Here is a 57,671-nt window from a genome sequence, read left to right as displayed (position 1 = left end):
ACGCGCAGGATGTTGTCGCTGTAGGCCATGGCGATGTTCACCGTGTCGCCTTTCACCGAGAAGCAGCCACGTTGCAAGTCGATGTCGTTGCGGACATAGAGTGCTGTGACGAGCTTGCGCAGAAACACGTTTCGGTCGATTTTCTCGCCTTGCTTGATGTCGATGATGCTTTCCTGCATGGCCACGGGACCGCCCATGCCGTAGATACACGACACCGACGATACCACGATGACATCCTGACGACCCGAGAGCAGATCGCTGACAGCGGCCAGCCTCAGCTTGTCGATTTCCTCGTTGATGGCCAGATCCTTCTCGATATACAGGTCTGTGGCCGGCAGATATGCCTCGGGCTGGTAGTAGTCGTAATAAGAGACATAGTAGTCTACGGCATTGTTGGGGAAGAATCCTTTCATCTCCTCATAGAGCTGTGCGGCCAAAGTCTTGTTGTGGCTCAGCACCAGCGTGGGCTTGTTGACGTTGGCGATGACGTTGGCAACGGTAAAAGTCTTGCCCGATCCGGTGACACCGAGCAACACCTGTGCGGGGTCTCCGTGCTCGATGCCCTCGGTGAGTTGGCGTATCGCCTGTGGCTGATCGCCTGTTGGCTTGTATTTTGAAGTGAGTTGGAAGTTCATAAGTGCAAATATACGACTTTTATGGCATTGCGCGTACATTTTATGCTAAAAAATGTTCTATGCCTTTGTTAATAAAATATTTATATGTAAATTTGCAGTTCAAAAGTGTAGATATGAAGAAAACGTGTCTCTTGACATTGGGTTTCGTCTTGCTGTTCACCAGTTGTGCGCAAGAATTCAACCGAGTGTATAAGTCATCCGACTATCGCTATAAGTACGAGTACGCCAAGGAGTGCTTTGCCGAGGGCAAGTATGTCCGTGCCACGACGCTTCTCCAGGATCTCATCGTTCCGGAAAAGGGCAGTCGCGACGCTCAGGAATGCCTCTATATGTTGGGCATGGCTGAGTATTGCAGCCGTGACTATGTGACCGCATCAGAGACTTTCAGCAAGTACACCAAGAGCTATCCTCGCGGCTACTTCGCTGAGATGGCCTATTATTACGTCGGTCAGAGTCTCTACATGTCTACGCCCGAGCCACGTCTTGACCAGAGTCAGACCGTGCAGGCGATAGCTGCTTTTCAGACCTATCTCGACCTCTTCCCCGATGCCAAGATGAAAGAGACGGCACAGAAACGCCTTTTCGACTTGCAGGACAAGCTGGTGGAGAAGGAACTCTATTCGGCCCGGCTGTATTACAATCTCGGAACCTATTTCGGCAACTGCTCCGACGGCGGCAACAACTATGAGGCTTGCATCGTCACGGCGGAGAATGCCTTGAAGGACTATCCCTACACCAAGCGGCGCGAGGACTTTGCCCTGCTGATCATGAAAAGCAAATATGAGCTGGCACAGCAGAGCGTGGAGTCGAAGAAGATGGAGCGTTTCCAGGATGCCGAAGACGAGGCCTACGGCTTTGTCAATGAGTATCCCGACTCGAAGGAACGCAAGCTCGCCGAGGAATATATTGCCAAGTGCAAGAAGATAACAAGTACGGCGAAAGACTGATCATCGGTCGCTCTTATACAGAAGTCAATACAAGATAAACAACAATAGATAATACTATAGATAGAATGGATTATAGAAAATCAAATGCTCCGACCAACACCGTCACACGCAATGTGATGGACTTGTGCAAAGAAACTGGTAACATCTACGAGAGTGTCGTGATCATTTCGAAGCGCGCCAACCAGATTTCTGTTCAGATCAAGGAAGACCTGAGCAAGAAGCTCTCGGAGTTTGCTTCCTACAACGACTCTTTGGAGGAAGTGTTTGAGAACCGCGAGCAGATTGAAATCAGCCGCTATTACGAGAAGTTGCCGAAGCCGTCGTTGCTGGCAACACAAGAGTTTATCGAAGGTAAGATCTACTGGAGAAATCCAGCTGACGAGGTGCCCGCTGACAACGAGCGTAAAGAAGATCTGATCTGATGATACAACGTAAGCAAACAGTATTCCTGTTGTTGGCATTGGCAGCCATCATTGTCTGTCTCTGCCTGCCGTTGGGAGCCATCGAACCTAAGGGTATGGGCGTTCCGGCGCTGTTCTATAACATCGGGCTTTATGCCAACGGTGGCTATCAGGTTCATCCGCTGCTCTTCGTCGACTTGGTGATCACGGGTGCGCTGACACTGGTTTGCATCCCTCTGTTTAAGAAGCGCAAGATGCAGATGAAGATCTGTGTGGCGAATATCGTGCTGAGTTTGGTGTGGTATGGCTATTATGCTTTCTGTGTCCTGCACCTTTTCAAGGATATGGGCACGTTCCATCCTCGCTTTGCCGGCTGCCTGCCATTGGTGGCACTGATCCTTTTTGTCCTGGCCTACCGTGGCATCAAGGCTGATGAGGAACTGGTGCGCTCGATGGACAGAATCCGATAAGAGACTACACCTTATTATATAGGGAGTCTCTCCACTGATACACGATACATCAACATAGCCCTTGCTACGCCCTTAGTGTAGCAAGGGTTTTTCTTTTCACACCGAGAAAGAAAAAAGCGCTGATTGTTTTCTCATTCGCTGATAATTTAGTATCTTTGCGCTAAGATTACACAACAGAGAGATGAGTACTCAAGATATGGCTCACAAGTTGACGGAAACAGTAGAGGAGCTCTCCGAGCCGAGCTCGCTCAAGGGACTGTTTCATCAACACAAGGATGGATATCCTTTGCCTTCAAGCACGGCGCTTGAAGAGATTATCCAGTTGGCACGCGCCATCCTCTTTCCCGGCTATTTTGGAAAGTCACAGGTCAACGTCAAGACTATCAAATATCAGATTGGTGTCAACGTGGAACGGCTGCAAAAGTTGCTCTCCGAGCAGATACTGGCTGGAATGTGTTTCGCCGACAGCGACGAGAACGCTGAGGAGAAGCCTGCCGCTGACAGCTGCATCCTCAAAGACTTGAAAACACTCAAGCAGGAGTCCAAGGAGATGGCGACGGAACTCATCAGCCGCCTGCCTGCCGTGCGCCGCATCCTCGCCACCGACGTGGTGGCCGCCTACAATGGTGATCCCGCTGCGACGAGCATGGCGGAGATACTGGCTTGCTACCCTGTCATCAAGACGCTGACGATCTTCCGTGTCGCTCACGAACTGTTTACGATGGGCGTGCCCTTGATTCCTCGCATGATGACAGAGATTGCACACTCCGAGACCGGCATGGACATCCATCCGGGAGCCACCATCGGTCCCTCGTTCACTATCGACCACGGTACGGGTGTCGTCATCGGCGAGACTTGTATCATCGGCAAAAACGTCAAGCTCTATCAGGGCGTGACACTCGGTGCCAAGAGCTTTCCCCTCGACGAGCACGGCAATCCTATCAAGGGCATCCCACGTCACCCGATCATCGAGGACGACGTGGTCATCTATGCCAACGCCACCGTGCTCGGCCGCGTGACCATCGGCAAAGGTTGTGTCGTGGGAGCCAATACGTGGGTGATGGACGACATGGCACCACAAACCAAGATTTACAACAAGAACAAATAACCGACATTTATATAACATTTATATTTATTTTTAGCTAAAATGGAATTCGAACTCATCGCCAAGACATTCATGGGCTTGGAGCCCGTCCTGGCACAGGAGCTGACCCAACTGGGTGCTAACAACGTGCAAATCGGCCGCCGTATGGTATCATTCACCGGTGACAAGGAAATGATGTACCGCGCCAACTTCCAACTGCACACTGCCATCCGCATCCTGAAACCTATAAAACACTTCAAAGCCCGCTCGGCCGAGGACGTCTATGCCGAGGTGCAGAAAATCGACTGGAGCCAATATATCCTTGAAGGAAAGACTTTCTCGGTGGACACCGTCGTATACTCCGATGACTTCCGCAACTCGCGCTTCGTCACCTACAAGGTCAAAGACGCCATCGTGGACCAGTTCCGCGAGAAAACCGGCAAGCGCCCAAACATCTCAGTGGCCAATCCCGATATCCGTCTCCACATACACATTGCCAACGACGATGCCACTATCGCGCTCGACTCCAGCGGTGAGAGCCTGCACCGCAGAGGCTATCGCCAGGAGAGTGTAGAGGCTCCGCTGAATGAGGTGCTGGCTGCCGGCATGATCCTGATGACGGGATGGAAGGGCGACTGCGACTTCATTGACCCGATGTGCGGTTCCGGTACTATCCTCATCGAGGCTGCCCTCATCGCCCGCAACATCTCGCCGGGTGTCTTCCGCAAGGAGTTTGCCTTTGAGAAATGGCCCGACTTCGATCAGAACCTCTTCGACGAGATCTATAACGACGACTCTCAGGAGCGCGAGTTCCCGCATCATATCTATGGCTACGACATCGACATGAAGGCTGTCAACACGGCACGCCTGAACGTCAAGGCCGCCGGACTGTCGAAGGATATCACCGTGGAGCAGCAGGACTTCAAGAACTTTAAGAAGCCCGAGCAAAAGAGCATCATCGTCACCAATCCGCCTTATGGCGAGCGCATCTCCACGCCGAACCTCCTCGGTACCTACCGCATGATCGGTGAGAGACTGAAGAACGCCTTCGGCGGCAACGAGGCCTGGATTCTCAGCTACCGCGAGGAGTGCTTTGAGCAGATCGGTCTGAAGCCGAGCTTAAAGATACCTCTTTATAATGGAAGCCTGGAATGTGAGTTCCGCAAATACGTACTCTTCGACGGTAAGATGAAGGACTTCCGATCAGAAGGCGGCATCGTCAAGACCGACGAGGAGAAGCGCGAGATGGCACAGAAGCACCGTTTCAAGAAGAACCGCGAGTTTAAACAGCGCCTTGAGGAAGAGGAGTCCAACGAGGAGGGCGACATCCGCTCATTTAAGTTCCACTCTTTCCAAGCTCCCGGCAGCCGTTCGCCGCGCCGTTTCGGCGACGACGACTTCAAGGGTCGCAAGCGTGGCGGTGACGACTTCAAGGGTCGCCGCGATGATGGCGACTTTAAGGGACGCCGTCGTGGCGATGATTTCAAGAACCGCCGCCGCGGGGATGACTTCCGCGGACACAGCGACCGTGGCAACCGCCGCGGCAGTGACAAGTTCGGAAAAAACAGACGTTTTGAAGATGAAGATTAAGCACATTACGTTAGCTGCTCTCTTGGCCATGACCACATTCACAGCAGGAGCACAACAAAAAACGGCAGACCTCAAGCAGTTTACGCTTGAAGATCTGAACTTCGGCGGAAAGAACTATCACCAGATGACCGCCAAGAACCGCTGGACAGCATGGTGGGGCGACACCCCCGTCAGGCTCGACGCGGAAGAGTGTGCCCTCATCGACCCGCAGACTGGTAAGGAGAAGACGCTCTTCACGCTCAACGATATCAAGAAGGCAGGTGGTAAGGAAGGCGAGAAAATTCATTCCCTCTACTATGTCTCTTTTCCCTATGCCGACAAGAGTTTGGCTCTAATCGACTACGGCAAGGGTCGCGCCCTCTACGACTTCAAAGCCGGACGGCTGATCTGGACGCGCGAGATCGAGGGGCCTGTCGTGTCCAGCGACTACTGTCCTGTCACGGAGTGCACAGCCTATGTCAGTGCTCATCAACTCTGTGTACTCGATGGTAAGGGTAAGACACTGAAACTCACCAACGACGGCTCACGCAACATTGTCTACGGACAGAGCGTCCACCGCGACGAGTTCGGTTGGAGCAAGGGCACATTCTGGAGTCCCGACGGCACAAAGTTGCTCTTTACACGTATGGATCAAAGCATGGTCACCGACTTCCCATTGGTCACGATCCCTGATGCCAGCGAAAGCTTAGAAAAGGGCAAGCCGGGTGTCATCGCCACACCGGCACCGGAGAAATATCCGATGGCGGGTCAGAAGATGCACAAGGTGACGTTAGGCATCTACGACTTGAAGAAGGGAACATGTGTCTATCTCAAGGCCGGTGACCCGACAGACCGCTATTTCACCAATCCGGCATGGAGTCCCGACGGCAAGACCATCTATCTCTTTGAACTCAACCGCGACCAGAACGACTGCCGACTCGTGAGCTACGACGCAGTCACAGGCGAGAAGAAAGCTGAACTCTACCGCGAGACCGATGACAAATATGTGGAGCCTCTCCACCCGATCGTCTTCCTGCCCTGGGACAACGACAAGTTTATCATGCAGAGCCAAAAGGACGGCTACAACCATCTATACCTGTTTAATAAGGAGGGCAAGCAACTCCGCCAGCTCACCAAAGGTTTCTGGGTGGTCATGGACATGCTTGGCTTCAACACCAAACTTAAGTCCATCGTCTACGCTTCCAATGAATGCAGTCCCATCCAGCGCAACACGTGGATGGTAAGCCTAAAAGACGGTAAGCGTACGCTGCTCGACAACGGCAAAGGATGGCACAATGCCTCACTGAGTGAAAGCGGTCAGATGATCGTAGACAACTATCAGGAACCAACTGTTCCGCGCAATATCGACCTTGTCAACGTGGCCACAAAGAAAACCGTGCGCTGGTTCACCGCTCCCGACCCATGGAAGGGCTACGCCGTGCCAGAGTATCGCTGCGGCACCATCAAGGCTGCCGACGGCAAGACCGACCTCTATTATCGCATGGTACTGCCCGTTGGCTTTGACAAGAACAAGAAATATCCGACCATCGTCTACGTCTACGGTGGTCCTCACGCCCACAATGTCGATGCTCGCTGGCACTATTGCAGCCGCGGCTGGGAAACCTACATGGCACAGAAAGGCTATCTGCTCTTCATCCTCGACAACCGTGGCAGCGAGAATCGCGGCAAGGACTTTGAGCAAGTCACTTTCCGTCATCTTGGCGACCATGAGGTGGAAGACCAGATGGAGGGCGTGAAGTATCTCAAGAGCCTAAGCTATGTCGACAGCACCCGACTCGGCGTGCACGGCTGGAGCTTCGGCGGCTTTATGACTATCAACATGATGACCACGCATCCCGAGGTCTTCAAGGTGGGTGTCGCCGGTGGACCCGTCATCGACTGGAAATGGTACGAGGTGATGTACGGAGAGCGTTATATGGACACGCCGCAGACCAATCCTGAAGGATATGCTCACTCAAGTCTGCTGCCCAAAGCCAAGAATCTCAAAGGTAAGCTGCAGATCATCATCGGTCTCAATGACCCAGTGGTGGTACCACAACATGCGCTGACCTTCATCAAGCAGTGCATCCAGGACGGCACACAACCCGACTTCTTTGTCTATCCCGGTGAGCCGCACAATATGCGGGGACATCAGTCCACGCATCTCCACGAGCGCATCTCACAGTATTTCGATGACTATCTGAAATGAAAAAGCAGATTGCTTCATATCGTATTTTAGGCTTGAGGCTCCTGCCGCTGCTGATTGCTTTGTTGCTCCCCTTGCAGATGTGGGGGGAGGACATCAAGGCCCAGCTCATGGCGCTGCCCGGCATCTCAAAGGTTGAAGAGCTGAAGAGCAGCAAGTACGACCATAAATATCTGATGAACATCCGCCAATGGATCGACCCCAACGATACCACGGTGGGGGCTTTCCAACAGCGGGTCATCGTCTGCCATGTGGGTTTCGACCGGCCTACGGTACTTGTCACAGAGGGCTACAACTGCAACTACGCGCTCAAGGAAGGCTATGCCGAGGAATTGTCCAAGCTCTTTGACGCCAACCTCGTCTTTGTGGAGTATCGCTATTTCGCCGCTTCCACGCCACAGCCCTGCAACTGGCGCTATCTCACCGTGGAGAACTCTCTGGCCGACTTGCACCATGTCAACGCTACGTTCCATCGCCTTTATCAGGGCAAGTGGATGGCTACGGGCATCAGCAAAGGCGGACAGACATGTCTGTTCTACCGCGTGTTCTATCCCAATGATGTGAATATCTCGGTGCCTTATGTGGCTCCACTCAACCGCAGCGTGGAAGACGGGCGGCACGAACCCTTCCTGCGAGACCAGGTAGGAACGGCGAAAGAACGTCAGCGGGTACGGGAGTTTCAGCAAGCCGTGCTACAGCGCCGCAATGCGCTGATGCCGCTCTTCAAGGACTATGTCACGAAAAACGGACTTACTTTCCGGGCTCCGCTCAACGAGATCTATGACCTCTGTGTTTTGGAGTACGCTTTTGCCCTGTGGCAATGGGGCACACCGGTGAGCAGCATCCCTGCTTCGACGGCCAGCGACGAAGAACTTTTCAACCATCTGATACGTATCAGCAATCCCGGCTACTTCTCCATCCAGTCGAGCGATTTGTCCTTCAATGTGCAGGCGGCCAAGCAGTTGGGCTATTATGGTTACGACGTGAAGCCGCTGCGCAAATGGCTCTCTGTCAAGACCACAAAGGACTATCTCCGTCGCATCATGCTGCCGGACAGCCTACGCAACGAGCCCTTCAACGCCACTCTCTACCACAAGACGATGGCGTTTCTACGTCACCACGACCCAAAGATGATCTTCATCTATGGCGGTCTCGACCCTTGGGGCAGTTCCGGTGTGGCTAAACTCGACTTCTTACAGAACAAGCGCAACATCCATGTCTTTGTCCTGCCACGCGGCAGCCATGCCACCCGCATCGCCTCTTTTCCCGAGATTGAGCGCAACGAGATCGTGGACATCATTCGGCAATGGCTCGATGAAGGTGAGGAAAAGAAATAGAGGTGAAGTCTGCCGTCGACAGTCGCTTAGCGATAGTCTCTCATCCAGGCATACACCTTATTATATATATAACGCAAAAAAGAAATCAAAGATAACTCTACAACTCATCATCTCATGAAAATTCTATTGTTAGGAAGTGGCGGCCGTGAGCACGCCCTGGCATGGAAAATTGCCCAAAGCCCTAAATGTTCAAAGCTCTTCATTGCACCGGGAAACGCCGGAACAAGCAACGTAGGAGAGAATGTAGCGATCGGTGTCAACGATTTCGATGCCTTGAAAGACTTTGCCGTGGACAAAGCCATCGATATGGTCGTGGTCGGTCCTGAGGATCCTTTGGTGCGCGGTGTCTATGACGCCTTCAAGAGCGACAGCCGCACGGCTTCCATCCCCGTGATTGGTCCGAGCAAGCAAGGTGCGGTTCTCGAAGGCAGCAAGGACTTCGCCAAGGGTTTCATGAAGCGCCACAACATCCCTACCGCTGCTTATGAGACCTTCGACGGCACCACCGTGGAGGAAGGCATCCGCTTCCTGGAGACGCTCCAGCCGCCCTACGTGCTGAAAGCCGACGGACTGGCAGCCGGTAAAGGCGTGCTGATTGTGCCGACACTCGCCGAGGCCAAGAAGGAGTTCCGTGAGATGCTCGGCGGTATGTTCGGCAACGCTTCCGCTAAGGTTGTCATTGAAGAGTTCCTCAGCGGCATCGAGTGCTCTGTCTTCGTATTGACAGATGGCAAGCACTATCAGATACTTCCCGAGGCCAAAGACTACAAACGTATCGGTGAGCACGACACGGGACTGAACACCGGCGGCATGGGTAGTGTATCGCCGGTGCCCTTTGCCGACAAGGAGTGGATGCAGAAAGTCGAGGACCGCATCATCCGTCCTACCGTAGACGGCCTCGCTGAGGAGGGTATCGACTACAAGGGCTTTATCTTCTTCGGACTGATCAACGTCAAAGGTGAGCCGATGGTGATCGAGTACAACTGCCGTATGGGTGACCCGGAGACCGAGACGGTGATGCTGCGCTTGAAGAGCGACATCGTAGATCTCTTTGAGGGCGTAGCCAATGGCGACCTCGACAAGCACCCTGTAGAGGTCGATCCGCGCGCTGCCGTGTGCGTAATGCTCGTCAGCGGCGGTTATCCTCAAGCTTACAAGAAAGGTTATCCGATCACTGGTATCGACAAGGTTGAGGACAGCATCGTCTTCCATTCCGGTACGGCAATGAAGGACGAACAGGTTGTCACCAACGGCGGACGCGTCATAGCTGTGTCGTCTTATGGACGCAACAAAGAGGAAGCATTGAAGAAGAGCTTCCAGGAAGCACAGAAGATACAGTTTGAAGGAAAGTATTTCCGCAGCGATATCGGGCAGGATCTTTAGCCCCCATTTCTCATCCCCAAGGGTAAAAGGCCACGGCGCGTCATCGCCCTTGGGGAAGAGAAGCTTTTGTTATCAACCACATGTCTTGCAGACTTATATCCCATTCTTGCTTGACATGGGTGAGAATCTTTAGTTTGACAGGATGATAAGACGTTTACAAAACAGGATAGCAGAGAGTCGCATGGCATTGCCGGTGACGTTGATATATATGGCCGGCTTTATGGTCATACAGGTATTGTTGGGTCATGACACCTGGTTGCAGATGGCCTTATTAGGCATTTCTTCTCTTCTCATGGCTGAGCTCAACAATGCCAACGCCCTCATACGCGTCTACAGCCGCATGGTGTCGTGCTCTTTCATCGTAATGACAACAGCGGCCAGTTTCCTTCTGTCCTCTACCAATACCGGATGGGCACAGATGGGGTTGATCGTCTTCTTTATTTTTCTGCTTCATGCCTATCAGGACGGACATGCCGCAGGATGGGTATTCTATGCCTTTGCGGCTCTGTCTTTGGCCAGTATCCCCTTTGTAAATATACTCTATCTCGTACCACTTTTGTGGATTATCCTTGGTACAAACATCATGGCACTCACCCCGCGCACCTTCCTGTCCTCACTGCTGGGACTGATGGTGCCCTATTGGTTTATCGGTGCCTACGCCGTGGTCTTCCAGCATCTCGACTGGTTTGCCTTACATTTCCAGGCACTTGCTCAGCCCGGTCCACTGTTTGACCTCTCCATACTCAACGACCATCAGGCAATGACATTCATCTTTCTGATGATCATCACAGCCTTGGGCAGTATACACTTCTTGATTTATTCCTATCAGGACAAGATCCGCACACGCATGATCTATGAGATGTTTATCACCCTAAGCATCTCCTGCATGGCACTGATGCTGGTCTTTCCATCCCTCTTCAATGGCTTCATGTCTTTGGCTATTGTCGTCATTGCGCCTCTGATCGGTCATTTCTTAGCTCTGACGCATTCACGACTCAGCAACATCACCTTTTTTGTCGTTATAGCCGCCGCATTTGCGCTGACGGTTTACAACCTCTTATAATCACCACTTACACCTTATTATATATAGGAGACCGAGAGCAATGATGGACACACTGACGCTGCTTCTGCAGCACTACGGCTATTGGGGCATGCTACTGGCCGCTTTTCTTGCCGGCAGTTTCTTTCCCTTCAGCAGTGAGGCGGTGATGCTTGGACTCTTAGCTGCCGGCTTGCATCCGATTCCCCTGGTCGTCTATGGCACCTTCGGAAACGTAGCTGGCTCCTTATTTAATTATGGTGTGGGTCGCTTGGGTCGCTTGGAGTGGGTCGAGCGCTACCTGCACGTGAAGCGACGCGACATCGACAAGGCACGGCACTTTATGGCGGGACACGGTGCCTGGATGGGTTTTTTCGCATTTTTGCCTATCATCGGCTCTGCCATCACGATAGCCTTGGGACTGATGCGCGCCAATTTCTTCATCAGTCTGCTCAGTATCGCGATGGGTAAGTTACTGAGATATGTCATTCTGATGGCCGGTGTGACGGCTATCTTTTAACGTGTCAACTTATAGAGTGTTTGCCAAAAGATACGCTTTTGTATCAACATGAAATAAATATTCCATTAATTATAAAAATTATATTCATTTAGACGGCAGACGGGGCAGTCGCAGCTTATTGGGTGCCGGCTTACTTCCATTTCGAATAAAAGGAGTAATAGTCACGAAAGAAGATGACTATAGGAAGACGGAAAGACAAGAATTCAGTACATGTATCATCTGTTTTAATTCAAGGATATTCATGTAAAAGGAAAACAAGCTAAAGCTCCGCTTCCTTATCTTCCCTTTGCAACTTCGATGTAGTCGATGTCGGGCATCCAGCTCTTGGCGTTGGAGAGGCGAATCTCGTTGTAGCCCTTCTTGAGATGAACGGTGATGGGAGCTGTTGTCTTCACCGTGGAAGCACTGCCGGAGTTGACGGTGAGCGTCTTCACGCGTTTGCAATTCACTTCCACATCGACGTTGCGGTCTTCGCCACTGAGATAAGCGATGGTGAGACGGTAGTCGCCGCCACGCTGACTGTAGACCTTGCGGAAGCGCAGGTCGTTCTTCGCGCTGCAGCCGAGCCATGAAGCCTTGAAGTGTCCGCTGAGTCCGTCGGCAGTTTGGTAGATACCCGTCTTAAGCGCCTGGTTGTTGTAGATCTCCTGATAGTCGCTGATATAGGCCGTTTCAGCCTCATAGCGCGTTTGCTCCAGTCGCTTTTGGCCTTGCAAGCGATAGATGCGGCAGCCATGGGCAGGCACGTCGACGGAACAGGAAGTGTTGAAGCATCCGAGGTTTTTCTGCTCAAACAGGTCGCGCATGTTCACCCGTCCGCCTAAACAGAGATCGTGGAAATCCACTTTGACCTGACGCGCTGCATCCGACGGATTGTAGACCACGAGCACACGGTGGGTTCCCTGTGCACGGTCGATATCACGCACGAGCACGTAGCAACCGTTGACATACTTGACCACATAGGCCTGCTCACCGACGGGATCCTGGTTGATGGCGATGAGATCACGGTTGGTCAGGAGCTTCAGCGTGTTGTCCTTGATGCGTGTCATGTCGCAGCCGATGAGCAACGGAGAGTTCATCGCGCACCACATACCGAAGTGCGTCTTGTCCTCTTCAGCGCTCATACTTCGCCCCACCTCAAGCATATCCATGTCGTTGTAGTGCCCGCGATGACTGTAAGCGGCCAGCGGAAGGTTCTCGCCGATGATGCGGCGCACCGATTTCCAGGCGTCGGCGATGTCGGTGGTCGTGCGCCAAGAGGTCGCCACGTCGCTCACCCACGTGCCGGGATAGTTCCATCGGCACACGTTGAACCGCACCTCGCGCCCGGTATTCTTAATGGCCTTGCTGATGGCAGTATAGCGCTCCTGCTCGTTGAGTCCGAGCCGCTCGCTGTTCTGTCCGGCGTCGCCACCGCAATAGTCGACCTTGATGAAGTCGAAGTGCAGGTCCTTGAAGAAGTAGTCACAGTCCTGCTGGTCGTGCTCATAGAGCCCCGTGCCGTCCTCCTGCTTCTCCCCGCCGTAGTATCCGGCGCAGGTGTTGTGTCCGGCATCGGAGTAGATGCCCGCCTTCAGACCGAGCCCGTGGATATAGTCAACCACAGGTTTTAGCCCGCCTGGGAAACGGTCTTGGTTGATGATGAGCTGCCCCGTGGCCTTGTCACGCCCACCTTGGAAGCCGTCGTCGATATTGACGTAGGTATATCCCGCAGCCTTCAAGCCTTTGTCGGCCATGGCCTTGGCCTGGCTTTCGATGAGTTGCGCATTGATCTTGGAGGCAAAGGTGTTCCACGAGCTCCATCCCATGGTGGGGCCGTCGTGCAGGGTCTGTGCCATGGAGGTAGCGGCAAAGGCAGCCATGGCGGAGAGTAACAGTATTTTCTTCATAAGTTCTACTTTTGTTGCATGGAGATAGATCTCCAGACTGTAATCAGTAATAGTAATAGGTATATCTAAAGATTAGTGCCTATGTAGTTGTAAACATGATGTTTGACATCGTCATCGCAAATTTAAGCATTTATCTCCACATGACAAAGTAAACACGCGACGTTTTTCACAATCGGACGTTTATCTATGGTCGTTGCAACAAAAGTCTATCAAAAGGAGAGAGACATCACTTTTCCCTGCTTCAACGATGAGAATGTCGCGGGAAAGCAGTACCTTTGCATAAAAAAGAAAAGAAGCATGATCAATACCAGTGCCTTCCAAGGCAAGAAAGCAGCTTACTACACGCTGGGCTGCAAGCTCAACTTCTCTGAAACCTCCACCTTTGGCAAGTTGCTCAGCGAAATGGGCGTCACGACCGCTCACGAGGGCGAGCACGCCGACATCTGTCTGATCAACACCTGTTCAGTGACCGAGGTGGCCGACCACAAATGCCGTCAGGCCATCCACCGCATGGTGCGCGAGAACCCCGATGCCTTTATCGTGGTCACAGGATGCTATGCTCAGCTCGAGCCCGAGACAGTGAGTGCTATCGACGGCGTGGACCTCGTGCTCGGCTCCAATGAGAAAGCCAACCTCATACAGTACCTCTCCGACGCCTGGACTCAGCCGCGCGAGGGGCATCTACACGCCTTCCACCACGAGAAGACCAAGGACATCAAAACCTTCCAACCGTCGTGCTCACGCGGCAACCGCACCCGTTACTTCCTGAAAGTACAGGACGGATGCGACTATTTCTGCACTTACTGCACCATCCCCTACGCACGCGGCTTCTCGCGCAACCCCACCATTGCCTCGCTCGTGGAACAAGCCCGACAGGCTGCAAGCGAAGGCGGAAAGGAGATCGTGCTCACCGGTGTGAACATCGGAGAGTTTGGCAAGACCACCGGCGAGACGTTCCTCGACCTGGTCAAAGCACTCGACGACGTGGAAGGAATCCAGCGCTACCGCATCAGCTCGCTGGAGCCCGACCTCATCGACGACAAGCTCATCGAGTACTGTGCACATTCGCGCGCCTTCATGCCGCATTTCCACATACCCTTGCAGAGCGGTAACGACGAGGTGCTTAAACTCATGCACCGCCGCTACACGCGCGATGTCTTCGCACATAAGATCAACCTTATCAAAGAGCTCATGCCCGACGCGTTCATCGGCGTCGACGTGATGGTGGGCTGTCGCGGCGAGCGGCCGGAGTACTTCGAGGACTGCTACAATTTCCTCGACAGTCTGCCCGTGACACAGCTCCACGTCTTCCCCTATTCCGAACGACCCGGGACATCGGCCCTCGCCATCCCCTACGTGGTCAGCGACAAGGACAAGAAAGAGCGGTCAAGACGGCTCTTGGAACTCTCCGACAAAAAGACGCACGACTTCTATGCACACTATATCGGACAGACACGGCCCGTGCTCTTCGAAAAAGCTCCCGCCGGACACGCCATGCACGGCTTCACCGACAACTACATCCGTGTCACCCTGCCCGCCAGTGAGGCTCGCGAGGAGTACGACAATGAGATCCTCAACGTGACACTCGGCGATTTCAGAAAGAGTGGAAAAGAAGATACGCTACTTGCGAAAGCCATCATAGCAAAATAAAAACGAAAAACAATGAAGACTGCTATCGTCATATTGAACTGGAACGGACGGAAGATGATGGAACGCTTTCTGCCCACCGTGCTGAAATACTCACGCAACGACGCTGAGGTGTGGGTGGCCGACAATGCCTCCACCGACAACTCGATGGAGATGCTCGCACAGAAGTTCCCGGAAGTGAAGACCTTGGTGCTCGACCGCAACTACGGCTTTGCCGACGGCTACAACCGCGCGCTGCGGCAGATAGAGGCAGACTACTATGTGCTGCTCAACTCCGACGTGGAGGTGACACACCACTGGCTCACGCCTCTGCAAGAGTATATGGACAGCCACGACGACGTGGCAGCCTGTCAGCCAAAACTGCTCAGCGAGGCCGACAAGGACAGTTTCGAGTATGCCGGTGCCTCCGGCGGCTTCCTCGACCGCTTTGGCTATCCGCTCTGCCGCGGCCGTGTCTTCGACACCGTGGAGCGCGACAACGGACAGTATGACTATAAGATGGATGTGCTGTGGGCTACAGGAGCCTGCCTGATGATACGTGCCAAAGACTATTGGGAGGCAGGAGCACTCGACGCACGCTTCTTTGCGCACAACGAGGAAATCGATCTCTGCTGGCGACTGCGGCAGCGTGGACGGCGCGTGGTGTGTATTCCCGAAAGCGAAGTATACCATGTCGGCGGCGGCACTCTGCCGCAGGGCAACCCGATGAAGACTTTCCTCAACTTCCGCAACAACCTGACGATGCTCTACAAAAACCTCCCCGACGAGGAGCTGCAAACCGTAATGCACATGAGATGGATCCTGGATCACATCGCCGCCTTGGAAACACTGATCGTCAACCGCAATTGGCGCGACTTCATCGCTATCCTGCGGGCGCGTCGCGCTTTCTATAAATGGCGCCACGATTTCGACGCTGACCGTGAGGCTATCAGGATGAGCAGAAAGCTCACGACAGTGCCCGAACGCTTACCGATGAGTATCGTCTGGCAATACTATGTCAAGGGTAAGAAGACGTTCAGCGCTTTGACGAGTTCTCCTCATCAAACAGACGATTGAAAACCTCACGCAGACGGGGTTTGTCGGCGATGATGTCACGCACACGCTTGAGCTTTTCCTCATTGGGCGAGTTGGGTATCCACAGGCGGATATAGCCACGGGCACTGTACTTCTCTTCCATGTGACGGTCGAAGCGCTGCCACTGCCACTCGCGGTCCTTATCTGGATCACGCTCTAAACCAAACTCCACGGCACGGCGAAACACCACCTCTGGATCGAGGTCACGGTCGGCCTCGGCGACAATCTTTCCGTAGATGCTCCGAGGCTCGTGCGAGGCAGAGGCACGATGATCCTCCACTGCTTCCCTCATGATGGTGATTTGCTCGGGCGAGAACCACTTCTTCAGACGGGCATCGGCCGCAAGGATCTTGCCGCCGGTGATATGATGGATGGCGCGCGGACCGCTCATGCCAAGGTCATGATAGGCAGCAATGGCGTACACCATATTGATATCAGCACCCGTGCGCCGTGCCAGCTCCAAAGAGTTGGCAATGACACGCTGCACATGGCTCAGACCATGGGAGCGACCAAAGGCTGTATAGCGAGGCAGAATGCTCGTTTCGACAAATGACATCAAGTCGAGATTTACTTCCATAGGATATGATTCGTTTATCTTGCTCTTTCTTCTGTAAAGATAGCAAAAAGATTTGAGATGACAAAATATTACGGACAATAATAGCTAAACAGACGCGAAATGAATATGGATAACAAAGGAGAACTGTTTCCCGTCGTTGATGAGGACGGACACGTGATCGGGAAAATCACACGCGGAAAAGCACACGACGGCTGCAAGGTGCTCCATCCGGTGGTGCACTTGCATGTCTTCAACAGCCGTGGCGACCTCTACCTGCAGCAGCGACCTCACTGGAAAGACATTCAGCCCGACAAATGGGACACGGCATGCGGTGGGCATGTCGACTACGGCGAAACCGTGGAGCAGGCGTTGCACCGTGAGGTAAGTGAGGAACTCGGCATCACCGAATACTCGCCACACTTTGTCAAGCACTATGTCTTTGAGAGCCAGCGCGAGAAGGAACTGGTGTGGGTCTTCACAACGGTCTACGACGGCAAGGTATGCCCAAGCAAAAATGAGCTCGCCGGGGGCCGCTTCTGGAGTCCCGAAGAGATTAAGGCCAACATGGGAAAGGGTATCTTCACTCCCAACTTCGAGAACGAATACCGCGAAGTGATCATGCCACAGAAAAGAAAATAGCAGACACCTCGTCTTATGGAAACATACGTCGCCTTGAAAGGCTAACCCTCAGCTATGCGTAATAAAAAGATAAACCGAATATTGAGAATAATAAATGGTTGATTCGATATTGATACCAAATAATATTCTCAACATTCGGTTTTATTCTTTATCCCATCGAAGATGAAGCGTTAAAAGCCCAAACGCATAATGCGGTTCTTTTAAGCAGTAGAACGTATTTTATTCGTGCTTAAGGTCATTCAGCCTACAGCACTGCTGACGCTACGAAGCAACCTTTGAACTGTTCCTCCACTCCTTGCGGTATCTCACGGAAGATACCGAAAAGGGCACTGCCGCTGCCACTCATCTGAGCATAGAGAGCTCCCATGTCGTAGAGGCTCTGCTTGATACGCGCCAACTCGGGATGTGCCTTGAAGACAGGACCCTCGAAGTCGTTGGTCAGTTCGTCACGCCATGTGGAAATCGGCTGACGCACGATCTCGCGGCAAGACTTGCGGGGCATGTGACAAACGATCTGTGCATAGGCCTCACGTGTCGACACTGCCACGTCGGGCTTCACCACCACGATCGAATAGCCGTGAAGATTGCCCTTAGGACCATCGGCTGGCTCAAGGATCTCGCCGCGTCCGGTAGCATACGACGGTTCGGCAGTAATAAAAAACGCACAGTCGGAACCCAACTGGGCAGCATAGCGCTCCATCTCGGCAATGCCGATGTTCAGCCGGAAACGCTCGTCGAGCAGGCGAATCATGAAGGCGCCATCAGAGCTGCCACCGCCCAGTCCTGCTTGCGAGGGGATGCGCTTGAAAAGATGGGCATGGATAGGCGGCAACTCAAAGTCGGCGGCAAGAAGGTCGTAGGCCTTCACTACGAGGTTGCTACGCTCGTCACAGTCCACGGCATTGCCCGTCACCTTCAGATCGCAAGGATGATCTGAGGGAAAAGCGGGATCCATGTGTTTGATCTCCAAAGCGTCGGTGAGCGGAATGGGATAAAACACGGTCTGTATGTCGTGATAGCCATCAGGCCGCTCGGCGACAATATTCAATCCAAGATTGATCTTGGCACAAGGAAAGGTCAGCATAGTATGATGTATTTAAAGTTATCTTCGGCGAAAGCCACAGACAATTAATTGTTTTGGAACTGCTTGATGCGCTGCTCTTCCGACAGTTTGCAGACCAGCAAAGTGTCGTCGTGCTCAGCGACGATATATCCGTCAAGACCTTGCAGGATCACCTTCTTCTCCTGGGTAGTGTGCACGACACAGTTGCGGCATTCAAAGGTGTGGATGTTCTTGCCGATGAGTCCGTTGCCGTACATGTCGCGCTGGCTCTGCAACAGCAGTGAGCCCCACGTGCCAAGGTCGCTCCAACCAAAGTCTGCCGGGAAGACAAAGATCTCCTCTGCATTCTCCATCACGGCGTAATCGATGGAGATATTGTCGCAATCGGGATACACCTTATTAATAGTCTCCTGCTCTTGCGGCGTGCCCATGACATTCTGTATGCGCTCAAAGATGTTGTTGATGCGGGGCGCATACACACGTAGTGCATTGACAATCGTCTCCACACTCCATACAAAGATACCGGCATTCCAGAAAAAGTTATGCTCGCTGATATAGTGCTTGGCAGTTTCCAAGTCAGGCTTTTCCTTGAACTGGTCGACACGATAAATCTCGCGGTTGCGCGGTGAATTGGAGGTGAGGTCAGCCTGGATATAGCCGTAGCCGGTCTCAGGCCGTGTTGGCTTCATGCCCAAAGTCACGACAGCATCTGTCTCGCCGGCAAACTTCAGGCAAGAAGTGATGACACGACGGAACTCATCGACGTTGGTGACGATATGATCAGATGGCGAGACGACGACATTGGCCTTCGGGTCGGTCATCTTGATGCGCCAACTAACGTAGGCGATGCAGGGTGCTGTGTTTCTGCGGCACGGTTCTTGCAGGATATGATCAACGGGCACATCGGGCAACTGCTCGTGAACCAAGTCGGCGTAGCGTTCGTTGGTGACAATCCAAACGTTCTCCATCGGGCAGATGCCGCGGAAACGGTCTAATGTCATCTGTATCAACGTACGCCCCACACCTAACACATCGATGAACTGCTTGGGGCGTTCTTCGGTACTCATCGGCCAGAAACGGCTGCCGATGCCGCCTGCCATGATGACAAGATGATTATTTTGTTGGGCCATATATTGAAATAGGTTATCTATGCGTTATATATAATAAGGTATCACTAAAAGAAGAATTGAACCATGACACAACACATTATAGTAATATGCGTCGTCGCCATCTGCGTCGCCTATGTCGTTTACCGCATCGTCTATGCTGTTCGCAATGCCCACGGCCGTTGCTACGGCTGTCAGCTGAAGGACGTTTGCAACAAATACGGCAACGGCAAAAAAGCTATTTCACCACGGCAAAGTAGACCAGGTCGTGGTCAGTCAGATTCTCCATGTAGTGACTATGTCCCTCGGGGCAATAATGGCACTGCCCGGCGCGGCACTCCTCCACATGATCATCGTAGTGGAAAGTAGCGATGCCGCTGATGACAAAAACTATCTCGCAGTTGCCTTCATGGACATGCAATCCTGAAGATGCACCCGGACGAAGCGTGGAGTACATGATCTTTGCCTTGCCATCATCGTAGTTGCGTGTGTCGAGTCTTCCTTTCCCACCTTTGAAGCCATCGATATGTACTTCGGGTATCTTGTCGAAATCGATAATCATAATGCTTTTCTGTTTTTAATTCTTTATTTAGTCACAAAGTTAACAAAAAAAGCATAACTATAAAACTTTTCCCTAAGAAAAAGACTTTTTCGTGCAAAAAAACTACTGTGTAATGGTCGCATTGCACATGTTCCACATCATCTTCAACCCTGATATGGCGTTGTGTAACGGCGGCTGTAGAGCTCGTTATTCCTTACCTCTAACCTAAATTATACCTTATATTGATATTTTTACGAGAAAAATAGAAAATTGTAGTGGCTTTGCAACAGTATTATGGAAATTTTTGTTTAATTTTGCAGTGAATTCGTTAAGCAGGGGTTTAGCCCTAAGGTATTAATTATTCATTATTAAAGGTATGCAAAGAAGATTGCATTTTATGCTCATCATGCTTCTGTTGATGATTTCATCAACCATGATGGCACAGGTCACCACATCTGGCCTCAACGGTAAGGTGGTGGCTGGTGGTGAAAACGTCATCGGTGCTACGATCACCGCCATCCACGAACCTTCAGGTACACGCTACAACGCTGTCACCAATGAAAGCGGACGCTTTACCATCCAGGGTATGCGTGTCGGCGGACCCTACAAGGTCACCGTCAACTACATCGGCTACAAGGATGAGGTCATCGGCAACATCCAGCTGTCCTTGGGACAGCCTCGTACGCTGAACATCGACCTAAAGGAGGATGCTCAGCAAATCGGTGAGATCACCGTGCTCGGTAAGGGCGGACGTAACAGTGGTGGCGCTGCTGCCAACTTCAACCAGCAGCGCATTGAGAACACCCCTACCATCAGCCGCGATATCTACGATGTGGCTAAGTTGTCTCCATTGGTGTCCAACTCCCGCCTAGGCGGTGTTTCCATCTCTGGTATCAACAACCGTTACAACTCTTTCCAGATTGACGGTACGGTGAGCAACGATGTCTTCGGACTTGCCGGAAGCGGTACCAACGGTGGTCAGACAGGTGCCAACCCTATCTCCATGGACGCTATTCAAGAGCTGCAGGTAAGCGTCGCTCCGTTTGATGTCCGTCAGAGCGGTTTCACAGGCGGTGCCATTAATGCCATCACCAAGAGCGGTACCAACCAATTCCACGGCAGTGCTTACATGTACTACACCAACCAGGACATGTACAGCAAGTACAACCGCCTGCAAGACTATGCTGAGGACAAACTCTCCCAGCGTTCTACCAAGACCTACGGTGCTACCTTCGGTGGCCCGATCGTGAAGGATAAGCTCTTCTTCTTCGCCAGCGCAGAGTATAAGAAGACAGAGGCTCCTGCTACTATCTACCCAGGATATATCAACAAATATGTCACTGAGGCTACGCTGAAACAAATCGCCGATAAATACTACGACTTGACCGGCATCCAGGAATCTTACGGCAAAGGAGAGCTCGGCACGAAGTCCTTTGGTCTCTTGGCCCGTTTGGACTGGAACATCGACGTGAACAACCACTTGGCTTTCCGCTACCAGCACAACGACTCTTACGATGACAAGGACGGACTGAACAGCAAAACTTATACTTTCAGCAACTCCAGCTATCGCATGAACAACAAGACCAACTCGTTCGTAGCTGAGTTGAACTCTCATATCAGTCCCGTACTCTACAACGAGGCACGTGTATCCGCCAGCTTCATCCGTGACAGCCGCGATGTGCCCTACATGGGTCCATGTGTGCAGATCGGTAGCGTTGCCGGTGGTGACGGTACTTCCATGAACACTGTCAACATCGGTACTGAATTCAGCAGTGCAGCCAACTACCTCAATCAGGATATTTGGACAGCAGAGGACAACCTCTCTTGGTACAAAGGCAACCACACTATCACCTTCGGTACACATAATGAGTTCTATAAGATGAAGAACCTCTTCATCCAGGGTGCAAACGGTTCGTGGTACTACAATGATCTCGAGACCTTCCTCGATGATACTCCTTACAAGTTCACATATAAGTACACTGATCCAGAACTGACCGGCGGTGACACCAAGTGGGCTCCTACCATGAAGTTCGGACTCTTTGGTCTGTATGCACAGGATAAGTGGGATATCACTCCGCTGTTCAATGTTACCTATGGCGTGCGCTTCGATCTCAACGCCACTTTGAACTCTCCCACTACCAACGATGCCTTCAACACCTTCGCTTCTGAGCATAACCTCGGTGTAGAGGTGGGCAAGATGCCAAGTGCCAAGCTCCTCGTCTCTCCCCGTGTAGGTTTCAACTGGTATACCGATGCCAGCCATCGCACACTGCTCCGTGGCGGTGTAGGTATCTTCTCTGGCCGCGCTCCTTATGTATGGCTCTCCAACGCTTTCGTCAACAACGGCATTGAAGCCAAGGGTACAACCATCAACACTAAGAACAATACTGCTCCTTCTCTCGGCAAGTATGCCAAGGATCCCATGGCAGCAGCTAAGACCTCTAAGGCAGGTCTGTCTCCTGACATCGTTACAGTGGCCAAGAACTTCCGCTTCCCACAAGTGCTCCGTGCCAACCTCGCCCTGGAGCAGATGCTCCCAGGTGACGTGAAGATGACCCTCGAGGGCTTGTACTCTAAGAACCTCAACAACGTTTTCTTCGAGAACCTCGCTTATAAGGATAATGGCGATAAAGTCTATGCTGTTCCTGGCGTAGAGGCATCTGCCGTCACTTCTTACAGCAAGATTGAAAAGAGCCTGCCTTACTACAGCATCATCAACTTGAAAAATACCAATAAGGGCTATTCTTATAATGTATCTGTCAAGGCAGAGAAGTCCTTCGACTTCGGTCTGGATGTAATGGCAAGCTATATCTTCGGTCACTCTTACAGTGTCAACGACGGTACGTCTTCTGTGGCTTACTCTAACTGGAAGTACAACTACAGCCGCAATACCAACGACAAGAACGAGATGAGCTGGTCGAAGTTCGACATTCCTCACCAGGTACGCATTCAGGTTTCTTACAACTCTCCTAAATACTGGAACGGTTGGATGAACACCGAGGTTGCCATCAACTACAATGGTTTCAGCGGTGGACGCTACTCGTTGACGATGAACGAGAAGGCCGACTACAACAATGATGGCTTCAAAGGCAACAACCTGCTCTACATCCCGACAAAGGATGAGCTGGCAAAGATGAACTTCGTTGATAATAAGGATAAGAGCGGTAAAGTTATTATGACTGCCGAGCAGAGCCGTGACGCCTTCGAAAAATGGATTGAGGAAGACGACTATGCCAAGAACCATCGTGGTGAGTATGCTAAACGTAACTCCAACCTCTCTCCTTGGGAAAACGAGGTTGACCTCCACGTTGCTCAGAACATCTACAACATCAAGGGTATCGGCAAGTTCCAGATTACTTTCGACGTGATGAACTTCGCTAACATGCTCAACAAACACTGGGGTGCTCACTACGGCAATGCTTACAACCTCAGCCCGCTGACGCTGACAACTATTAAGAATGGTGCCGGTGTCTACCAGTTCAACACCAACAGCAAGCCCGTGGCAAGCGACACTGGCAGCCGTTGGCACGCACAGATTGGCTTCCGCCTCGAGTTCTAATGATGTAGACATTAGTCTTACATATATATTAATAAGGAGTATGGTTTTCCATACTCCTTTTTTATATTTCAGCCCCATCGCCAAAAGCGTAGACGCTAATAATATTAGATTTGTTTTGCAGTTTGGAATAAAGTTCGTATATTTGCCTTATCATTAATACACAACATAGGAGGTAATATATGGCATTAGCAATTTCTTCAATTCCAGTACTTACTGGACAAGCAGCAAAAGACTTTGAACTTCAAGCTCAAAGAACTTATACAGAACATATAAATAGCAGTGAGGTTGAAAAAGCAAAAATCAATTCTCGCTATGAGAAAGGTATGCAATTAGTAAGAGATATACTAAATAATTCAGATTTATCCAAAGAATGAGTTATCTTTCCGAAAATTGCAAGTTTTCCATTTTACGATCTTCAGAAGATATAAAAGGCTTTTCTTGTGGAGATACTCCTCATCAGAAATCTCTCAAAGACTATCCCGCCGTCTTAATTGGACGTTTAGGAGTCTCTGAGAAGTATAAAGGGCTCCATATAGGAAGTGACACTATAGAATTCATCAAGTACTGGTTTATAGATCCTTTTAACAAAACAGGATGCCGGTTTGTTATAGTTGATGCCTATAATAGTCCACAAACTATAAGCTTCTATATTAACAATGGATTTAAAGTGGTTTTCAGTTCAGAAGAACAAGAAAAAGAATATAGGCATATAAAAGAAGCTATAGCATTAAAAACTCGCTTAATGTATTTTGATCTCTTCTCTTTAACCAAGCTCTAAACAACATAATGAATACTTTAAGCATCATTATCGGACTGTTGATAGGTATCGTCATCGGATATCTTGTGGCGCACAGCAAGAATGCGGCAGCGGAGACACGCGCAGCGATGTTGACACAACAAATCGCGAAACTGGAAGAAGACATAAACAAGCAGAAGGAAGAACTGCAGGCCAACTACCAGCAGCAGTTGCAGGATCAGAGACAGCAACAGGCTGAGCAGCAACAAACATTGCGGGAGCAACAGACAGAGCAACTGCAAACACTTAGACAGCAACAGGCTGAGCAGTTGCAGTCCCTGCGACAGCAGCAGAGCGAACAGCTGCAATCCTTGAAGCAACAGCAGGCGGAACAACTGCAAACCATGCGGCAGCAACAGGCCGACCAGCTGCAACAGCAGTCCTCTCTCCTCAAAGAGCAGATCAACACGGCATCGGAAGAGATTCTCAAACGTCGGGCTGCCGACCTCAACAGCGTCAACCAGCAACAGATGTCGGCACTGCTCAATCCGCTCCATGAGAATCTGAAGCTGATGAAGGAAGCTGTGGAGAAGAGCGACCATGACCAGACTGTGCTAATGTCGCGACTCGATGCGAGCATTCAAGAGAATCTGAAACAGGCTCATGAGGTCGGACAACGTGCAGACAAACTGGCAGAGGCACTCACTGGCGAGAACAAGACACAAGGAAACTTCGGTGAGTTGCGGTTGCGTACGCTCTTGGAACAGATGGGACTCGAAGAGGGCGTGCAGTTCGAAGAGCAAGTGACGCTCAAAGACGAGCAGGGACGTACAGTACACGAAGAGGACGGCCACAAGATGATCCCCGACGTCATTCTCCACTTCCCCGACAAACGCGATGTGATCATCGACGCAAAAATGTCGCTCAAGGCTTTTGAGGACTATCACAATGCCACGACAGACGCAGAACGGGACGAGGCTTTGCAGCGTCATCTCACCTCGGTGCGCAGTCATGTCAAAGAGCTCGCACGGAAGAAATACGCTAAATATGCTGCCAACGGCAAGGTACAGCTCGACTTCGTGGTGATGTACGTCTACAGCGAGAGTGCCCTGCAACTGGCACTCACCCACGACCCGGCACTGTGGAAAGACGCCTATGACCAAGGAGTGATCATCTCTGGCTCGCAAAACCTCTATATGATGCTGCGTGTGCTGGAGATGACGTGGCGGCAAGTGCGCCAGGCCGAGAACCAGGATGCCATGCTCAAAGCCGCCGACGAAATCATCAACCGCGTACAACTCTTCTATGAGCGCTTCCAAACAGCCGACCAGTTGCTCGACCGCACACGCAAGGCCTTCGACGACGTGAAGACAACGACAGCACCCACCGGCATGGGCATTGCCACAGCAGCCAACAAACTCCTGAAATATGGCGCACAGGAAAATCCCAAGCGCAAGGTACGCTTGCCAAAGGATAACACAGAAAGCCTTGAAGACAAAGAAGACTGACCCTCTGATACTAAACTGAAAAACACATGACTTACGTAGTTCTACCCGAGCAGCAGGAGCTGCCCCCCATCACCTACGACTTTGCCGTCGAGGCGTATGTGGCCCGTCACTTCCGTGACGACGACTATTTCTTTATTTGGCAGACCAAGCCCACCGTGATCCTTGGCCGCAACCAACTGCTGCAAAACGAAGTCAACGTAGACTACTGCCGCGAGCATGGCGTGTTCATCTCACGCCGCAAAAGCGGTGGCGGCTGTGTCTACTCCGATGAAGGTAACATCATGTTTTCATTCATCAGCCGTGAGCCGAACGTACAGAAGATGTTTGCCAACTGCATGCACCTCGCCGCCGACGCACTTCTTCGCATTGGCGTTCCCGTGACCATCTCGGGGCGCAACGACATCCTGCTCGACGGTAAGAAGGTCTCTGGCGCAGCCTTCTATCGTACCGGCGACCGCAGTATCATGCACAACACACTGCTCGTCAACTCCGACCTCAGCATGTTGGAGCATGTCATCACACCCGACAAAGTCAAGCTGCAAAGCAAGGGAGTGCAGAGCGTGCGGCAGCATGTGGGCAACATCAGCCAATACACGACGATGTCGCTGCCGGAGCTGAAAGCATCCTTCCGTCAGGCGATGTGCGGCGACAAGGCCATCACGATCACTGAGGAGATGATGCCGGAGATCAGAGAACTACAAAAGACCTTTGCCGTCGACGACTTCATCTATGGCAAACAGCCGCTTTTCAAACTCACAAAAAAGCACCGCCTTCCCGGTGTAGGTACGATAGAAGCCTGCCTGGAAATCAAAGACAACCATATCCACGACATCGACCTCTTCGGCGACTACTTCCTCACCGGCGACCTCGACGAGGAGCTCTTGCCCCGTCTACGCGACGTCGCTTTCACACGTGAGGCTGTGGAGGAGGCACTGCAGGGACTCGATTTAGGCAATATCATCCGCGGACTGACCATCGAAGGCCTTCTGCGTGTGCTATTCGGTCGCAAGCCTCACGTGATGAAACCTGAGTGGTTGAAGATAGACCTCAGTTCTGACAAGCAGAGCGAGAACACCTCTGAGATCATCCATAGCAACCGTCTGCACACGATCTGCGAGAGCGGTCTTTGCCCCAACCGTGCCGAGTGCTGGCGACTGGGCACTGCCACGCTGATGATTGGCGGCGACATCTGCACACGTCACTGCCGCTTCTGCAACACGCTGAGCGGTCGCCCTCTCCCTCTCGACCCCGACGAGCCGCAACGCGTGGCGGAGTCGGTGAAGGAGATGAACCTGAGATATGTCGTCCTCACCTCGGTAGACCGTGACGACCTGCCCGACATGGGAGCAGAACACTGGCGCCGAACCGTAGAAGCGGTGCGGCAGAGATGCCAGACAAAGATAGAAGTGCTTCTGCCCGACTTCCAAGGACGCGAAAATCTGATGGACATCGTATTGCAGAGTCATCCCGACGTGGTGGCACACAATATCGAGACAGTACGGCGGCTGACACCGTCGGTGCGCAGCGTAGCTACCTACGAAGGCAGCCTCCATGTACTGAAGCATATCCATGACAGCGGGTTCGTCACAAAGAGCGGCCTCATGCTCGGACTGGGAGAAACGGAGGAGGAAGTGCTCGAGACCTTGCGCGACCTGCGCGACTGCGGTGTGGAGCGCGTGACGATTGGACAGTATCTACAGCCCACGGCCCGGCATCTACCCGTCGAAGCCTATATCACGCCGGAGAAATTCCAGTGGTACCACGAGCAAGCTGTGAAGATGGGCTTCCGTTCTGCCGTCTGTGGTCCCCTCGTCCGCTCGTCCTATAAGGCCAGCATCGGATAAAGCCATAGGATGCACGGTGACGACAGGTAAGCACAATATTGCTGTAAGATTGCAGTGTATTCAGAATTTTCCCGACAAAAGTGTGTCGTGGCGAGCTTGCAATCTAGAGATGAAGAAATGAGACTTTTGATTTCACAAAATCATTTTTGCTTGAAAAGAGCGAGAAAAAGGTACTTTGACAAGATGAAAAAGGTACTTTGACGAGAAATTCTCTAGAGAATTTCTCGTCATCACAGTGCTTTTATACGGTCAAAAAGCCGAGATGATAAGCAAAAAAAGGTATTTTGAACAAGAAAAAGCGGAATATTGAGGGCTTTAGAATGTATGATTTGACTTGTTATGACGTAAGCGTCTGTGTATCAAGTAATTGGCAAAAATACTCTAAAATGGCGATATTTAGAGCCAAGGACGCCCTCTGTTTTGATTTTTCGATTCTCAGAGGCCGAAAAATGTCAGTTTATTAAACATGCCATCTACTTGTTGCCATAAATGAAAACACCCTGATGGAGGATGTCGTGCTTCCTCAGTCAGGGTGTTGCCGTGTAAAGGTGGAAGTGAAAGCTCAGAAAATTTCTATTTCTTTGTGATGGCTTCCATGATGATCTTGGCCAGGAGTGTGGCACCTTTGCGTGTCGGATGGATGCCGTCGCGCTGCATGATAGCGTCGAGGGTCATGCCGTCAGCAGGATGGAAAGCCGTGTGGAGGTCGAGATACTGTACCTTTTCCTTGCGGGCCACCTGCTTGACGATGGGCGAGATGTGGTTGACGATGATGCTGTCGTTGATGTCCCACGAGGGCTTGACGGCCGGGATGGGTGAGCACAGCCAGATCTTTGGATGTGAGGGCAGGGCTTTGAGTGTGTCTGTCATCGCCATCAGGTCATGCTTAAACTCTGCGTTGTGTGCCCAGTTGTGGGGTTTTGTGTCGTTGGTACCGAGTTTCACGATGACGATGTCCGGTCGGAAGGCCTGCGCATCCTGCCATGCCTCTTCACGCACATAGGGCAGATCGCCCTTGCTGAGCAGCGTGCGGGCAGAGACACCGAAGTTCTTGACGAGATAGCCCTTGCCGAGCATACGTTGCAGTTGTGCCGGGTAGCCCTGTTCATCGCTCATGCCGATGCCAAAGCCGTCGGTGATGCTGTTGCCGATACATGCCACTCGGACGGCGTGAGGCTGTGGGCTGGGCAATGCCTTGAGCCATGCCGTGAGGTCGTCCATCATCTGTGGATGGGAGGGGAAGGTGGTTCTGATGCCAAAGCCGTGGCCACCATGGGGATAGATCAGCAGCGAGCAGCTGTTGCCGCAACTCCTCATGCTGCTGTAGTAAGCCACGCCATTCTGTACGGGCGGCACCACCTCGTCGTCGTTGGCCAGCAGGATGATGGCCGGAGGCGTGAGGTGGGAGCGCACCTGTGTTTCGTTGCTCCACTGCCTGACGATCTCTTTGTTGTCTCTGTCGTAGCCGAGGAAGTTGTTGCGCGAGCCCTCGTGTGTGCCTCTGCCCATGGTGATGACGGGGTAGAACAGGATGCTGAAGTTGGGTCGAAGGTCCCAGGGCGCATGTGTGCTCACCGACGAGGCCAGATGTCCACCGGCCGAGAATCCCATGATGCCGATGTCGTCGGGGTTGATCTGCCATACGTCGGCTGAGTCGCGCAGTGTTTTCATGGCCTGATAAGCGTCGGAAAGTGGGATGTTACGGTCGCCTCTTGGCATACGGTATTTCAGCACGGCATAGGCAATGCCTTGGTTGTTGAAGTAGGGAGCCCAGTCGTGTCCCTCGTTCTGCAAAGAGAGATGGGCGTAGCCGCCGCCCGGACAGTCGAGGACGGCGCGGCCTGAGGGATGCTGAGGAAGGTAGACGGTCAGCGTGGAGCCCCCGTCCTGGCTGTTGCGAAGCTCGAAATGGCGGGCCGACTGAGCGGCTGCCGTCATCACAGCGAGTGCGGCGAACAGCAACGTCGCGATGCGCTGGTGCATTTGTTTTTTCATCGTGTATGCTTAGTTATTAAGTATTTCTATTTTGAATCAATGTTTCCCGTTCCACTGTGCGGCTTCCTGCTCAATGAGTCCGTCGATGGGAGCCTGGATGATCTTGCTGATCTTCATGCCCTCTTCCCGCATTACCTCTTCGAGCGGCTGGCGATAGATGAGCGCGATGCTGCCGTTGAAGCCGATCGGCAACTGGTTCCAACCGTCGTATTGCTTGACGTTGCGACAGAGGAAACGGCGGAAGCCCTCCTTGACGAGTGCGTAGATGGCGGGCTCGGAGAGGTTCTCTTGCAAGAAGGGAACGAAGGAAGCCAGAAATGTGTTCGGCTTTGGCTGACGGTAGACGCGGTCGATGATGTCGGCGGCCGTGAGGTGGTATTTGTCGTTGAAGCGTTGGATGATCGTCTGTGGCAGCTGGTTTTTCAGGATGTCGGCGACGAGCGTCTTACCCAAGACAGCGCCGCTGCCCTCGTCACCAAGGATGAATCCGAGCGCGGGCACGTTTTTCACGATCTTCTTGCCGTCGTAGGCGCAGGAGTTGCTGCCCGTACCTAAGATGCAGGCGATGCCGGGCTGGTCACCGCAGAGTGCTCTCGCCGCGCCGAGCATGTCGCTGGCCACTTCGCAGACACCGGTGACATGGAGATGACGGCGCAGGGCACGCTCCACCACGGGAATCTTTTCCGGCGTGCAGCCGGCACCATAGAAGTGGAGGTTGCTGAGCGTGCAGGCATCGTCTTGCTTTGAGGAAGCTGTGCCGATGCCACAGGCTGATTGCAACTGGGGTAGGAGAGCGGTCTCCACTTCGTTGGCAATTTCGTCCTCGCTCATTTGGAAAGGATTCATTCCTTTCGTGCGGATACGTGCGGCAACGGTTCCGTCGGTGATAAGCGCCCAATCTGTTTTTGTAGAACCGCTGTCTGCGAGCAAAGTGTAAGTCATATCAAATGGTTGTATTATTAGTTCTTATTAATGCAAAGATACAGATTATTTTTGCAACGGCAAAGTACTTTCAATATATTATTCCAGCGTCTCTTCCTTTTTCAGACGTGGAGAAAGAATGAAGATAAAAAGGAGAGATGGAGTGGGCGGAACACCTCGCAGAGTCGCATGGACGTTTGAAAAGGGCATAAAAAAAGCGATGACCTTCGCAGGCAACCGCTCCAAATCTTCAATAGGTATTAGTTCCTTCAAGGTAAAAAGATTGTTTTCAGGATAACACTGCAAAGATAAGCATTATTTTTATAACGGCAAACTTTTTTATCCATATTTTTTAAGAAAACTTATTTAAATGTTAAAAACGAGGTCATGCAAGCCTGTTTTGTGCGTCGGAATCGGCTGTTCGTTTATAAAAATAAGGTGTTCTGCGATTTTCTTGCATCGGCAGTGACCATACAAAACAAGCCACACGATCCGGTTCTCCGCCCTTTGCCGTGAGTTCTGGGCGATTGAGACTGTTGAGCGTGTGGCTTGTGTTTGCTCTAAAAAAGCTGTTTGCTACATGGCGAAGACGTTGAAGCCTCCGTCCACGACGGCTACAGTGCCGGTGACGAAGGCGGCGGCGTCGCTCATCAGATAGTGGATCGTGCCGCAGAGCTCTTCGGGTTTACCCATACGGCCGAAGGGCGTCTGACGGATCACGTCGTTGCCGCGCTGGGTGTAGCTGCCGTCGGGATTGGTGAGCAGCGCACGGTTTTGCTCGGTGATGAAGAATCCCGGAGCGATCGCGTTGACGCGGATGCCCTCGCCAAACTTCTTGGCGGTCTCGGTGGCCATGTAAGCGGTGAAGTTGGAGATGCCGGCCTTGGCAGCAGCATAGCCGCACACACGTGTCATCGGACGGAAGGCCGCCATGCTGCTGAAGTTGATGATCGAACCCTTGCCCTGCTTGACCATCGGCTTGAGAAACACCTGGGTAGGAATCACCGTGCCCGTGAGGTTGAGGTTGAGCACCTTTTGGAACTGCTCGGGATCGAGGTCGAAGAAGTTTTGGTCGGGCGCGATGGTGGCGCCTTTCATATTGCCTCCTGCGGCGTTGAGCAGGGTATCGACGCGTCCGAAGTCCTTGAGGATGTCCTCACAGTTCTGTTTTACCAGTTCGACATTCATCACGTCGGTCTTATAGAATTTGGCGACGCCGCCTTTGTCAGTGATCTCTTTCACGATCTCGTTGCCCACCTCTTCCTTACGTCCGAGGATAGCGATCTTGGCTCCTTGCTCTGCGAGGTACTTGCCAATGCAGCGACCAAGGACACCTGTGCCGCCCGTGATGACGACAACATAGTCTTTAATGTTGAATAGTTCGTTCATGGTTTAATCAAAAAATCCTGGTTGTTCGTATTTGATGCCTAATTCCTTATCCACTGCGGCAATGATGCCTTGGACCTGTCCCATGGCAAACATGCGGCCAAGGAAACTATATCCGGCGTTGTATCCGCGTTTCTCGTCACCGAGCATGGTCATGCCGTGGTCCACACGCATGGGCAGCACCTGTGCGTTGGGCGAGGAGAGCAGAGCCTTTCCAGCTTTGCGCTGTTGCTCTTCCTGCTCGAAGATATGGGCCAAAGCCACGAGATCAGCGCGGCCGCCCAGGTGGCTGGCCTCAGTGAAGTCGCCGTTGGGGAAGACGTGACAGCTGCGCAGATGCACGAAACTCGTGCGGCTGGCAAAGCGACGAGCCATCTCCGTGAGGTTGTTTTGGGCTCCTGCGGAGAGTGATCCCGCGCAGAAGGTCAGTCCGTTGTGCTTGTTGGGAACAGCGGTGAGCAGCCATTCGATGTCGTCGGCGCACGTGATGATACGTGGCAAGCCGAGGATTTGGAATGGTGGATCGTCGGGATGAACACACATATACATATCGCATTCGTCGCAGACCGGCATGATCGCGTCGAGGAAATACTTCATGTTGGCGCGCAGCTGCTCGCGGTCGATGCCCTCATATTTCTTCAGCAGCTCACGGAAAAGGCCGAGCGGATGCTCATCGCCCTCCTTGAAGTTGCCGGAAACAAAGCCTTGTGTCTTGATGACGATGTTCTCCACAAGGGCATGGTCTTTCTCCGGCGTCATCTGCTTGCGCAGTTCCGCCACCTCTTTTAATATGTCTCTGCCGTTGGGCTTGCCGTCGGGTCCGAGAGCCTTGAAGTTTCTCCAGTCCTCTTCAGCTCCCTCACGCTTCAAGAGGTCGATGTCGAAATACGCAAATTCGGGAATGCTGAAATAGAGGTTGCTCGATCCGTTGGGGTTGAGATGGAGCAGATCGGTGCGTGCCCAGTCAAGTACAGGCATGAAGTTATAGCAGATGGTGTGGATGCCCTCAGCTGCCAAGTTGCGCAGACTCTCGCAATAGATGCTGATCTGCTCATCGCGGTCAGGGCCACCATATTTAATTGTCTCAGTGACAGGAAGCGACTCTACGACGCTCCACCTCATGCCGTGAGACTCGATGTAAGCTTTCAGGTCGTGGATCTGTTGCCGGGTCCATACTTGTCCGAGCGGCACATCGTGCAGTGCCGTGACGATGCCCTGCACGCCAATCTGCCGAAGCATGTCGAGCGTAATGGGGTCTTTACGGCCAAACCATCTCCAAGTTCTTTCCATATTTGATTAGTTTTTAGTGAATGATATAGTATCGAGGTCCATCGCCAAAAGCATACTGCGAAAGCCTACTTTGAGGATTGATCTTCTGGTTTGCAAAGATAAAAAAAATACTTCAAACGCACAAAAGAAGTTGAGTAATATTTTTGTTTCCGTCTTCAGTCTGATGTTTGTGCGACTATCATATTTATTGAAACATGAATTCTCCCAAAACAATGGCTGGCGTTGAGTATTGTTATCTGTTTCTAATGTATTATCCATTGATAATAAAGATATTCAGCCTTGGAAGCATATCTATTTTTTAAAAATAACAAAAAACATATACACTACTTGAAAAAAGAAGCGAGAAAGTTTGCATATTAAAATGATTTTATTAATTTTGCAAAGTAAGAAAGCATTTACCATTACATCAACAATATTATGACAAAGTACAACATCACAGAAAAGAAAGAAAAGGAAGCTGCTTATCGCTCGCTTGTCAGTCCCAAACTCATGGATGAGCTGGAGGAAAAAATCAACAACATCATCATCATCCAGAAAAAGTATAAGGACAAGAACTACTCCGCTAAGCAGCTCGCTGAGGATCTGGGAACCAACACGCGCTACATCTCTGCTGTCGTGAACGTGCGTTTTCACATGAACTACACCTCGTATGTCAATCAGTACCGCATCCAGGAGGCTATGTCGCTCTTGGTAGACCGCCGCTATCAGGACCTGAATATGGAGGATATCTCTGATATGGTTGGATTCTCCAACCGTCAGTCGTTCTATGCCTCGTTCTTCAAAATCAATGGCATCACCCCGCGTGAGTATAAGATCAAGCACCTGGCTTCTCATCCCTCACTGCTCGACCGACCCAAAAAGCGCGGACGCAAGCCCGGGTCCAAGAACAAGGCTAAAACAGAATAAACGATAGAGAAGGAGGAAGATAACGTCTTCATAACATTTTGCAACAACAGCCGTAGGGGACCGCCTGTTGAGCGGTGTCCCTAATGGCATTGCTTGTTAGTGCCATAGTGATGGAAAACAATACATTCGCCTTTGCCGGTGAGCGCTTCGCTGACCTGCAGATGCTGAGATACCGCTTGAATGGCTTTGAGCAGTTGTCTCTGCAACAAAAGAAATATATCTATTATTTGGCCAAAGCCACGCTGACCGGTAGGGACATCACCACCGATCAGTTTGGCAAATACAACTTGCCGATACGTAAGTTGCTGGAGAACGTGTACCTGCATTTTCCCGGTGATCGCGAGAGCAAGGACTTCCTTGCGATGACCGTCTACCTGAAACGGGTGTGGTTCTCCAACGGCATTTATCATCACTATGGCTGTGAGAAGTTCCAGCCCGACTTTTCGGAGTCATGGCTGCGCAAGGCCGTCGACGACACCCTCTTTGAGTCTCTGCCCGACAACTACCGCTCCAAGCAGGAGATGATGGACGTGCTCTGCCCCGTCATCTTCGATCCTGACGTGCTGCCCAAGCGTGTCAACCAGGCTGACGGCGAGGATCTCGTGAAGACATCAGCCTGCAACTATTACGAAGGCGTGACGCAGCAGGAGGCAGAGCAATATTACGAGCAACTGCGCCGGCAGGCCGGTGGCAACGAGCAACCCTCGTTCGGACTGAATTCCAAACTCGTTAAGAAAGACGGAAAACTCGTAGAAGAGCGCTACACCGCGGACGGGCTCTATGGCGAGGCCATCCGTAAGATCGTCTGTTGGTTGGACAAAGCACGTGAGGTGGCGGAAAACGAGCAGCAGCGGCGCGTCATTGCCCTGCTGACAGACTACTATCGCACGGGCGACCTCAAGCTGTTTGACAAGTATTCCATCGAGTGGCTACGCGAAAACGAAGGTGATGTTGACTTTATCAATGGATTTATCGAGGTGTATGGTGACCCGCTCGGACTGAAAGGATCGTGGGAGGGTATCGTGGAATACAAAGATAAGGTGGCCACAGAAAGAACACGCAAGATAGCTGGCAACGCTCAGTGGTTTGAGGACCATTCGCCCGTGGACCCACGTTTCCGAAAGGCTAAGGTCAAGGGCGTCTCGGCGAAAGTGATCTGTGCCGCCATGCTCGGCGGTGATGAATATCCGTCGTCGGCGATCGGTATCAACCTGCCCAATGCCGACTGGATACGTGCGAGATATGGCTCAAAGAGCGTGACAATCGGCAATCTCACGGAGGCTTACAACCAGGCTGCCAAAGGTTCGGGAATGAATGAGGAGTTTGTCATCGACGAGCCGACACGCGCGTTGATCCGCAAATATGGCGATCTCTGTGATGATCTCCATACCGATCTGCATGAGTGCTTGGGCCACGGCAGCGGTCAGCTTCTGCCTGGCACGTCGCCCGACGCGCTGAAAGCATACGGCAGTACGATAGAGGAGGCGCGTGCCGACCTCTTCGGACTCTATTATCTGGCCGATGACAAGCTCGTGGAACTCGGGCTCACGCCCGACAAGGAGGCTTACAAGAGTCAGTACTATCACTATATGATGAACGGTCTGATGACGCAGTTGGTGCGCATCAAGCCCGGACATGTCATCGAGGAAGCACACATGCGCAACCGTGCGCTCATCGCACGATGGTGCTATGCCCACGGCAATGGCACCGTGGAAATGGTGAAGCGCGACGGCAAGACCTATGTGCGCATCAACGACTATCAGCGGCTGCGTCAGCTCTTCGCCGAGCTCTTGGCCGAGATCCAGCGCGTGAAGAGTGAGGGAGACTATGAGACTGCCCGACAGCTCGTGGAGGAATATGGCATCAAAGTAGACGCGGATCTGCACAAGGAAGTGCTGGAACGTTACCGCCAACTCAACATCGCGCCCTATAAGGGCTTCCTCAATCCCAAGATGATCGCCGTGTCCGATGACCATGGTGAGATCACGGACATCCGTCTCGACTACTCCGAGAGCTATGAAGAGCAGATGTTGCGCTACTCAAAGGAGTATGCTACGCTATAACCGCACAAATGACAACACAATGACAACAGAAGAAGTACAACAACAGATAAAGGAACTCAAGCGCAGCTTCCGCTTGGTGATGAACGGTCCGGCTTCGCAGTCGATGCGTGAGAAAGGTCTTGACTATCGGCTCAACTGGGGTGTCCCCGTCATCCAGCTCAAACAGATGGCAAAGGAACTCGGCAAGGATTATGATCTTGCCATCGCCTTGTGGAAAGAAGATATTCGTGAGTGCAAAATCTTGGCAACCCTCGTCATGCCGGCGGAAAAGATGCCGCAGGAGGTAGCGGAAATCTGGATGGAGCAAACCCACACGCAGGAGATGGCAGAGATGCAGGCGCTCAATGTCTATCAGCATGTGAGCTATGCGCCGATGATCGCCTATCAGTGGATCGCACGCCCCGAAGATGTCTACCAGATCTGCGGTTACGACATCCTCGGCCGACTGTTTATGAATGGTCAGGAACCCAACGAGCGTGGTATCAACGAGTTCCTCGATCAGGCCGCAACGGCTTTGCAGGCACCCTCACTCGGCGTCCGCCACGCTGCCCTCAACGCTGTGTTGCGCTTTGCCGACCTCGGTGTGGTCTATGAGCGCATGGCTCACAATGCACTGAAAAAGATTGGTATCGACATATAAAAACTCTTTGTTGAGGTCTCGGAACCTCAGCGATTGTATGCAAGGATAATTACTTTATACACATAAATACAAATAAACATTAAGATCAGAGAGATGAAAAAAATGAGTTTGCTCGTAGCCGGCGCGGCATGTCTGCTGGCTACAAGTTGTGGCACTGTGGGCGCAGGTAGCGCATCGTCCAATACGGGCACTGATGTGCTCAACGGTGTCATTGGCGTATTGAACAATGCCAACACCATTGGTGACGTGATCAGCAGCGTCATCGGTTCCAACAAGCTGACCAAATCGCAGCTCTATGGCACATGGAAATACAATGGTCCGGGTTGTGCCTTCACGTCCAACAGTGCATTGGCAAAGGCTGGCGGTGAGGTAGTTGCCTCGCAGATCAAGTCTAAACTCAAAGAAGACTACAGCAAAGTGGGCTTCACTGCGAAGAACACACAGATCACCTTTAACAAGGACAACACCTTTACGGCATACGTCGATGGCAAGAAGTTCAGTGGCAACTACACCTACGATGAGTCGACCAATGCCTTGAAACTGACCGGTCTGCTGCTCTCGCTCAATGGTTACGCTACACGCAACAGTCAGGGAGTGGCCATTCTCTTTGAGTCAAAAAAACTCTTGACACTTATTCAAACCATGTCTGCTATGAGCGGCAATACTACGCTGAGCTCTATCGGCGAGATCAGCAAGAACTATAACGGTGTGAGACTGGGATTTGATATGGCCAAGTAATTGGTTCCAAATACAATAGATGATGGTGGAAGAGTGGACTTCGGGTCGCTTCTTCCACCATTTTTCGTTTCAGCAGAGTGGTTTTCTGTCAGTCATTATTCAACACCTTATCCCTTTGTCTTCCATTGCTCAAGTACTCAGACTTGCCTTGTTGAGTTCCCATAAATATCTTGAGCTTTGAAAAAGTTTCTTAAATATAGCGTGCTATATTTCCAATTTAATATTATTTATTACCCTTGATTCTCTGCTCTTGAGAGAAAATTGTACTTTTGCCATAAAAATGAACAGCATTAAAGCTTTAGAATATGGCAGAATCAGTTGACATTAGAGAATTGAACATAAAGATTGAGCAGAACAGTGCTTTCGTCACGAACTTGGTGACAGGAATGAATCAGGTCATCGTCGGTCAGAAGCATTTGATCGATGCCCTGCTCATTTCGTTGCTCAGCGACGGCCACATCCTGCTGGAGGGCGTACCTGGCTTGGCAAAGACCCTCGCCATCAAGACACTCTCGCAGCTCGTGGATGCTGACTTCAGCCGAATACAGTTTACACCCGATTTGCTGCCTGCCGACGTGGTAGGTACAATGATCTATTCCCAGAAAGACGAGAACTTTCAGGTCAAGAAAGGTCCGGTCTTCGCCAACTTCGTGCTGGCTGATGAGATCAACCGTGCTCCGGCCAAGGTGCAGAGTGCTTTGCTCGAGGCAATGCAGGAGCATCAGGTGACCATCGGCGAGAAGACTTTCACCCTGCCCAACCCGTTCCTCGTCATGGCTACTCAGAACCCTATCGAGCAGGAAGGTACCTATCAGTTGCCTGAGGCACAGGTCGACCGTTTCATGCTCAAGGTGATCATCGACTATCCGACTCTGGAAGAGGAGAAAGCCATCATCCGCGAGAACCTGCAAGGAAAGATGCCTGAGGTGCGTCCCGTGACGACGGCAGAGGAGATCATCCGTGCCCGCGAGGTGGTGAACATGGTTTATATCGACGAGAAAATCGAGCAGTATATTGCCGACATCGTCTTCGCGACTCGCTATCCCGAGCGCTATGGCATGCCCGAATTGAAGGACTTGATCACTTTCGGCGGCAGTCCGCGTGCAAGTATCAACCTCGCCAAGGCAGCCCGCGCCTATGCTTTCATCAAGCATCGGGGCTATGTGGTGCCCGAAGACGTGCGTGCCGTGGCTCACGACGTGCTGCGCCACCGCATCGGACTCAGCTATGAGGCTGAGGCTGCCAACGTTTCCAGCGAGGAGATTGTCAGCAAGATTGTCAATAAGATCGAGGTGCCTTGATCAAGAAGCTTAAAGAAGGAGAATTCGTGGACACTAACGAGATACTACAAAAGGTCAGAAAGATAGAGATCAAAGCCCGGGGATTGAGTCAGAACATCTTCGCGGGCCAGTACCACTCTGCCTTTAAAGGCAAGGGTATGGCTTTCTCCGAGGTGCGTGAATATCAGTTCGGGGACGATGTCCGGGATATTGACTGGAACGTCACCGCCCGCTTCCACCATCCTTATGTCAAGGTCTTTGAGGAGGAGCGTGAGCTCACGGTGATGTTGCTCATCGATGTGTCGGGATCGCTGGACTTCGGTACAACACAGCAGATGAAGCGTCAGCTGGCTACAGAGATCGCCGCTACGATCGCCTTCTCGGCCATTGAGAACAACGACAAAATCGGTGTCATCTTCTTCTCCGACCGCATCGAGAAGTATATTCCGCCAAAGAATGGACGTAAGCATATCCTTTACATCATCCGCGAGATGCTTGACTTCCATCCACAGAGCACGCGCACGGACATCGGTATGGCTACGGCCTATCTCACCCGCGTGATGAAACGCCACTGCACTTCTTTCATCATCAGTGACTTCTACGACCGCAAGGACTTCACCAAAGAGATGGAGATTGCCAACCGCAAACACGATGTGGTGGCCATACAAGTCTATGATCCGCGTGCCAAACAGTTGCCCGACGTGGGACTGCTCAAGGTATTGGACGCTGAGACAGGCCATGAGATGTATATCGATACATCGAGCAGAAAACTCCGGCAGGCTCATACGCGATACTGGATTGAACGGGAAGATAAGCTCAACACGGTGTTTGCCAAGAGCCGCATCGACTGGACGGCAATCGCCACAAACGAAGATTTCACGAAAGCACTGATGCTGCTGTTCAAGCGCAGAGCATAATACCGATCGCGTCTGTATAAAGATCAGGTCATACTGAAGAAAGGATCAATGGTGGCTGAGCGGAAGATCAGATCGTGCAAAAGGAAAGATCTATGGTGTTTGGGAGGAAAACCAGATCATAGTGAAGGAAAGACAAAAGGTATTTGAGAAAAGATTAGAAGAGTAGAGAATAGAGGTTATGACCAAAAAGATATGGCAATATGTTTTGACGTGCATGATGCTGTTGCTGTCACTCAACGCAGCGTCACAGGTCACCGTAGAGCAAAATGTGGACTCGGTGGGGATTCTCATCGGTGAACAGGCTCATTTGCAGCTTACCGTCACAATGCCCGCTGGCTCTACCATACAATGGCCCGCGTTGAAGGAACGCCAGATGGTAGTTCCGGGCGTGGAAGTCGTGAAGGTCGCCGATGCTGATACATTGTCGTCAAGTGGCAAGGAACTTAAGGTCTGCAAAGTCTACACGATCACCTCGTTTGACGAACATCTCTATTCCATTCCTCCTTTACCAGTCAAGGTCAACGGAAAAAACTATCAAGGCGGCGTCGCTGCCCTGAAGGTGATCACGATGAATGTCGACACGCTCCATCCCAACCAGTTCTTTCCGCCTAAGGACGTTCAGGACAATCCTTTCTCATGGGCTGAGTGGAGGCCTTATTTCTGGTTGTCGCTGTTGATGTTGCTGATCGTCCTCGTCATGGGGTATCTCTACATCCGTCTGCGTAGCAACAAACCAGTGATCACACGTATTCGCATCGTGAAACACGTGCCCGCACATCAGCGTGCCCTGAATGCCATCAACAAAATCAAGGAAGAACGGCTCACTGCCAGTGAGGATCAGAAGACCTATTACACGCAGCTCACCGATACGCTGAGGAAATATATCCAGGAACGCTTTGGCTTCAATGCCTTGGAAATGACTTCCAGCGAGATCATCGAAAGGCTCAATGACTCGGGTGACAAGAAGATGATTGACGAGCTCCGCGAGCTGTTCACAACAGCAGACCTCGTGAAGTTTGCCAAATACTCTACGCTCATCAACGAAAACGACCTCAACTTGGTGAATGCGATCAACTTCATCGACGAGACCAAGCAGGAGAACCAACCCACAGAGGAACGTATCGTGCCGCAGCTCACTGAGGGCGACAAGCGCACGCGACAGAACCGCATCACCATCAAGTCGCTGCTCTGGGTCTTGGGTATCATTGCTGCAGTCTGCCTGGTATATGTATGTTATCACGTATGGCTGCTGCTTGGATGAGCGATAATTAAAGATTGACGATCATGGAATTTGCTGATAAACAATATTTCTTACTGCTGTTGCTGCTCATCCCTTACGTCTTGTGGTATTTCCTTTACCGCAAGCGAGATGAGCCGACACTGCGTATGGGCGACACCTACGCCTATGAGAATGCGCCGAAGAGCTGGCGAGTGCGCCTCGTCAACGCCCCGATGCTCCTGCGTTGTGTGGTGTTTACGCTCATCGTCTTCATCTTGGCGCGGCCTCAGACCCATAACTCATGGGGACACAAACAGGTAGAGGGCATTGACATCATGCTGGCCATGGACGTGTCTACTTCCATGCTGGCGGAGGACTTAAAGCCGAATCGCATTGAGGCCGCCAAGGATGTGGCCGCCGAGTTCATCTCCGGCAGACCCAACGACAATATTGGACTGACGATCTTCGCTGGTGAGGCGTTCACACAGTGCCCGATGACCACCGACCATGCGTCGCTGCTCAATCTGTTGCAAAGCGTGCGCACTGACATCGCTGCCCGTGGACTCATCCAGGACGGAACGGCATTGGGCATGGGACTGGCCAACGCCGTGTCACGACTGAAAGACTCTAAAGCCAAGAGCAAAGTGGTGATCTTGCTGACTGACGGTAGTAACAACATGGGCGACATCTCACCACTGACTGCTGCGCAGATCGCCAAGTCGTTGGGCATCAGAGTATATACCATTGGCGTGGGAACGAACAAGGTGGCTCCTTATCCCGTGCAGGTGGCAGGTACCGTGCAGTATGTCAACATGCCGGTGGAGATTGACACGAAGACACTCAGCGACATCTCGGCGATCACCGACGGCAATTTCTATCGTGCCACCAACAACCGGCAGCTGAAGCAGATCTATCACGACATCGACCAACTCGAGAAGACGAAGATGAACGTCAAGAAGTATTCGCGCTACTATGAGGCTTACCAGCCCTTCGCCATTGCCGCGGTCTTCTTCCTCCTGTTGGAGATCCTGCTGCGCAACACGGTTTTGCGTCGACTGCCTTAAAAGGTAACCTGCTGACGCCCCTATATATAATAAGGTGTAGGCAAGCTATGTTCATTGTGCATCGAACCTATGTTCATGACGCATCGAAGCTATCTTCATGGCGCATCGAAGCTATCTTCATGACGTTGGGAGCCTATCTTGCAGATGTAGTAAACTGAAAAGAAGAGAATCCAAAGGCTTAGGCCGAAGGAAAAAAGATAAACGAAAAGACAATGAGATTTGAAGATCCGACATACTTATGGCTACTCTGCCTGCTGCCTTTGCTGTTTCTGCTGAGGGTAGCAAGCCATTTCAAGCAGAGGAAACGGCTTCGCCGGTTGGGTGATCCTCAGCTGTTGCGTCAGCTCATGCCCGACGTTTCCAGGGCAAGGCGTGCGGTGAAGTTCTGGTTGATGATGGGTGCTTTGGCCATGCTGATCCTTGTTTTGGCACGTCCGCAAATGGGAACGCATGTGTCACACGACAAGCGTCAGGGCATCGAAGCCATCATCTGTATGGACATCTCCAATTCCATGCTCGCCGAGGATGTCGTGCCGAGCCGACTGGAAAAGAGCAAGATGCTCGTCGAAAACATGATCGACCACTTCACCAACGATAAGGTGGGTCTGGTAGTCTTTGCCGGTGATGCTTTCGTACAGCTGCCGATTACCGCTGACTATGTCTCTGCCAAGATGTTCCTGCAGGACATCAATCCTTCGCTCATTGCCACGCAAGGCACAGATATCGGTCATGCCATACAGTTGGCGATGCACAGTTTCACGCAGGCCAACAATATCGGACGCGCCATCATCGTCATCACCGATGGTGAAGACCACGAAGGTGGTGCTGAGGAAGCGGCTGCCGAAGCCAAGAAAAAAGGCATCAACGTGTTTATCCTTGGCGTCGGTGATCCTCATGGCGCACCGATCCCTACCGGCGACGGCTACATGAAGGATGCGTCAGGACAGACAGTGATGAGTGCACTCAACGAGCAGATGTGCCGCAAAATAGCGCAAGCGGGCAGTGGTATGTACATACATGTCAACAACACGGCGGACGCTCAGAACGAGTTGAACAACGATTTGGTCAAACTGCAGCAAGGTACTACCGATGCTGTGGTTTATAGTGATTACAACGAGCAGTTCCAGGCTTTCGCCATCATTGCTCTGATCCTTCTCGTTGTGGATGTCTGTCTGATGGAGACACGGAATCCATTGCTGAAGAAGGTAACGATCTTTAAGAATAAAGGAAAGAGATAATGGACATACGTAAGTATATTCTTTTGATCCTGCTGGCTCTTGCCGGTGTCATGCAGATGCAGGCGCAGGCTGACCGGCAGTTCATCCGGAACGGTAATAAGCTCTACCGCCAACATAACTATGCCAAGGCTGAAACGGAATACCGCAAGGCCTTGAGCAAGAATGCGCGCAACACGCAGGCTATGTATAATCTCGGTTGCGCACTGATGATGCAGCAGAAAGATTCCGCCGCCATCGTACAGCTGCAAAATGCCGGGCGCAGTGAGCAGTCACCGCGCCGCAAGGCAATGGCTTATCACAACATCGGTGTGATCTGCCAGCAACACCGGATGTATGGCGAGGCCATCGAAGCCTACAAAGAGAGCCTGCGCAATAATCCCGGCGACAACGAGACACGCTATAACCTTGCCCTCTGCCAACGGCTCCAGAAAAAACAAAAGCAAAACGGAGGCAAAAACAATCAGAAGAACAAAAACAAGAAAGATAATAAGAAACAACAGAATAAGCAAAAGAACAATAAGCAGAACAAACAAGATCAGAACAAGCAGCAACAACAGCAGCCCAAGGAGCAGATGAGCAAAGACAATGCCCAGCAGTTGCTCAACTATGCCATCCAACAGGAGAAGGCTACGCAAGAGCGTCTGAAACGCAACGAACAGCAACCGCAACGCAGAAGACTGCAACAAAACTGGTAATAAGTTTTCTTGATATCTGATAAGATGTACTTGATATGATGACGCGTCGAATACTTCACATATTTGTTTTCACCCTGATGTTGGCTGCCGTGGCACTGGCATCGCAGGCTCAGATTGCCGTCTCTGTCCCCTCGCATGTAGAGGCGGGAGAGAACTTCCGGCTGTCCTATACCATCAACACGCAGGATGTCGATGAGTTCCGGGCCGGTAACATTCCTGGCGGACTGGAGTTGATTGCCGGTCCTTACACTTCGCAGCAGTCGAGCTACCGTATGGTCAACGGTCACACGAGCAGTTCGTCATCCATCACTTTCACCTATACGCTCTATGCCGCCAAGGACGGCTCGTTCACGATTCCGCCTGCTCATGCGCGCATCAACGGGCGTATGGTAGCCTCGCGGGCTGCTAAGGTGGTGGTCAGCGGACGGGCTCACAACAGTGGCGGCGCACCGAAGATGCATGGTGAAGACGAGAGTCGCGAGCCAAGCATGGCGTCGGCAGGCAGCCGGATCACCGCCAACGACCTGTTTATCAAGGTCACTGCCAACAAGCGGCGGGTGCATGAGCAAGAGCCGATACTGCTCACCTACAAGGTCTACTCCCTTGTGGACCTGACACAGTTGGAGGGTAAGATGCCGGATCTCACCGGTTTCCACTCCCAAGAGGTGCCTCTGCCTCAGCAAAAAAGCTTCCATCTTGAGCGCGTCAACGGTAAGCCCTATCGTGCCGTGACGTGGAGCCAGTATGTCATGTATCCGCAGATGACGGGCAAACTCCAGATTCCGAGCATCACATTCAAGGGCATCGTGGTACAGCAAAACCGCTCCGTCGACCCGTTCGAAGCTTTCCTTAATGGTGGCTCCGGCTATGTCGAGGTGCACCGCAACATTGTGGCACCGGGACTGACCGTTCAGGTGGATCCCTTACCGGCCAAGCCAGCAGGCTTCTCCGGCGGCGTCGGCAAGTTCAATATATCCGCGCAACTCACCAAGAAAGAGGTGAAGGCCGGCGATCCCGTCACCCTCAGAGTAGTGGTAGGCGGTAATGGCAACCTCAAACTCATCAAGCAGCCCGAGGTCAACTTCCCTAAGGACTTCGACAAATATGACGCCAAGGTGACCGACAAGACCAAGCTGACATCCACCGGCGTGGGTGGCAACATGATCTACGACTTCCTTTTTGTGCCGCGCAACCAGGGCACTTACACCATCCCTTCGGTATCGTTTACCTACTACGACACCGACTTGAATGCCTATAAAACCATCAAGACACAGCCGTTCAAGCTGATTGTAGACAAAGGCGACGGCAACAGCACGTCGGCAGACTACGATGCTCAGAAGGCCAACGACATCCACGACATCATGTCGGGCAAGTGTGAGCAGCGTCAGGTCGGCAATTTCTTCTTTGGCTCCACGTCATGGTGGATCTCGTTGCTCTTGCCGTTGATCGCCTTCATCGTGCTGTTGGTCATCTTCCGCAAGCGTGCCTTGGATCATGCCGATGCCGTGAAGATGCGTGGCAAGAAGGCCAACAAGATCGCGCGCAAACGACTGAAGAAAGCCAGCAAACTGATGTTCCAAGGCAAGAGCGAGGCCTTCTACGACGAAGTGCTCCGTGCACTGTGGGGCTATGTGGGCTATAAACTCAATATTGCAGTGGAACAACTCAACCGCGACAACATCACCGAGAAACTGCAAGGGCATCAAGTCGATGATGCCACCATCGGCAAGTTCATCTCAGCCCTCGACACATGCGAGTATGAGCGCTACGCTCCCGGTGATGCCTCCGGCAATATGGAGAAGACCTTCAACAGTGCGATGACCGCCATCGAGGAGATCGAGGAGGTGATGAAACGCAACGGCGGACGCAAGAAATAAGCGTTGGACTTTGTCCCAAAAGAAAACGATTAGGAAGAAATCATGATGAAGAAGCATATCTCAAACATAGGAAACAGCATCAGACGCCTGCTCGTGCTTGTGGCAGGCTTGCTGTCTGTCACACTGTCTTTTGCCATCACAAAGGACAATGCCGACACGGCCTATAAGCAAGGTAAGTATCAGCAGGCGATCATCGACTATCAGGAATTGCTGAAAGAAGGTGTGTCACCGGAGCTGTACTACAATCTTGGCAATGCCTACTATCGCAGCGACAACCTCGCGCAGGCCATTTTGGCTTATGAGCGCGCCGCGCAGCTGTCGCCGGGAAACAGCGACATCCGTTTCAACTTGCAGTTCGCGCGTGCCAAAACCATCGACAAGATCGTACCGGACAACGAGATGTTCTTTGTCACGTGGTACAAGCGTCTCGTCAACTTCACGAGTGTGGACAACTGGGCACGCACGGGCATCGTTGCCGTCGTGCTGGCTTTGCTGTTGATGCTGGCTTATCTCTTCGGTCCACAACTGGTGGTTCGCAAGATTGGCTTTTACGGCAGCAGCATTGCCTTGTTGTTGTTTGTTGTCACCACCTTCTTTGCCTGGCAGCAAAAACAAAACCTTGAACGCCATTGCGGAGCCATCATCATGGCACCGTCCGTGACGATCAAGAAGACACCCGTCGCTAATGGCACCGACGCTTTCGTGCTTCACGAAGGCACAAGAGTAGACATTACTGACAAGAGCATGAAGTCGTGGTACGGCATAAAAATAGGCGACGGGCGGGAAGGATGGATTCCCGCCTCGCAAGTAGAGATCATTTAATCGTTTCAGGTAGTCATGACATTGGACGGATTGATCGCTTTTGACCAGCACTTGCTGGTGATGCTCAATGGGAGTGATTCCATGTTTTGGGATCACTTCATACTCATTTTTACCAACGGCCTAACTTGGGTTCCCTTGCTCTTCACCCTTTTCCTACTTGTGATGAAGAACAATGAGACGATGGTGCAGATCGGTCTTGTGGTAGGCTGCGTGTTGTTGGGCGTTTTCCTCTCCGGTGGCATCAACGGCATGATCATCAAACCTTTGGTAGCGCGGCTACGTCCTTGTGACGACCCAATGCTGAAATATACCGTCGATGTGGTGAACAACTACCGTGCGTCAGGGTTTAGTTTCTTCTCCAACCATGCTGCCAACACCATGGCGATCGCCGTGTTTATGATGTGGCTCGTGCGCAGTCGTCTGCTGAGCCTTACGCTCCTCTCTTGGTCCCTGCTCAATGGCTGGTCACGTATCTATCTCGCCCAGCACTATCCCTTGGATGTTGTCGTGGGCTGGCTATGGGGAGCGATGATGGGCAGCGTGGCTTATTATGTTTTCTACAGACTATATAATAAGGTGAGCCCGCCCGTCAACTACATCTCATCACAGTATACCACCACAGGCTACAGCAACGTCGACATCCACAATGTCATGCTTGTGCTCACGCTCACGATCTGTGTGGCTATCATCTGCGCACTCTTGACCATGACAGGCAGCTATTGACTTTCATCCTTTACTTATCAGTATTATACACAACGACAATGGATACAAAACATATACATATCAGTGATTATAACTACGACTTACCCGACAGTCGTATTGCCAAGTTCCCGCTGAAAGAGCGCGACCACAGCAAATTGCTTATCTACGACCACGGTACGGTCAGCGAAGATATTTTCTACAATCTGCCACAGCACCTTCCTGCCGGTGCGCTGATGGTTTTCAACAACACCCGCGTCATTCAGGCGCGCATGCACTTCCGCAAGGAGACCGGTGCGCTCATCGAGGTGTTTCTCATGGAGCCTGCTGAGCCTGCCGACTACGAGCAGATGTTCCAGACAACCGGAAAGTGCAGCTGGCTGTGCATGGTCGGCAATCTGAAGAAGTGGAAAGAGGGTACGCTCCACCGCGACTTTGAGATCAAAGGCCACAAACTCACCCTCAATGCCACAATGGACCGCAGCCGTACGGCTGAGAAGAGCGGTGGCACCAACTATTGGGTCGACTTTGAGTGGGACAACGACCAGGTCAACTTCGCCGACATCCTTGAGGCTGTTGGCGAGCTGCCCATCCCTCCCTATCTCAACCGCGAGACGCAGGAGAGCGACAAAACCACTTACCAGACCGTCTACTCCAAGATCAAAGGCAGTGTGGCTGCACCGACGGCAGGACTGCACTTCACCGACCGCGTGCTCAGAGACGTCGACGCGCATGGCATCATCCGCGATGAGGTCACGCTGCATGTTGGTGCCGGAACCTTCAAACCCGTGAAGTCTGAAGAGATAGAAGGCCATAATATGCACACAGAGTATATCGTCGTCCATCGCCATACCTTTGAGCATCTCCTTGAGCATCAGTGTCGGGCCATCGCTGTGGGCACCACGAGCGTGCGCACCTTAGAGAGCCTTTACTATATGGGCGTGAAGGCTTTGACCCATCCCGACATCTCGGAGGAAGAGCTGCACGTCAATCAGTGGGAGCCCTACGACCTGCCGCATGACGAGCAGGGACTCGTGATCGTCGACGGAAACAGCGTCACGGTGGAGCAGTCCATCCGTGCCCTTCTCGACTATCTCGATCGCGACGGCCTGGAAGCCCTCCATTCCAGTACTCAGATCATTATTGCTCCGGGCTACACCTATAAGATTGTGAAGATGCTCATCACCAATTTCCATCAGCCTCAGAGCACGCTGCTGCTCTTGGTCAGTGCCTTCCTTCATGGCGACTGGCGCAAGGTCTACGACTATGCCCTCAGCCATGACTTCCGCTTCCTGAGCTATGGCGATTCCAGTTTGTTAAAAGTTTAAGTATATGAAGATAGGAGACAAAGTAAGTTTTCTCAGTGAGGTCGGCGGCGGAAAGGTAGCTGGCTTCCAGGGCAAAAACATCGTGTTGGTAGAGGACGAGGATGGTTTTCAGATCCCCATGCCCGTCAATGAGGTTGTTGTCGTCAAACAGGACGACTACACCACTGCCAATGTCATCAACAAACGCGCCGAGGCTGAGGAGCACCGGGCTGAGGAGACACCGCTCAACCGTGGCGGACGCTCTGTCAAAGCCATGATGCAAGACGGTCAGGACGAGGAAGTGGACATGACGGTCGAGGACACCGTCGACGACACCAAAGAGGTCACTTACCGGCCGCAGGCCGTGGAGCGGCAGGGCGGCAACCAGCTTTCGGCTTATCTCGCCTTCGTTCCTGAAGATGTCAAGGAACTCATCAACAACCCGAAGTTCACGGTCAACCTTGTCAACGACTGCAACTATTATCTGAAATATACCTATCTCCAGGCCGAGGGCAACAGTTGGACAGTGCTCTCTGAAGGTGAGGTGGAACCCAACACTGTGCTTTTCCTTGGAGAGCTCGGCCGTGAGGATGTCAACCATCTCGACCGTGTGGCAGTGCAGCTCATTGCCTACAAGCGTGAGAAGCCGTTTATCCTCAAGCCCACTGTCGACGTTCAGCTGCGTCTCGACCCCGTGAAGTTCTATAAAGTGCATACGATGCAGGTCACCGACTTCTTCAAGTCTCCCTGTCTGCTCTACACGCTGGTGGAGAACGACAAAGTCGCGCGGCCGCTCGTCCTTGACGCAAAGCGGCTCAAGGAGGAAATGTACGCCGGCAAGCAAACCGACGCTGCTGCTCAGGCTCCTACCGCCAAACAGCGTGAGCAACTGGTGAGCCGCTACACCGACGACCAGAGCAAGGGCAACAAGCGCAACTCGCCTTATATCCGCCATCGCGGTCTTGACGACGCACTCGTCGTCGACTTGCATGCTGAGGAAATCCTCGACACCACGCAGGGAATGAAGCCTGGTGAGATTCTCGACTATCAGCTCAAGGTCTTCCGCGACACGATGAACGCTCATCTGAACCGCAAAGGCCAGAAGATCGTCTTCATCCATGGCAAGGGCGAGGGCGTGCTGCGCCGTGCGCTCATCAACGATCTCACCTACCGCTACAAGAAATGCACCTACCAGGACGCCTCGTTCCAGGAATACGGCTACGGTGCCACCATGGTCACCATCAACTCTTAAACGCAAGCAAAATGGAATACGGATATATCAAGGTGGCCTCGGCTGTGCCTCTTGTCAGCGTTGCCAACTGCAACGAAAACGTCAAAAACATAGAGACGCTCATCGCACAGGCCGAAGGACAGGGCGTGGAGATCATCGTCTTTCCGGAGCTGTGCCTCACCGGCTACACCTGTCAGGATCTCTTCCGGCAACATGTGTTGCTCGACGCTGCCGAGGTGGCGGTGATGAAACTTCTTGAGTTCACCAACCAACTCGACATCATTGCCATCGTCGGAGCACCCGTGGCGGTGGGAGATCTGTTGCTCAACTGTGCCATCGTCATTCAGAAAGGTCATGTGCTCGGTATTGTGCCGAAGACATACTTGCCCAACTACAGTGAGTTCTACGAGAAACGCTGGTTTGCTTCCGCTCAGGATCTGCGTCCCTGCACGTTCCATTTTGCGGGTCATTCCGTTTCCATCACCTCATCGCCACAGCTCTTCCGCACCATGGACGGCGTGACCTTTGGCATAGAGATCTGTGAGGACGTATGGGCACCGACGCCACCGAGCAACCATCTTGCACTGGCAGGTGCCGACATCATCTTCAATCTCAGTGCCAGCGACGAGCTGATCGGTAAGCACGACTATCTGCTCAGCTTGCTCAGCAACCAAAGCGCTCGCACCATGAGCGGCTATGTCTACAGTAGTGCGGGCTTTGGCGAAAGCACACAGGACGTCGTTTATGGCGGCAATGCGCTGATCTATGAAAATGGCAAGCTGATCGCCCAGGGAGAGCGATTCTCTTTGCAGCCACAGTTGCAGACGGCACAGATCGATGTGGAATACCTGCGCTCGGAGCGACGGATGAACACGACGTTTACCAACGCTCAGCGCCGGATGATCAACGAAGACATTCGCTTTATCGATGCCGACGTTGTCGACCATCACGACTTTGTCTTGGAGCGCAGTGTCAATCCGCATCCTTTCATCCCACAGAGCGATGACATGGAGCGGTCGTGCAACGAGATCTTCTCTATTCAGGTCATGGGTCTGGCACGCCGCATTGTCCACACTCATGCCAAGACTGTGGTCGTCGGCGTGAGTGGCGGGCTGGATTCTACACTGGCCTTGCTGGTATGCGTGAAGACCTTCGACAAGCTCGGCATGGACAGAAAAGGCATCGTCGGCGTCACCATGCCGGGCTTTGGTACCACAGACCGCACCTATAACAATGCAGTCAGCCTGATGAACTCTCTGGGCGTGACCATCCGTGAGATCAGCATCGCCAAGAGCGTTACACAGCACTTCGAGGACATTGGCCACGACATGCAAGTGCATGATGTCACTTACGAAAACGGGCAGGCACGCGAGCGCACCCAGATCCTCATGGATCTCTCCAACCAGCTTGGCGGTCTCGTCATCGGCACCGGTGACCTCTCGGAACTCGCTCTGGGATGGGCTACCTACAATGGTGACCACATGAGCATGTATGGTGTCAACGCCTCTATCCCCAAAACCCTCATCAAGTATCTTGTGGAGTTTGTTGCCAAGACCGTAGATGACAAGAGCGCCTCGACGCTCTTCGACATCATCGCCACACCGATTTCGCCCGAACTGATTCCGGCCGACGAGCACGGCAACATCAAGCAGAAGACCGAAGACCTCGTGGGACCCTACGAGCTCCACGACTTCTTCCTCTACTATTTCCTGCGTTGCGGCTTCAGTCCCCGCAAGATCTTCATGCTGGCCTGCCATGTCTTCGACGGTACGCATCCCCAGAAAGGCGTGTCGATCTATTCCGAGGAGACAATCCGTCACTGGCTTCGCACGTTCTGCCGTCGCTTCTTTGCCCAGCAGTTCAAACGTTCCTGCCTGCCCGACGGACCTAAGGTGGGCTCCGTCAGCCTCAGTCCGCGTGGTGACTGGCGAATGCCTACCGACGCCCAGTCGGCATTATGGCTGGAAGAATAGCCATTTGTCAGATAATAAAATCGTAAGAGAAGTCAATAGGAAAAACGTTTCCTGCTGATGCTATAAAACCAAGAAAGCCCCAAGCAACCGGATTTGATGGTTGCTTGGGGCTTTCGTTATTGTCACGAAGGGTTATTTTGCATTGAAGTAGAAGGGCAGTGCCAGACCGTTGGCGAGCAGATTCGTTCCACCTGTGATATTTTCGTAATCAAGGTAAACGCCGCCTAAGACAATTTGCAGTCCAAGTTCCTTTCCACTCTTAACACCGTAAGAGTTGGGGTATCCTGCGTAGAAGGCCAGTGTGATCGTGTGGGGCGTTCCGTCAGCCGTTGTGCTGAAAGTCAGTTTCTGAGGTTGGATGTGGAACGTCACCGGGGAGAGATCGTAGAAATAAGTATAGCATTTCAGGATCTGTGCCGGAGCATTTTTCAGACATGCCTTGGCTGTCGCGTCTTGCACGAAATGTGCGATGGAGTTGACACGGAAGTTGTAGACCGTCACCGTAGAGTCTGTCTCAAAGTTCACCATTGCATCTACGGAGTCTACTTTGGCTGGCTTTGTGGTGAAGATAGAGTCGTAGTAGACCAGTTGCCCATTATGCTCTCCCGCTACAGACAGATAAGCCGTGTGCTGCTCTTCGCGCGTCAGTCCGCTGTTGTCGTCATCATCGCTTAAGCAAGAAGTCATGGTCAGTGCTGCGATCATGCACAGCAACAATGTCAGGATTGAAGTTTTTCTCATTTTCTTTATTATTATAGACTTAAACGTTTCTAATTATCAAATGCAAAGATAAGGAAAAACTTGCACGTGAGGGAAACTTTTTTGAGAAATAAATATTCCCCAGCTATGTGTAACAACGAAAATAAATCCTACAAAAAGTCCTCCGCGGCAACTTGCATTATAGAGAAAGAGAAATCAAAAAATAAGGAGTTGAAGGCCAAAAAAGCATTCCACAAGTGAGAGAGCGGTGATTCTTGATAATCACATAGGTGCTTGTTGACTTATGACATTAGTATGTGCTTACGCAAAAAATAGTTTGCGCCAGTATCATATATAATAATAAGGTGTAGCATGCTTTATGACGTGCTACACCTTACTTTTTTATTGTTGTTTCGACTTGATATAGTCGCTGAATGCTTTGTCAAAGGCGGCGAACTGTTGTTCGTTGAGGCTACCCAATGTCTTGCGCAGTCCTTTGTAGTAAATGGTTACCTTCTTGTGGATCTGATCCGGATCTGTGCTGGAAGCATAAATCTTGTCGATGTCGATGTGCATCTGCGGAACGAGGTTGTTGAGAAATACCAAATCGCCCGTGTACTGTGGTGTCTGTGCGGATGCAGTCTGCTGAGTGTTGTTAGTGCTGTCTGTGGTGGGAGCCACCGATCCGGAAACGCTATTGGCGGAGTCAGTGTTTTGAGCCGAATTGTCGTCAGCGACCAGCGTGGAGTCAGCGTCGTCAGTCTGCTGGGCCGTTTGGCTGCTTCTACTGAAAAGCAGTACGGCGGCAATGACCACGAGTACGGCAATGGCAATTACCAATCCCATCATCTTCTTGCTTGCAGTCGAAGATGAACTTTCATTCTTACGGCTATAGTGGTGGTGCTCGAAAGCCTCCATAAAGTCTTCAATGCTGGCGTACCGCTCACTCCGACCAAAGCTGCAACTGCCATCAATGACCTGGCTATACTCCTCTCCAAGCTCCATGACCCTGACAATCATGCCTAAGGAATAAACGTCAGCACGGGCATCCAGAGCTACGGTGCCGTCCTTGGCTTCCGGAGCGAAGAAGCGCAAACTGCTACTGGGCATGCTTATGGTGTCAGCATATCGCATACGGAAATTGAGAACCTTTACCTCGTCAGCCTTCTTTGTGACAAAGATGTAGGAAGGATCGAGCGCGCCATGTATCATACCATTCTGGTGGAGATACTCCAGTGCTGACGCAATCTGACTGACAATCCGCTTTTTCTCGTCTTCACCGTGACCCTCATCAAGATATTCCAACAGAGAGTGTGAGGATTCCCATTCCAGTTCGATACAAGAGCCAAGGCCCTCGACGTCTTTCATGCCAAGGTATTTCAGCAAATGCTGATGGTCGAGATCTTTGCAGCGGTCAAATTCTTTTTTCATGGACCGCTGGTATTGTGGTTTGCTCTGATAGGCTTCTTTAAGAGAGATAAGCAACACATCCTGACCATCGTCTTTAGCTATGGTGAGTTTCTGTATGCCGTCCGTTTTTATCTCTTGCATGTCTGTTACAGTCATGGCGTTTTATGTTTAAATGATTATATTACTGCAAAGATAGTGTAAACGAGTGGAATAGCAAAGAAAAACCGCAAAAAAATGAGACGGGTAGGGGTTCTTACAAAGAGAAGGTCATCGCAAAGTCTTCATGAAGTGAAGATTTAGCATATCAGTAGCCTCTGCTTTTTTATAGAAGAAGGTGCCTGATCACACTTCAAAAAAGCCCTGTGACAAAGTCTTGCGCTTGATTTACATCAATATCAAACGATTGTATTGTGACTTTTCTGCATGAATATTAGGCAGAATGGAATAAGAAACATAACTTTGCCCTCGCAAAAAAAGGCTTACGACTTCTGTCGGTAGCCACTGTTTAAATCTTATCAATGTAAAGAGATTGTAGTTATGACAGACAAATTAGTGACAATGAATGCTCAGGCAGATCTGCAAGACAAAATGCGCATCGACATGATTCTCGGTGGCCGTCGTGCAGCACTGGACGCTTTGAAGGCTAAGAAAGCATAAGTTGTTTTCTGCTTTCAGAAAGCAAGGAAAGCGACTTTTAGATTTGACAAACGGTGCTCAACACAGGCAAGAGTCTGTTGGAGCACCGTTTCTTTTTATATTATTCTTTAGGAACTTCTATTTTTCTATTTCCATGATTTCCTGATAGATGCGCTGCACGGGGAGTCCCATGACGTTGTAGTAGCTGCCGTGGATGGACGTCACGCCGACATAGCCGATCCACTCTTGTATGCCGTAGGCGCCGGCCTTGTCAAAAGGACGGTAGTGGGCGATGTAGTAGTCGATCTCGTCGTCGGTGAGTTGCCGGAAGGTAACGTCTGTCGAGACTCCGAACGTCTTTTGCGCTTTGGCTGTGGTCAACGTCACGCCGGTGACCACCTGATGCGTACGTCCGCTGATGAGACGGAGCATACGGCGTGCGTCATCGGCATCGTGTGGCTTGCCAAGTATCGTATTGTCGACAATGACCACCGTGTCGGCAGTGAGCAACAGTTCGTCGTCGGCAACTTGATAGGCGGCAGCCTTCTCTCGTGAGATATATTGCGGTACCTCTTCGGCGCGCAGCGTCTTGGGATAGCTCTCGCTGACGCCTTTGACCACCTTCACCTCGAAGTCCAGGTCCAGTCCTGCCAACAGCTCTTTGCGTCGTGGCGATGCGCTGGCAAGTATGATTTTCAGTCTCTTTGTTTCCATTTTCTTATTGTTCATAGCCTTTTTTTTCTCAGCGCAAATGTAGCCAAAAGTTATCAATGCACAAAAGAGCGACGGGTTAAAGCTGGTTAATAACGGTCAAGCCATAAGGATGAATCTGCTAGATAGGGGATGGATGGGTCTATAGTTTTTCGATGTCATCTATCGGCATTCCCGTTACCTTAGCGATCGCCTCCAAAGGCAATCCTAAGGTCTTCATAGCCTTTGCATTCTTTTTTCTTTCATCCGAAGCACCCTGCTCAATACCTTTTTCCATTCCTTGCTCCATTCCTTTTTTCATTCCTTGCTCCATTCCTTTTCTCATTCCCTGCTCCATTCCTTTTTTCATTCCTTGCTCCATTCCTTTTTTCATTCCTTTCAACTCTGCCGTATCGAGTACGTTCTTCATGTCGCGATAGACCTTCAAGCTGTCCTCGTAATCCTGACGTTCCTCAGGTGTGTATCGGGCTATCTCGGCCTGTTCAAAAAGCCGTGTGAAGATGCGCTCCTGCAAGGCTGCTGGCCGTTTCATCAGGCGAGAAAGGTTGTGAAGGACAAAGAGCCATTTGTCGTACATTGTTTTCAGTTCTTCCTCTTTCTTGGTAAACTTTGGCATCTCAAGATAAAGGAATGTCAGCTTGTCATAGAACACATGCTTGTCATCTACATCCACTAACTTCACTTCGTGACGAAGGCTGTCTTTGGGATATTCGTTATCGGGAAAGACGAAATCCAAAATTCCGACTGTGTAGACGCCTTTAAGTTTAAAATCCCAGATTCCTTTCTTACCTTGATTCTGGATAGGAAAGGTGGAATAGAATACACTTCTGTCCTTAAAGAACTGTTGCTCCGCTTTCTGCATCTCTACGATGAACGTCTCGCCTTTTTCGTTTTCGCAATATACATCAAAGATAGCACGACGGTCGCCATAGCTATTGCCAAGATTCTCACCATTCAAGTAAGTAAGGTCATTGATCACCTCCTTGCCCTCGAACAGCGAGTTGAGAAAGCTAATCAGCAGATCTTTATTGAGAGGAGTACCAAACAACTTCTTAAATCCGAAGTCTGTGTAGGGATTGATATATTTGGCACCTCCCATTTCTTCTATGTCCTGTATGCTTCTGTTTGTCATATCGTTGCCTATTTAGGGGTTTCATTTGCAAATATAGGTATTGTTTATGATATATGCAAATTATTTGGGCTGATAGTTTTTGATTCGCTCGGAAGAGAATGATGTTGCTTTTAGCCTTTTCAATGGACTTACTTACATTTCTGCACTGAAAATTTGTAAGATTCAAAGTAAAGCGCTATATTTGCCTCAGCAAATAAAGAATAATTATTATGTGCAGATATGAAGATATAGAAAGTTGGAAACTCTCTAATGGGAAATCCATAAAAGAGATAAACAATCATGTTCATGACGAGGTAGAGAAGATTTATCTTGACTCTTGGGCCAAGGGGATAGCTGTTCCTTATTTCGACGAAGATGGTAATATGTTCCTTGCTAATCCTGATGGTAGTGATGATGCTGTTTCTTTTGACGGAAAGACACGCGAGTACAAGATACTGAAACGTGTCGCGGCTCCAGGACAAGGTAAAATGTCATACTTGTTGAGATAATGAGCGGAAGACCCGAATTTATTTTAGTGGCAGGACCTAATGGCGCAGGAAAAAGTAGATTGGGTCCGTTCTATTCAAAGGTCAAAGCCTTTGATGGGGATAAACTCGCTTTAGAGCTTCGCAAGAATCATCCGGAATGGAACTCCAACTGGATAGATGGTTCCGTTATAACCGAACTAATGAAACAAAAAGATGATGCAATCAAAGCGCATAAGGATTTTGCATTTGAAACTAATTTTTCTTCACATCTACCTATCACAATGGCTAATGAGTTTAAGAGAGAGAACTACAAGTTGGTTTTCATCTATTTTGGCTTATCCTCGATTGATGAGTCTGTAGCAAGAGTTAATCAAAGGTTTGTGACTGGTGGCCACGATATTACTTATGAAACGATAAAGTTTAATTTCGTTGAAGGTGTTCGGCAAACACAAGAGAATCTTTGCCTTTTTGATAATATTCTACTCAAGTTTCGCAAGTGAATGAGCATACGCTCAAGCTGCATTAATATTGTATAGTACGTAGAATTTATGGAACTTCGGATTTTCCTCAACAATGGCAGAGAGCAGCTCCTCGGCGTCAGC

The 57,671-nt window shown here is 51.4% G+C and carries 50 protein-coding genes (1 of these 50 running past the window's edge); 36 read left to right on the top strand and 14 right to left on the bottom strand.

Annotated elements, in window-relative coordinates; all coding sequences use genetic code 11:
* Positions 1-635 carry the 5' end (the start) of an excinuclease ABC subunit UvrB gene (gene uvrB, locus NG346_RS09340; protein WP_262288638.1) on the bottom strand. 1,405 nt of this gene lie to the left of the window's left edge, so the window shows 635 of its 2,040 coding nt (coding positions 1-635); it begins with the start codon at positions 633-635; its stop codon lies off the left edge, out of view.
* Positions 636-748: 113 nt separating this feature from the next.
* On the opposite strand from uvrB, the gene NG346_RS09335 reads away from it, so the two are divergent.
* The 10 genes from NG346_RS09335 (at position 749) to NG346_RS09290 (ending at position 11,591) form a co-directional block, all read left to right on the top strand.
* Positions 749-1,582, top strand: a complete 834-nt coding sequence (locus NG346_RS09335; protein ID WP_262288637.1) for an outer membrane protein assembly factor BamD — start codon at positions 749-751, stop codon at positions 1,580-1,582.
* 65 nt (positions 1,583-1,647) lie between these two features.
* The gene (locus NG346_RS09330) at positions 1,648-2,004 is read left to right on the top strand and encodes a DNA-directed RNA polymerase subunit omega (RefSeq protein WP_262288636.1); all 357 of its coding nucleotides are present in this window, start codon (positions 1,648-1,650) and stop codon (positions 2,002-2,004) included.
* Positions 2,004-2,453: a DUF4293 domain-containing protein gene (locus NG346_RS09325; protein WP_262288635.1), complete on the top strand. Its 450-nt coding sequence runs from the start codon at positions 2,004-2,006 to the stop codon at positions 2,451-2,453. The genes NG346_RS09330 and NG346_RS09325 overlap by 1 nt, the downstream gene beginning before the upstream one ends.
* A 181-nt stretch (positions 2,454-2,634) precedes the next feature.
* The gene (gene epsC / locus NG346_RS09320; RefSeq protein ID WP_262288634.1) at positions 2,635-3,561 is read left to right on the top strand and encodes a serine O-acetyltransferase EpsC; all 927 of its coding nucleotides are present in this window, start codon (positions 2,635-2,637) and stop codon (positions 3,559-3,561) included.
* 39 nt (positions 3,562-3,600) lie between these two features.
* Positions 3,601-5,127, top strand: coding sequence for a THUMP domain-containing class I SAM-dependent RNA methyltransferase (locus tag NG346_RS09315; protein WP_262288633.1), 1,527 nt, complete (start codon positions 3,601-3,603; stop codon positions 5,125-5,127).
* Positions 5,117-7,315: a S9 family peptidase gene (locus tag NG346_RS09310; protein ID WP_262288632.1), complete on the top strand. Its 2,199-nt coding sequence runs from the start codon at positions 5,117-5,119 to the stop codon at positions 7,313-7,315. Before NG346_RS09315 ends, NG346_RS09310 begins: the two co-directional genes overlap by 11 nt.
* Positions 7,312-8,649 (top strand): S28 family serine protease, encoded by a 1,338-nt coding sequence (locus NG346_RS09305; protein ID WP_262288631.1) that lies wholly within the window; start codon positions 7,312-7,314, stop codon positions 8,647-8,649. Before NG346_RS09310 ends, NG346_RS09305 begins: the two co-directional genes overlap by 4 nt.
* 114 nt (positions 8,650-8,763) lie before the next feature.
* On the top strand, positions 8,764-10,032 hold the full coding sequence (purD, locus tag NG346_RS09300) for a phosphoribosylamine--glycine ligase (protein ID WP_262288630.1): 1,269 nt from the start codon (positions 8,764-8,766) through the stop codon (positions 10,030-10,032).
* A gap of 142 nt (positions 10,033-10,174) precedes the next feature.
* Entirely contained in the window at positions 10,175-11,095 is a 921-nt protein-coding gene (locus NG346_RS09295) for a hypothetical protein (RefSeq protein WP_262280043.1), read from the top strand.
* Between the two features lie 43 nt (positions 11,096-11,138).
* The gene (locus NG346_RS09290; protein ID WP_262280067.1) at positions 11,139-11,591 is read left to right on the top strand and encodes a YqaA family protein; all 453 of its coding nucleotides are present in this window, start codon (positions 11,139-11,141) and stop codon (positions 11,589-11,591) included.
* A 275-nt stretch (positions 11,592-11,866) separates the two neighbouring features.
* Here NG346_RS09290 and NG346_RS09285 read toward each other — a convergent pair whose 3' ends face one another.
* Positions 11,867-13,480, bottom strand: coding sequence for an alpha-galactosidase D (locus NG346_RS09285; RefSeq protein WP_262280042.1), 1,614 nt, complete (start codon positions 13,478-13,480; stop codon positions 11,867-11,869).
* A gap of 297 nt (positions 13,481-13,777) precedes the next feature.
* Between NG346_RS09285 and mtaB the strand changes: the two genes are divergently transcribed.
* Entirely contained in the window at positions 13,778-15,130 is a 1,353-nt protein-coding gene (gene mtaB, locus NG346_RS09280; RefSeq protein WP_262280041.1) for a tRNA (N(6)-L-threonylcarbamoyladenosine(37)-C(2))-methylthiotransferase MtaB, read from the top strand.
* A gap of 12 nt (positions 15,131-15,142) precedes the next feature.
* Complete coding sequence (locus tag NG346_RS09275) at positions 15,143-16,183, top strand: glycosyltransferase family 2 protein (protein WP_262280040.1); 1,041 nt, start codon at positions 15,143-15,145, stop codon at positions 16,181-16,183.
* On the opposite strand, the gene NG346_RS09270 is transcribed toward NG346_RS09275, so the two are convergent.
* A complete protein-coding gene (locus tag NG346_RS09270) occupies positions 16,143-16,778 on the bottom strand; it encodes an HD domain-containing protein (protein WP_262280039.1) in 636 nt (211 codons plus the stop codon). The two genes, NG346_RS09275 and NG346_RS09270, sit on opposite strands and share 41 nt — an antisense overlap.
* Positions 16,779-16,877: 99 nt before the next feature.
* On the opposite strand from NG346_RS09270, the gene NG346_RS09265 reads away from it, so the two are divergent.
* Positions 16,878-17,396, top strand: coding sequence for an NUDIX hydrolase (locus NG346_RS09265; RefSeq protein WP_262288629.1), 519 nt, complete (start codon positions 16,878-16,880; stop codon positions 17,394-17,396).
* A 244-nt stretch (positions 17,397-17,640) separates the two neighbouring features.
* On the opposite strand, the gene ispE is transcribed toward NG346_RS09265, so the two are convergent.
* From ispE to NG346_RS09250, 3 genes are all read right to left on the bottom strand, one after another.
* Positions 17,641-18,480, bottom strand: coding sequence for a 4-(cytidine 5'-diphospho)-2-C-methyl-D-erythritol kinase (gene ispE / locus NG346_RS09260; RefSeq protein ID WP_262288628.1), 840 nt, complete (start codon positions 18,478-18,480; stop codon positions 17,641-17,643).
* Between the two features lie 44 nt (positions 18,481-18,524).
* Positions 18,525-19,589, bottom strand: a complete 1,065-nt coding sequence (locus NG346_RS09255; protein ID WP_262288627.1) for a mannose-1-phosphate guanylyltransferase — start codon at positions 19,587-19,589, stop codon at positions 18,525-18,527.
* A gap of 214 nt (positions 19,590-19,803) precedes the next feature.
* Positions 19,804-20,127: a cupin domain-containing protein gene (locus NG346_RS09250; RefSeq protein WP_262280035.1), complete on the bottom strand. Its 324-nt coding sequence runs from the start codon at positions 20,125-20,127 to the stop codon at positions 19,804-19,806.
* A 355-nt stretch (positions 20,128-20,482) separates the two neighbouring features.
* Here NG346_RS09250 and NG346_RS09245 point away from each other — a divergent pair, with 355 nt between their 5' ends.
* The 5 genes from NG346_RS09245 (at position 20,483) to lipA (ending at position 27,753) form a co-directional block, all read left to right on the top strand.
* Complete coding sequence (locus NG346_RS09245) at positions 20,483-23,665, top strand: TonB-dependent receptor (RefSeq protein ID WP_262288626.1); 3,183 nt, start codon at positions 20,483-20,485, stop codon at positions 23,663-23,665.
* Positions 23,666-23,844: 179 nt separating this feature from the next.
* Entirely contained in the window at positions 23,845-24,039 is a 195-nt protein-coding gene (locus NG346_RS09240) for a hypothetical protein (protein ID WP_262288625.1), read from the top strand.
* Positions 24,036-24,443, top strand: a complete 408-nt coding sequence (locus tag NG346_RS09235; protein WP_262288624.1) for a GNAT family N-acetyltransferase — start codon at positions 24,036-24,038, stop codon at positions 24,441-24,443. The genes NG346_RS09240 and NG346_RS09235 overlap by 4 nt, the downstream gene beginning before the upstream one ends.
* A gap of 8 nt (positions 24,444-24,451) precedes the next feature.
* A complete protein-coding gene (rmuC, locus tag NG346_RS09230) occupies positions 24,452-25,909 on the top strand; it encodes a DNA recombination protein RmuC (RefSeq protein ID WP_262288623.1) in 1,458 nt (485 codons plus the stop codon).
* 26 nt (positions 25,910-25,935) lie between these two features.
* Positions 25,936-27,753, top strand: coding sequence for a lipoyl synthase (lipA, locus tag NG346_RS09225; protein ID WP_262288622.1), 1,818 nt, complete (start codon positions 25,936-25,938; stop codon positions 27,751-27,753).
* Between the two features lie 573 nt (positions 27,754-28,326).
* Here lipA and axeA1 read toward each other — a convergent pair.
* The 4 genes from axeA1 to uxuA all read right to left on the bottom strand — a co-directional run bounded on the left by axeA1 (position 28,327) and on the right by uxuA (position 33,345).
* Entirely contained in the window at positions 28,327-29,748 is a 1,422-nt protein-coding gene (gene axeA1 / locus NG346_RS09220; protein ID WP_262280029.1) for an acetylxylan esterase AxeA1, read from the bottom strand.
* A gap of 36 nt (positions 29,749-29,784) precedes the next feature.
* Complete coding sequence (locus tag NG346_RS09215; protein ID WP_262280028.1) at positions 29,785-30,690, bottom strand: ATPase; 906 nt, start codon at positions 30,688-30,690, stop codon at positions 29,785-29,787.
* Positions 30,691-31,245: 555 nt separating this feature from the next.
* Positions 31,246-32,058 (bottom strand): SDR family oxidoreductase, encoded by an 813-nt coding sequence (locus NG346_RS09210; protein ID WP_262280027.1) that lies wholly within the window; start codon positions 32,056-32,058, stop codon positions 31,246-31,248.
* 3 nt (positions 32,059-32,061) lie between these two features.
* The gene (gene uxuA / locus NG346_RS09205; protein ID WP_262288621.1) at positions 32,062-33,345 is read right to left on the bottom strand and encodes a mannonate dehydratase; all 1,284 of its coding nucleotides are present in this window, start codon (positions 33,343-33,345) and stop codon (positions 32,062-32,064) included.
* A 417-nt stretch (positions 33,346-33,762) separates the two neighbouring features.
* Between uxuA and NG346_RS09200 the strand changes: the two genes are divergently transcribed.
* The 16 genes from NG346_RS09200 (at position 33,763) to NG346_RS09130 (ending at position 52,014) form a co-directional block, all read left to right on the top strand.
* Positions 33,763-34,251 (top strand): helix-turn-helix domain-containing protein, encoded by a 489-nt coding sequence (locus tag NG346_RS09200; protein WP_262280025.1) that lies wholly within the window; start codon positions 33,763-33,765, stop codon positions 34,249-34,251.
* 110 nt (positions 34,252-34,361) lie between these two features.
* Positions 34,362-36,314 carry a dipeptidyl peptidase 3 gene (locus NG346_RS09195; protein WP_262288620.1) on the top strand — a complete coding sequence of 651 codons (1,953 nt, stop codon included), beginning with the start codon at positions 34,362-34,364 and terminating at the stop codon, positions 36,312-36,314.
* Between the two features lie 19 nt (positions 36,315-36,333).
* Positions 36,334-36,954, top strand: a complete 621-nt coding sequence (locus tag NG346_RS09190; protein WP_262288619.1) for a DNA alkylation repair protein — start codon at positions 36,334-36,336, stop codon at positions 36,952-36,954.
* A 93-nt stretch (positions 36,955-37,047) separates the two neighbouring features.
* Positions 37,048-37,692 (top strand): DUF4923 family protein, encoded by a 645-nt coding sequence (locus NG346_RS09185; protein WP_262288618.1) that lies wholly within the window; start codon positions 37,048-37,050, stop codon positions 37,690-37,692.
* Positions 37,693-37,997: 305 nt separating this feature from the next.
* The gene (locus NG346_RS09180) at positions 37,998-38,993 is read left to right on the top strand and encodes an AAA family ATPase (protein WP_154534477.1); all 996 of its coding nucleotides are present in this window, start codon (positions 37,998-38,000) and stop codon (positions 38,991-38,993) included.
* Between the two features lie 26 nt (positions 38,994-39,019).
* Complete coding sequence (locus NG346_RS09175) at positions 39,020-39,889, top strand: DUF58 domain-containing protein (protein WP_262280066.1); 870 nt, start codon at positions 39,020-39,022, stop codon at positions 39,887-39,889.
* Positions 39,890-40,103: 214 nt separating this feature from the next.
* Positions 40,104-41,150 carry a hypothetical protein gene (locus NG346_RS09170; RefSeq protein ID WP_396266805.1) on the top strand — a complete coding sequence of 349 codons (1,047 nt, stop codon included), beginning with the start codon at positions 40,104-40,106 and terminating at the stop codon, positions 41,148-41,150.
* Between the two features lie 23 nt (positions 41,151-41,173).
* Positions 41,174-42,172, top strand: a complete 999-nt coding sequence (locus NG346_RS09165) for a vWA domain-containing protein (RefSeq protein WP_154534480.1) — start codon at positions 41,174-41,176, stop codon at positions 42,170-42,172.
* A gap of 212 nt (positions 42,173-42,384) precedes the next feature.
* Positions 42,385-43,410 carry a VWA domain-containing protein gene (locus tag NG346_RS09160; protein WP_154534481.1) on the top strand — a complete coding sequence of 342 codons (1,026 nt, stop codon included), beginning with the start codon at positions 42,385-42,387 and terminating at the stop codon, positions 43,408-43,410.
* Entirely contained in the window at positions 43,410-44,105 is a 696-nt protein-coding gene (locus NG346_RS09155; protein WP_154534482.1) for a tetratricopeptide repeat protein, read from the top strand. Before NG346_RS09160 ends, NG346_RS09155 begins: the two co-directional genes overlap by 1 nt.
* A gap of 38 nt (positions 44,106-44,143) precedes the next feature.
* Positions 44,144-45,982: a BatD family protein gene (locus NG346_RS09150; RefSeq protein WP_154534493.1), complete on the top strand. Its 1,839-nt coding sequence runs from the start codon at positions 44,144-44,146 to the stop codon at positions 45,980-45,982.
* 42 nt (positions 45,983-46,024) lie between these two features.
* Positions 46,025-46,804 (top strand): tetratricopeptide repeat protein, encoded by a 780-nt coding sequence (locus NG346_RS14535; protein WP_317620792.1) that lies wholly within the window; start codon positions 46,025-46,027, stop codon positions 46,802-46,804.
* Between the two features lie 15 nt (positions 46,805-46,819).
* On the top strand, positions 46,820-47,527 hold the full coding sequence (locus NG346_RS09145) for a phosphatase PAP2 family protein (protein WP_154534484.1): 708 nt from the start codon (positions 46,820-46,822) through the stop codon (positions 47,525-47,527).
* Positions 47,528-47,565: 38 nt separating this feature from the next.
* Positions 47,566-48,831 carry an S-adenosylmethionine:tRNA ribosyltransferase-isomerase gene (locus tag NG346_RS09140; RefSeq protein ID WP_262288616.1) on the top strand — a complete coding sequence of 422 codons (1,266 nt, stop codon included), beginning with the start codon at positions 47,566-47,568 and terminating at the stop codon, positions 48,829-48,831.
* A gap of 4 nt (positions 48,832-48,835) precedes the next feature.
* Positions 48,836-50,062, top strand: a complete 1,227-nt coding sequence (locus NG346_RS09135) for a DUF2027 domain-containing protein (RefSeq protein WP_262288615.1) — start codon at positions 48,836-48,838, stop codon at positions 50,060-50,062.
* A gap of 11 nt (positions 50,063-50,073) precedes the next feature.
* Entirely contained in the window at positions 50,074-52,014 is a 1,941-nt protein-coding gene (locus NG346_RS09130) for an NAD(+) synthase (protein ID WP_262288614.1), read from the top strand.
* A 132-nt stretch (positions 52,015-52,146) separates the two neighbouring features.
* On the opposite strand, the gene NG346_RS09125 is transcribed toward NG346_RS09130, so the two are convergent.
* The 4 genes from NG346_RS09125 to NG346_RS09110 form a co-directional block, all read right to left on the bottom strand.
* Positions 52,147-52,755 (bottom strand): DUF4840 domain-containing protein, encoded by a 609-nt coding sequence (locus NG346_RS09125; protein ID WP_262288613.1) that lies wholly within the window; start codon positions 52,753-52,755, stop codon positions 52,147-52,149.
* Positions 52,756-53,115: 360 nt separating this feature from the next.
* A complete protein-coding gene (locus tag NG346_RS09120) occupies positions 53,116-54,264 on the bottom strand; it encodes a protein kinase domain-containing protein (protein ID WP_262288612.1) in 1,149 nt (382 codons plus the stop codon).
* Between the two features lie 633 nt (positions 54,265-54,897).
* A complete protein-coding gene (locus NG346_RS09115; RefSeq protein WP_262288611.1) occupies positions 54,898-55,488 on the bottom strand; it encodes a Maf-like protein in 591 nt (196 codons plus the stop codon).
* A 124-nt stretch (positions 55,489-55,612) separates the two neighbouring features.
* Positions 55,613-56,602: an Rpn family recombination-promoting nuclease/putative transposase gene (locus NG346_RS09110; RefSeq protein ID WP_262288610.1), complete on the bottom strand. Its 990-nt coding sequence runs from the start codon at positions 56,600-56,602 to the stop codon at positions 55,613-55,615.
* Positions 56,603-56,811: 209 nt separating this feature from the next.
* Here NG346_RS09110 and NG346_RS09105 point away from each other — a divergent pair, with 209 nt between their 5' ends.
* The gene (locus NG346_RS09105; protein WP_262280012.1) at positions 56,812-57,090 is read left to right on the top strand and encodes a xenobiotic reductase B; all 279 of its coding nucleotides are present in this window, start codon (positions 56,812-56,814) and stop codon (positions 57,088-57,090) included.
* Complete coding sequence (locus NG346_RS09100; protein ID WP_262288609.1) at positions 57,090-57,569, top strand: zeta toxin family protein; 480 nt, start codon at positions 57,090-57,092, stop codon at positions 57,567-57,569. The genes NG346_RS09105 and NG346_RS09100 overlap by 1 nt, the downstream gene beginning before the upstream one ends.
* Positions 57,570-57,671: the final 102 nt, after the last annotated feature.

This window comes from Hallella absiana, from assembly GCF_025457485.1.
Lineage (GTDB): Bacteria > Bacteroidota > Bacteroidia > Bacteroidales > Bacteroidaceae > Prevotella > Prevotella absiana.
This window is presented reverse-complemented; position numbering and strand designations above follow the sequence as displayed.

Coding starts and splice junctions, on each gene's coding strand:
- NG346_RS09215 (WP_262280028.1), bottom strand. CDS start 30,690: ATGACTTACACTTTGCTCGCAGACAGCGGTTCTACAAAAACAGATTGG.
- rmuC (WP_262288623.1), top strand. CDS start 24,452: ATGAATACTTTAAGCATCATTATCGGACTGTTGATAGGTATCGTCATC.
- NG346_RS09185 (WP_262288618.1), top strand. CDS start 37,048: ATGAAAAAAATGAGTTTGCTCGTAGCCGGCGCGGCATGTCTGCTGGCT.
- NG346_RS09250 (WP_262280035.1), bottom strand. CDS start 20,127: ATGATTATCGATTTCGACAAGATACCCGAAGTACATATCGATGGCTTC.
- purD (WP_262288630.1), top strand. CDS start 8,764: ATGAAAATTCTATTGTTAGGAAGTGGCGGCCGTGAGCACGCCCTGGCA.
- NG346_RS09330 (WP_262288636.1), top strand. CDS start 1,648: ATGGATTATAGAAAATCAAATGCTCCGACCAACACCGTCACACGCAAT.
- NG346_RS09210 (WP_262280027.1), bottom strand. CDS start 32,058: ATGAACGAACTATTCAACATTAAAGACTATGTTGTCGTCATCACGGGC.
- NG346_RS09150 (WP_154534493.1), top strand. CDS start 44,144: ATGACGCGTCGAATACTTCACATATTTGTTTTCACCCTGATGTTGGCT.
- NG346_RS09105 (WP_262280012.1), top strand. CDS start 56,812: ATGTGCAGATATGAAGATATAGAAAGTTGGAAACTCTCTAATGGGAAA.
- NG346_RS09155 (WP_154534482.1), top strand. CDS start 43,410: ATGGACATACGTAAGTATATTCTTTTGATCCTGCTGGCTCTTGCCGGT.
- lipA (WP_262288622.1), top strand. CDS start 25,936: ATGACTTACGTAGTTCTACCCGAGCAGCAGGAGCTGCCCCCCATCACC.
- NG346_RS09180 (WP_154534477.1), top strand. CDS start 37,998: ATGGCAGAATCAGTTGACATTAGAGAATTGAACATAAAGATTGAGCAG.
- axeA1 (WP_262280029.1), bottom strand. CDS start 29,748: ATGAAAAAACAAATGCACCAGCGCATCGCGACGTTGCTGTTCGCCGCA.
- NG346_RS09170 (WP_396266805.1), top strand. CDS start 40,104: ATGATGCTGTTGCTGTCACTCAACGCAGCGTCACAGGTCACCGTAGAG.
- mtaB (WP_262280041.1), top strand. CDS start 13,778: ATGATCAATACCAGTGCCTTCCAAGGCAAGAAAGCAGCTTACTACACG.
- NG346_RS09130 (WP_262288614.1), top strand. CDS start 50,074: ATGGAATACGGATATATCAAGGTGGCCTCGGCTGTGCCTCTTGTCAGC.
- NG346_RS09245 (WP_262288626.1), top strand. CDS start 20,483: ATGCAAAGAAGATTGCATTTTATGCTCATCATGCTTCTGTTGATGATT.
- NG346_RS09100 (WP_262288609.1), top strand. CDS start 57,090: ATGAGCGGAAGACCCGAATTTATTTTAGTGGCAGGACCTAATGGCGCA.
- NG346_RS09160 (WP_154534481.1), top strand. CDS start 42,385: ATGAGATTTGAAGATCCGACATACTTATGGCTACTCTGCCTGCTGCCT.
- NG346_RS09190 (WP_262288619.1), top strand. CDS start 36,334: ATGACAACAGAAGAAGTACAACAACAGATAAAGGAACTCAAGCGCAGC.
- epsC (WP_262288634.1), top strand. CDS start 2,635: ATGAGTACTCAAGATATGGCTCACAAGTTGACGGAAACAGTAGAGGAG.
- NG346_RS09240 (WP_262288625.1), top strand. CDS start 23,845: ATGGCATTAGCAATTTCTTCAATTCCAGTACTTACTGGACAAGCAGCA.
- NG346_RS09125 (WP_262288613.1), bottom strand. CDS start 52,755: ATGAGAAAAACTTCAATCCTGACATTGTTGCTGTGCATGATCGCAGCA.
- NG346_RS09115 (WP_262288611.1), bottom strand. CDS start 55,488: ATGAACAATAAGAAAATGGAAACAAAGAGACTGAAAATCATACTTGCC.
- NG346_RS09165 (WP_154534480.1), top strand. CDS start 41,174: ATGGAATTTGCTGATAAACAATATTTCTTACTGCTGTTGCTGCTCATC.
- NG346_RS09335 (WP_262288637.1), top strand. CDS start 749: ATGAAGAAAACGTGTCTCTTGACATTGGGTTTCGTCTTGCTGTTCACC.
- NG346_RS09195 (WP_262288620.1), top strand. CDS start 34,362: ATGGAAAACAATACATTCGCCTTTGCCGGTGAGCGCTTCGCTGACCTG.
- ispE (WP_262288628.1), bottom strand. CDS start 18,480: ATGCTGACCTTTCCTTGTGCCAAGATCAATCTTGGATTGAATATTGTC.
- NG346_RS09275 (WP_262280040.1), top strand. CDS start 15,143: ATGAAGACTGCTATCGTCATATTGAACTGGAACGGACGGAAGATGATG.
- NG346_RS09135 (WP_262288615.1), top strand. CDS start 48,836: ATGAAGATAGGAGACAAAGTAAGTTTTCTCAGTGAGGTCGGCGGCGGA.
- NG346_RS09270 (WP_262280039.1), bottom strand. CDS start 16,778: ATGGAAGTAAATCTCGACTTGATGTCATTTGTCGAAACGAGCATTCTG.
- NG346_RS09285 (WP_262280042.1), bottom strand. CDS start 13,480: ATGAAGAAAATACTGTTACTCTCCGCCATGGCTGCCTTTGCCGCTACC.
- uxuA (WP_262288621.1), bottom strand. CDS start 33,345: ATGGAAAGAACTTGGAGATGGTTTGGCCGTAAAGACCCCATTACGCTC.
- NG346_RS09140 (WP_262288616.1), top strand. CDS start 47,566: ATGGATACAAAACATATACATATCAGTGATTATAACTACGACTTACCC.
- NG346_RS09255 (WP_262288627.1), bottom strand. CDS start 19,589: ATGGCCCAACAAAATAATCATCTTGTCATCATGGCAGGCGGCATCGGC.
- NG346_RS09310 (WP_262288632.1), top strand. CDS start 5,117: ATGAAGATTAAGCACATTACGTTAGCTGCTCTCTTGGCCATGACCACA.
- NG346_RS09145 (WP_154534484.1), top strand. CDS start 46,820: ATGACATTGGACGGATTGATCGCTTTTGACCAGCACTTGCTGGTGATG.
- NG346_RS09315 (WP_262288633.1), top strand. CDS start 3,601: ATGGAATTCGAACTCATCGCCAAGACATTCATGGGCTTGGAGCCCGTC.
- NG346_RS09305 (WP_262288631.1), top strand. CDS start 7,312: ATGAAAAAGCAGATTGCTTCATATCGTATTTTAGGCTTGAGGCTCCTG.
- NG346_RS09325 (WP_262288635.1), top strand. CDS start 2,004: ATGATACAACGTAAGCAAACAGTATTCCTGTTGTTGGCATTGGCAGCC.
- NG346_RS09290 (WP_262280067.1), top strand. CDS start 11,139: ATGGACACACTGACGCTGCTTCTGCAGCACTACGGCTATTGGGGCATG.
- NG346_RS09235 (WP_262288624.1), top strand. CDS start 24,036: ATGAGTTATCTTTCCGAAAATTGCAAGTTTTCCATTTTACGATCTTCA.
- NG346_RS09200 (WP_262280025.1), top strand. CDS start 33,763: ATGACAAAGTACAACATCACAGAAAAGAAAGAAAAGGAAGCTGCTTAT.
- NG346_RS14535 (WP_317620792.1), top strand. CDS start 46,025: ATGATGAAGAAGCATATCTCAAACATAGGAAACAGCATCAGACGCCTG.
- NG346_RS09110 (WP_262288610.1), bottom strand. CDS start 56,602: ATGACAAACAGAAGCATACAGGACATAGAAGAAATGGGAGGTGCCAAA.
- NG346_RS09120 (WP_262288612.1), bottom strand. CDS start 54,264: ATGCAAGAGATAAAAACGGACGGCATACAGAAACTCACCATAGCTAAA.
- NG346_RS09265 (WP_262288629.1), top strand. CDS start 16,878: ATGAATATGGATAACAAAGGAGAACTGTTTCCCGTCGTTGATGAGGAC.
- NG346_RS09295 (WP_262280043.1), top strand. CDS start 10,175: ATGATAAGACGTTTACAAAACAGGATAGCAGAGAGTCGCATGGCATTG.